Genomic DNA, 54,622 nt, shown 5'->3' with positions numbered 1-54,622 from the left:
ATTCCCGTTGCATGGCCACTGACAAGCCCGAAGCGCCAGCGAGTGCATCCATTCCGCGAGAAAGCGACGAGGATTCACTCGCCGGCGATTCGGGCTTGTATCAAGGAGATACGACTCGAACGTGAACCGCTTTTCGGACGTTGAGCGGACGGCTCGCGGCCGGAGTGGGCGATCGGCTCACTCGGGCGGGCTCGTTCGCGTTGGGGTTTCGTCGCCGCGGTGGGCGAGCTGGCCGGGCTCGGCGACGGGCGCGGTGACGGGTTGCCGGGCGAGGCGACGGAGCCGGTCGGGGGCGCGACGACGCCAGAGTTCCCGGTAGCGTTCCCCGAGGATCCGGAACCCGACCTGGCTCCACCAGCTCGGGAAGTTCCCCATGCGCCAGTGGGCCTGGATCCGGAAGTGGATGCCCCCGGTCTCGTGGTCCTTCGACAGGAGGAACCACTCGAACCCCTGCTCCATGTGCCCCTGGAGGGTGTCGTAGCGGAACCCGAAGTGGGACGTGCCGTGCTCGTGCTCCTCACGGACTTCGTGGACTCGCGCACCGCAGAGGAAGCGAAGGCCCAGGACCTTGAGCTCCAGCAGGATGTTCCGGCCGGAGAGCGGGGTCGTCGGGTCGAAGTGACCCATGACGATGCTCGGGTCGGAGAAGTCGTAGTTGATCAGGGCCTGGCGTGCCCGAGCGAAGGGGCCGTCGGCGAGCGGGGGCCCTTGGGGCTCGGTGGCGATCTCGGCGTCGGTCCCGTCGATGATCCAGCCGTTCTCGCGGGTCATCGCCTCGGGCGGGACGTCGAAGTTGACGCTGCGACGCCCAAGGTCGGCGACATAAGCCTTCAGGGCCGCCTCGGGCCACCCTCGGCCGAAGCGCCAGGGGGCACCCTCATCCCAGACCGCTTCGGGAGAAGGTCGGGCTGTCGCACCCGGCCCGGTCGGACGGATCGTCGACGACTCGGCGTGACCTGACATGAATTCCGCCCTCGATCCGGCCGCCGCACTCCTCCGCCACGCGACGGATGAAGCGGATCCAGCAACGCCCTTGCATTTGCTTACCCAGCATCAGGAACCCGAAGTACTGGACGACCCCGCTGGCCCTCGCCCTGCTCCGGATGTGGAACACGAGACGTCCCCGCTCGTCGCGGTCCGCCCCGAACGTGATCCGCCCGGCCTCCGGGTGGCCGCAGAGGGTCCGCAAGGTCATGCTGCAGTCGTCCACGTGGACGACCCGGACCTTGCAGCGTCCGACCAGGGCAATCTGGATATTGAGCTCGTCCCCAACCTCGAGCGGCCGCTCCTGACCGTCGGGCCGGTCGAAGGCGGCCGTCTCCGCCGGGGCGAAATCCGCGAAATGCTTCCGGAGATTCCGGATGACATCCTCGGGCGAGCATGACGCGTCGACGATCGTCCCCGTATAGTCCCGCTCGAAGAGGGGTCCGAACCCCGCCCCGGCACACAATGCGTTCGATGTCTCCAACACGGCTTCATCCACCCTTTTGAAGAACCGCAGGGCTGGTGCGGCATGGCTTGGCCTGCAAAAATCCGTCCGTGACGTCGTTTGAAGTGCAAATCGCAAGCCGGAATGAGCGGGGGCGTGAAGTACAAGGGCGGAGATTTTTTAGCCACGGATGAAACATGGATGGAACTAGGACTCGGTGGTGATCGACGAGGGTCTCTTAGAAGAGAAACCCGGTTTCGCCGAAGAAACCGGGTTTCGGTGGATTCAGAAGCCGAGCCCTTCGCTGTCGCGGATGATCTGCTCGAGCTTGCGGGAAACGATGTCGTCTCGATTCTTTTCCCGCTTGGCGATCAGTTCCTTGAGGTTCTTCACCTTGGCCTCGAGGGCCTGGACGTCGCGGGCCTGGCGCTCCAAGCGTAGGTCGAACTGCTGGTTGATGAGCTTGCGGAGATCCTCGATGATCGTGTTGCGCTTGTCCTGCTCCTTCGCGGCTTCGAGCTTCCGCAGCAAGGCCTGGACTTTCGGGTTGAGCGCGGCCTCGGGGTTGCGTCCCTCCATTCCGTTCGAGTCCAAACGAAATAGCCTGTTCACATTCCTCTGATAAAACCCCGCCCCGCCTTCATTCTCGGGGACGCCATCAATGTCTTCGCTCCTCATGGGCGGCGCGGGCGGCGCGGGCGTTTGGGGCGGCAAGGGGGCACGCGGCCTGACGACGTCTTGGAGCACACGCTCCGGAGGGCCATCCGAGGGCCTGTCCTGCCGGGCGTAGGTCTCCCCACCCTCTCGATCGCCCGCCTCGCGGGCAACCTCAACCGCAGGGGGTTGCGGTGGCGGGCCGTCCTGGGCCATCGCCGAGGCCACGATCGCGATCAGGGCGGAGCTACCGACGAAAACAAAGACCTGTCGACTTCTCATGGGTCATCTCTCGTGACGAGGGTCGGGGTTGATCTGGGATTCGTTAGGGCTCGCGGGGAAGCCGCGGCCCGATTGGAGTTCGCGTTCGAGGGCTTCCGCCTCACGCATGAGCGCGGCGCCCTGTTCGGAGAAGACGTCGCGAGGAAGGACACTTCGTCGTTCGAGGACGTCTTGCTGGAGGCTCCGAGCCCGCGCTTCCGCCTCAACGATGAGGCGTTGGAGCGATTCGGAAGAGAGCGTGTCGCTGGCCGAAGTCGCCGAGGCCGGGGGAGGAGGTGTGGCCCGAGGCGACGGCTCGGGTCGAGGGGCCACCGGACGCCACCAGACGACCAATGCCACAACCGCAAGAACGACGAGAGCCGCAAGCGAGGCCAAGCTCCCGGCAGTCTCCGTGCCATGGCGTTTCGCCGCCGGTGGGCGTCGCAGCCCTTCGGGCAAAGGGGACATCAGGGGTTGTTGCACATGGGCCAGGCAGCGTCCGAGCACGTCCGCCACCTCGCTCGCGGTCTGGAACCGGTGGGCGGGGTCCTTGGCCAGGAGCCGGGCGACGATCGCGTCGAGCCACGTGGGGACCTCGGGGTTCTCCCCGAGGAGCGGACGAGGCTCGTCGTCGCAGACGCGGCGGAGCACGGCCAGGGGCGACTCGGCCCGGAACGGCGGATAGCCGGCGCAGGCGGCGTAGAGCGTACTGCCGAGGCCGAAGAGGTCCCCCCGAGCGTCGACGGTCTCTCCTCGGGCCTGTTCCGGCGACATGTAGTGCGGAGTGCCGACGACGACCCCACTGTGGGTCATCGCGGCATCGGCGGCGGCGCGGGCCAGGCCGAAGTCGGTCAGGCGGACGCGCTCGACCCCGTCTTCGAGCAGGATGTTCGCCGGCTTGACGTCGCGGTGGACCAGCCCCTGGGCGTGGGCCGCGGCCAGGCCCGAGGCCGTCTGCATCCCGATCCGCAGGACCTCGGCCAGCGACAGCCGCCCTTGCCGGTCGATCCGCTCCTGGAGCGAGCGGCCCGGGACGTATTCCATGACCAGGAACGGCAGCCCCGACGACTCGACGACGGCGTAGACGGCGACCACATGCTCGTGGACGACCGCCGCCGCGGCCCTCGCCTCGCGGAGGAACCGGCCCCGCGCCGCCCCCGAAGTCGCCAGGGGCGCGGACAGAACCTTGATCGCCACGTTCCGGTTCAGGGCGGGGTCGAACGCCTTGAGAACCACCCCCATCCCCCCTCGGCCGAGCACGCCCTTGACCTCGTACGTCCCGAGCCTCCCGAGCGAGTCAGGCCAGTCGGACGGGGCGAGGAACTCGAGCGACTCCGGGATCGTCCACGACCGAACCGGGGCCGACGCCAGTGTCGAGTCCGGCGCCAGGCCGGCCGGGTCCGCGATGAGCGAACTCCGCAGGGCCGAGAGCCAGCCGTCGCCACCGACTCGCTGGTCGAGGCGGTCCCGGCAGGCGTCGCATTCTTCGAGATGCCGCTCGAGGACGGCCAGTTCGCCGGGCGGCAAGGCGTCTTCGGCGAGGAGCCGGAGCTGTTCGAGATCACAGGGGCCGGACCGGGGACGCATGGTCGATCTCCTTTCGGATCTCCGCCGACTCCTCGCCGAGCGATTCCACCCGGCGCCTCAGCCGGGACAGGACCCGACTCCGGGCCACGTACAAGGCTCCCACGGTCATGCCGAGCTCGGCCGCGACCTCCTTCGGCGCCCGCCCTTCGACGGCCGACTGCCAGAAGGCCTGCCAGGTCGCGGGCGTGAACTCGCCCCGGACCCGCTCGACCGCCCACACGAAGACGTTGCGGCGGTGCTCGGCCTCGAAGATCGCGGTCGCCTCGGGGTCCTCGGCCGGCAGCTCCGCGAGCCATTGATGCACGCTGGTGGAGCCGCTCCCCCGCGACCACGCCTTCCCCCTCGAGAGGAAGTTGATGAGCAGGTGCCGGGCGATCCCCGAGAGCCAGGAGCGGAAGCCTCCCCGGTCGGGATCCCAGCGGTCGATCGACCGGGCCAGGGCCTGGAAGACCTCCTGGCAGAGGTCCTGCGCATCGGCGTCCTGGACCCCGTTGCGCCGGACCAGCCGGTACACCAACGGTTCGTAGAGGGCCACGAACTCTCGCCAGGCGTCCGTATCCGCCGGGTCGCGCAGCTTGACGATCAGCGAATGTCGAGTGGCGGGCGACTCGTTCATCAATTCTCCTCCCACCCGGAGATTCACGGGCCGATCGAAATCCTTTCAGGCCCCTTCGAAAATTCCGCCGAACGGCCATCGTACTGCGAATCGCGTCCGCCCGGCGTTCCAAAGGACGGGGCCCAGGGCCTGAGGAGTGGAGTGGTGGATCACCGCGACGGGCACAAAGGGCGTCGACATACCAATCGATCCGCCGGATTTACCTTAGTGCACTCCGAGCCTTTGAGGTGGATCCTCCCCGTCTCGAGTGTCGAAATGGGCGTGGTCCGGCCTTCCTTGCGCTTGATCTTCTCGAAAGGGGGATGGTAATGTCCCGAGGCCAACCATCCCGAGGGCCGGGACGGCGTCGGGCCCCGTCCGGGGATGGAGACGGAGTTCGACCGATGACCTCAGCCGATTCCCAGTCACGACTGGAAACCGCCGTCGCGCACGCCATGGCGGCGTACCAGTACGCCGTCTCATGCCTGCCCACCGAACCCATGTTCATGCATGGCCGGTCCGTGCAAATCGGCGAGTTCGAGTTCCGGAGATACGCCCAGGCGCGGTCGATGCTCCTCGAGCTCGGATGGGCGTTCTTCGTGAGGATCGAGGCCGCCCTGGAGGCGCACGCCGGCCGGATCGGCTTCAAGAGGCCGTCCGACGTCCTCGGCGTCATCGCCGACGACCCGGAGTTGATGAACGGCTACGCCATCGCCCGGGAGATCCGGAACACCCTGCACCACGGCGACGGCGACGCGACGCTGCTCCACACCGCGCCCCGGTTCCTCACGACCGACGGCCAAAGCGAGCCCCACCTGCTGCCGGACCACCTCGGCCGGTTCGCCAAGCTCTTCATCGAGGTCGGTGAACGGCTGGCGAGGGCCCGCGAGGCCCTTTGAACCGAACCCTCGTACCACCTGCCGTCGCCTCTTGGCCGGACGGGGCGACGAGGTCATGATCGATCGTTGCCCCCTCTGCCGCCACGTCACCCGCCCCCGACCGCACGCCAATGCCCCTGGTGCGGCCACGACTGGCAAGCCGAGGGGGCCTGACCCCTCGGCGGTCGAGAGGTCGGGGCCGGCGAGCGCGGAGGGTCGCGATGAGCTCGAACGTCTGGTTCACCTCGGACACGCACTTCAACCACGAGCGGATCCTGCTCATCAACCGCCCCCAGTTCGCCTCCGTCGAGGAGATGAACGAGACGATGGTCGAGCGCTGGAACGCCCGGGTGAAGAAAGGGGATCGCGTCTACCACCTCGGCGACGTCGCCCTCGGCCGGCCCGACGACGCAGTGGGGATCCTCTCGCGCCTGAACGGCCAGATCTTCCTCATCCGAGGCAACCACGAGAAGGTCGCCGAGCACAAGCTCTGCGTCGGCCGGTTCGTCTGGATCAAGGACTATTTCGGCCTGAAGGTCGACGACCAGAAGATCTACCTCTGCCACTACGCCTTCCGGACCTGGAACCAGATGCACCACGGCTCCTGGCACCTCCACGGCCACAGCCACGGCACACTCGAAGACCTGGAGACGAGCAAGTCGTTCGACGTCGGCGTCGACTGCTGGGACTTCGCGCCGATCTCGTTCGAAGAGGTCGCCGCGAAGATGGCGACCAAGCGATTCGTCCCCGTCGATCAGCCCGCCGAGGGAGGCCTCGACGAGTGAACGGCCCCGGCGTATCCTTCCAATACGACCGAAGTCCCGAGTGTCGCGAAACCTGTTGTTTTCTTAAACAACGGGTTTCTGACGCACTTGACGTCGACCAGTCCTCCTGGGATGTCGCCGTGAACTCTGAACGGAAACCCGTCATTTAAGAAAACAGCAGGTTTCGGAACAGGTTCGGAGGCCTTCCATCATGGGGCATATCGTCCTGCTGGGCGACTCGATCTTCGACAACTCACGCTACGTGCCCGGTGGCCCATCCGTCCTCGAACACCTGCGCCGATCCTTGCCGGCCGGTTGGCGTGCAACGCTGCTGGCCTCCGACGGCGCAGCCGCGTCGGGAGTGACCCGGCAATTGCAGCGGCTGCCGGCCGACGCCTCTCACCTGGTCGTCAGCGCGGGGGGCAACAACGCCCTCGACTACAGCAGCATGATCCTCCACGAACCCGCCGGCTCGTTCGCCGAGGTGCTCGCGCGCCTGGCACAGATCCGCGCCGAGTTCCAGGCGGAGTATCGCGCCATGCTGCAGAACGTCCTGTCGCAGGGCCTCCCGACGATCGTCTGCACGATCTACGACACCGTCCCCGGCTTTCATCCTGCCGAGCTCGCAGGCCTCGCCCAGTTCAACGAGATCATCCTGAAAGAAGCCGTCCGCGCCCGCGTCAGCGTGGTCGACCTACGCCTCATCTGCACCGAGACTTCGGACTACGCCCCCTCGTCGCCCATCGAACCCTCGGGCCCCGGTGGCGGCAAGATCGCGCGGGCGGTCACCCGAGCAATCGAGGCGTTGAGTGATCACACGACGGCGGGCACCCGGATCATCCTCTAATCCGGATCGGCCTCGGAAGGCTCGGCTTGCGTCGATCTCCCTTGGAGACGATGCTGGACCAAGAGGTCGATACGTCTCTTCAGCAGTTGGCCTGAACCGGAGGTCGCAATGCAAATGACGGCCGTGTTCTTGGAGGTCCCCGAAGGCTATGTCGCCTTCGTCGAGGAATTGCCAGGCGCTAACACACAGGGCGCCACTCTTGAGGAGGCACGCGAAAATCTTCGCGAGGCCGCGGCGCTCGTCATCGAGGCCAATCGGGAATTGTCCGAACGTTTGCTGCAAGGACGCCCGACCACCCGTGAGCCGTTCGCCCTACCCGCATGAAACGCCACGACCTTGTTCGGCACCTGGAGGAACATGGGTGCCGCCTGTCGCGTGAGGGGGCTCGGCATAGCGTGTTCGTCAACCCCTTGGCGAACGCTACCTCCACGGTACCCCGCCACTCTGAAATCAACGAGTTTCTCGCACGCAAGATCTGCCGTGATCTTCAAATCCCAGGCCCCTGACAACCCCTATCGATCTCCTCACAAGGATGGCCAGCCGGAAGGGGATTGCACGAGGCTGGACGATTCCGACACTCACCCGTCCAAGCCGCCAATCTAGGTCGCCGGAAGATTCGACAACGACGGAGGCTGGAGCCTATGACGCGTTTGATGACGATTTCCTTCGGGATGCCCATCCTCGCGACGATCTCGGCGTCGGTGATGGTCATGGAGCCGGTCACCGTTTGTCTGCTTGGACTCCTGGCCGGGGCCTTCACGATCGTTGTCGCCTGCCCGTTGATCGGATTCGCTCGTTGGAAGCGTTGGTCGATCTGGCCGGTTCTCTTTGGCGCGGTCACCTGCTTGGCAATCATTTCGTCGGTCTTGCTCACGCAATGGCCTTTGCGGGCCGCTTACGCGTGCTCGCTCCCGTCCTTGGAACGGCTCGCTTCCGAAGCTCGCGAGGGACATCCATCGAACCGCCCACAAGTCGCCGGCCTCTTCCTCGTGGAGAGTTGAAATCAACAACCACGGCATCGTTTGTCTATGGACCAACCTCAATCCGGCAGGATACGCGGGATTCGTCCAAAGCACCCCGGACCGTTTGCCCTTCAATCTTTGGTCAACCTTCAAACTCGACGACCGCTGGCAGTATATCTGCGAGGATTGACAATCGCAGATAACTTGACCGCTCGAAGCAGGGATGGTGGCCCGCCACCAATCCAAGCTTGGGCCCTGCCCCCATCCTTCCTTCGCTTTCGCCGCAGATTCAGTTCAATCGAGGAACCGCACAGATGCGGCGTCTGGCGCAAGGACGCCGGCACGCCGGGCATAGTGTTCGAGGTTTTCCACGGCGCGGCGGCCCTCGTCGCCGAGGTCTCGGGAGTAGGCGTTGACGTAGAGGTCGATGTAGTCCCAGATCAGGGCCTCGTCGAGCTCCTGCGCGTACTGGAGGATCGTCCCGAGGACTTCCTGGCGATTCGCATAAGCGTAGTCGAGCGAGTCCCGGATGACGGCGTTCAGGTTGTGGTGGACCGACTCGGGGAGGTCGAGCCTCGCGAGGATCCCGCCGAGCGGGACCGGGCTCGCCGTGACGCGTTCCCAGGCTTCGCCGAGGTCGGCGACCAGCGACAGGCCTTCGGCCTGGTAGGTGAATCGACCTTCATGGATCAGGACGCCGAAGTCGGCCTCGCCGTCGCGCAGGGCGGCCATGATCGCCGAGAAGACGCGATGCTCGATCTTCCGAGACTCGGGGTAAAGGTTCTGGAACAGGAGGGTTGCGGTCGTCCACTTCCCCGGACAGAGCACCCGGGAGTCGGGGCGAGGTTCGGCGCCCTCCTGTGCGGTGAGGAGCACGGGGCCGGCCCCGAACCCGATCGCCGAGCCCGCCGTGAGCACGCCGTAACGGTCGGCCAAGAGGAGGGCGGCGTGGTAGCTCGCCTTCGAGCAGTCGAACGTCCCGGCCTCCAACCGCTCGTTGAGCTGCTGCACGTCCATGAGCTCGATCTCGAAGTCGAGCCCGCGGAGGTCGATCTTCCGCGCGAGGATCGCGTGGAACATGAACGTGTCGTTGGGGCAGGTCGAGATCCCGAGCTTGATCTTCATCGCTTCATCTCGTCGTCGTGTTCTTCGAGCGTGAGCATTCGCGCCAGCAGGTCTTTCGCCGCGGCCAACGCATCGGCGACGCGCCAATCCGCGAACCGGCGATCTCCGACGACGTTGGAAATGCCCCGGATGACCGTCAAAGGGACACCTCGGAGCCGGGCCGCCAGCCCGACCGCGAACGCCTCCATCTCCTCCGCGAGTGCGTCCGGATATCGCAAGGCTCTCCCAGCAGCCTCAGCAGGGCTCGCCGACGCGGCCGCGACCGAGATCAGGCCGCCGCGATTGACGGGCTCCCCCGCCAACTCGGGGACGAGGAACGGGACCCGGTCGCCGACCGGCGCGAGCCCTCGGGCCGAGTGCCCCTGCATCCAGCCCATCTCCTCCGCGCCGAGATGGCGCGGCCCCTCGCCGACCCCGATCCCCACCGAGCGCGCCTCCGTGGCGAACAGGGCCGACCCGACGGGGGCAAGACTCGGGTTGAGCGTCCCCGCGATGCCGATCAGGACGGCTTGCGTTGTATCCGACATCCCGCACGCGGCCCCCACGCCGGCCGCCGCCAGCCCGAATCCGCACACCACCACGCGCGTCCGACGGCCCAGCCACTCGACATCGGCCGTACCGCTCTCCAGAAGTTCCTCGCGGAGCCGTTCGCCGAAGAGAACACCAGCCTCGTAAGCCGTCGGGATCAGGATCCGCATGAGTACCAGGAGAGCCCCACTCGAACAGGACTGGCTCAACACGCCGCAAAACGGAGGTTCATCGAATCGGCCGGAGACCTCTCCCCGCCTTCCTTGCTTCGCCCGTCCAATGCCATCATGATAGGCGCCAGGCCAAGCCAAGGTCCAGGCGTCGTCCCTCACGCATCGCCCGGATCCCAAGCCCAAGATCCGATGATACGACGTCCGGTCCGTCGTTTTCGTTACCGGCATGGTTTTCACCATCGCTTCGGGCGATTCATATTCACCGGGAGCCTTCACGATGGCGCCCCCCGCACTCGGAGAAAACCCCTCGCCATCGGGGCGGGATACGCTCCGCATCGCCGTCGTCGTCCATCTGGCCGCCGTCTTGATCTCCGCCCTGTTCGCGCGGCTCGAGAGGATGCATTGGCTACCCGACGACCGATCAATCCTCGCGATCCCCTTTGGGCTCGTGCTCTTGGCGTCGCTACTGGCATGGCTGGCCTGCCCGATAGTCATCCTGGCGACGGTCCTCGGGCGACGCCCGGCCTGGCCGTCCGTTTACGCCGTCCTCGCCGAGGGGATACTCTGCTACGGACAATTCATTGCGATGCTGCCGTTGGTGCAATGACCGTTGGATCCGGCAAAGCGAAGGGCCTCCTGCAACGATCTCCGGGAAGAGCGAAGCTCATCGTCGACGGCCCGATCTCTCCCGAACAAAGCTCTCCGAGGCGGTCGAATGGGCAAACACTCGTGGATCAACATTATTCTTATTGGCGTGATCGCCGTGGGCGGGTACTTCGCCTGGCAAACCGGCCGCGAACGGAGGGCCCTCGGAGAGACCTACGAGAGGTTGAGCCGGAAGACCGGAGAATTCGCGATCGAGGATCCGACGAAGCTCTATGTCCGTGCCCTGAAGACCGCCGAGCCTTTCGAGTACGCCTGGCGGGTTCACGTCCCTGCCTCACGTTACATGATGCTCATCAAGGAGGGCTCGGGGAGCTCGAGCCGCTGGAGCGGTAGATACTCGGGCGAGTTCCTTGCCCGGGTGCGGATTCGCGAGTCGGATAACGGCAAATTACAAGTTTACACGAGTTTTGGAAACACGAGCACTTTGCAGAGCGTGGGCGAGCCGGCGGTCGTCCAGCTCCTCCACAATCGCCTCGACCAGCTCGTCGTGGAGCAACTCGGGAGCGCCGAAATCGCGGCGATTGATCCCGATCGGCCGGCGGTGCTCCTCCGCCTGGCGCTCTCGGACGAGTTGAAGTCGGAGGCGCGGAAGTCGCTCTCCAAGGAGGCCCAGTCCGCCTGCATCCCGATGCTTTACGAGTTCAACCTCATCCCCGCCCTCTCGACGTCGAAAGCACCCCCTACACCTCCTCCCGGAGTTTGAATCCGTGCCCGAGCTCCCCCAGAAGCTGACCGGATTGAAGGGCGATGATACCGTAGTCGAACGGCCCCGACGCGCAGGATGGAAGGTCAACCTGAGGACCTTGTTCCTGCTGGTCGCGGCGATCGCGGTCTGGATGACCGTCGTCATCAATCGACGGCACAACGAGACGCTCGAAGCGAGGATCGCCGTCATGCGTCCGATGGTGCGCGAACTGGAGATCGACGACCCGGCCAAGATCGCCCTGGTGAGCCTGGAACCGCGGTGGTACGACGACCACCAGTGGGAAGTCTACCTCCCGGACGGCTCCTATCGCGTGGCCCTGGCCACGCGAGGAGTGGGCGAGGAGGGATTAGCCCCGGTAAAGGCAAGCGCGAAGATCGGACCCGGCAGGCATCGCATCTCCCTCGAGTTGAAGGAGTCCAAGGTCAAGGCCGCCTGGGTCGTCGACGCCGATTGGGACGGTGTGGAACAATTGACGGCGGAAGAACCCAAGGAATGGAATTCGGATCGGGGTTCATCGGGCGGAGGAGACGACTCTCTCGAGGGCGCGCGACTCGCCGTCTTATTTCGGCGCCGGTTCGTGCATCACAAGGGAGACGGTGTTTGGAGCACGCCCGAAGGCCCATCGGAAGGGATCCTGCTTTGGATCGAGCGCATCGACCAGCCTGATGCGACTCCAGAAGTCCGAGCCCCGGAACTCACCAAGCCGGCGAGCCCAACGACCAAGTCAGGCAGCCCGCCGTGATACCCGACCGGGGTGAATTCTCGGCGTTTGGCCCTTCAAGTGAGATTTCCCATGAACGCGGAAAACGGCTCACCTCTGGTCCGCTTCGGGCGTACGCTCGGTGCGATCATCATCATCGCCGCGGCGCCCGTGAGCGGGTATTTCCTCGGCCAAGCCTTCCTGACCGCCAGGGCCAGTGTCAACTGGCCAACGGTGCCGGGCGTGCTGACCCAGGCCAAGGTCCGCGACCCGGGCATAGGTGGATTCCATGCGGATGTCGTCTACATCTACACCGTCGCCGGCCGCCAATTCGCCGGCACCCGAATCCGGGCCTCGGATGGCGAGCACAAGCAGCGCGAAGGTGCCGAGCAAGCCCTCCGCGGCTTGGCACCGGGGCAACAGGTCACGGTCCACTACGATCCGGCCGACCCCGGTCGATCCTTGCTCCAAACGGGCGCAGGATTTCAAGAATATGCACAACTCTTCGTCCCAGTCGGGATGCTCTCCTACGGCATCTACTTGCTCGTCTCGCTGAGACGTTCGCGGCGGCGTGGAGATTCGACGCAGGAACTCACGTACCATCAACAGCCATGAAAATTCTATGATTAGCAAATTCCATTCTTTTAAGTTCACGGATCTTAGAAAATCCTGACGAGTGCCAACCGTGCGACCGATCCCCGATTCTCCGCTCTGGCTGGGACATGTCGGCGATGTCCGCGACTTGGCCGCACTCTTATCCCGAGGGATCCTCGCGGTCGTGGACCTCGCCCTCGACGAGCCTCCCGCGAAGTTCCCTCGAGAGGTCGCCTATTTCCGCGTGCCCCTGATCGACGGCGAGGGGAATCCTCCCTGGCGGCTGCGCATGGCGATTTCGATCGTGGCCGACCTGTTGCGATCCAACGTCCCTACCCTGGTCTACTGCGGGGCCGGCATGAGCCGCACCCCGGCCGTCGCCGCGGCGGCCATCGCCTCGGTGCGCGGATGCTCGCCGAAGGAGGCGTTGTCGATCGCGGTCGGGTCTGGGGTCGCCGACGTCTCCCCTGCCCTCTGGGCCGAGGTCGAGGCGGCCTTCTCTCAGCCTCCTGAGGATGGAAAGAAGGGCGAGGCCTGATCGGACGATTTGCCAATCACGAGCGACCCCGGGGTGTCCGCCGCCTCTCGGTTGCGACCCGCCACGGCGGGTGCGACCCATCCGGTCCAGGTCCTCTCGACGGCTCGCCCGATCAATGTGATGATCGACGGAGATCGCCCCGATTAAGGGCCAGGCCCAACGATGCCGGAGAGCACGGATGAAACCCGGTCGTACTCCCGTCGACAACCAGTCGATCCAGCACTTCGAGGACAAGAACGCCTGGGAAACCTGGCTGGTCGACCAGCATGGGACATCGACGGGCCTCTGGTTGCGGCTCGCGAAGAAAGGGTCGATCCACCAGTCGGTTTCTTACGCCGAGGCGCTCGAGGTGGCGCTCTGCCACGGTTGGATCGACGGGCAGAAGAAGAGCGACAACGAGGATTTCTGGCTCCAGAAATTCACGCCCCGCTCGGCGAGGAGTCTCTGGTCGAAGGTCAACCGCGAGAAGGCCCTCGCGCTCATCGAGGCGGGCCGGATGTCACCCGCCGGGCTACGAGAAGTCGAACGCGCCCAGGGCGACGGCCGCTGGGACGCCGCCTACGACCCGCCCAGCGGAGCAACCGCCCCGGAAGACTTCCGGAACGCCCTGGACGCCAACCCGAGAGCGAAAGCCTTCTACGAGACGCTCAAGAGCCAGAACCGTTACGCCTTCCTCTTCCGGATCCAGACCGCCAAGAAGCCCGAGACCCGCACCAAGAGGATCCAGCAGTTCATCCGGATGCTCGAGAACCACGAGACATTCCACCCTTGAACTTGGATTTGTGACCCCGTGCTATGAATCCGGAATTGAGAGGCTGAAGACTATCCGCAGATGGAGAAGATGGACGCAGATCGAATCAGAATTCTCCAGGGTTTTCCTCTGCGTTAATCTGCGTCATCTGTGGATGAAATCCTCTTCTCTTATTCTGCATCCCATCCGTGGCTGGTTTTAGTCCGAGGTCGGGTTATCGATTCGAAATCCGTCTTCAGTCACCGCGATTCGACGACGACCTCGGTCTTGACCGAGTTGGCGATGAAGCAGGCGTGATGGGCCACGTCGTGCATCGTCCGGAGTTCGTCGGCGGTCGGCGTGCGTTCGCCGGAGAAGGTGATCTCGGGACGGAGGACGACGCGGGTCACGGCGAGGCGCCCGGCCTCGTCCTTGGCGAGGAGGCCGACGGCCTCGTCGCGGTAGGCGTCGACGACGTACTTCTTCTTCGACGCGATCGCCAGGAAGGTCAGCATGTGGCAACTCGAGAGACTGGCGACGAAGGCCTCTTCGGGGTCGACGCGATCCTCACGACCGAAGTAGGCCGGGGCGGAGGACGCCTCGACGCGGGCGCCGCAGTCGAACGACCAGGTGTGCTCGCGGTTGTATGAGTCGTAAGTGAAGCCTTCGGTCGTCCGCGTCCAATCGATCGTGGCCTTGTGCTCGGACATGGGATCTACTCCCGTTCGTGGTTCACCGTCCCGGGTCCCTTGGGGGTCCTCGCAGGAGGTCCACGGGCCTCGGGACGTCTTTCAAAGAAACATCAAGATCTCATCCACCGACTATTTCATGGGATGCTTCTGGAAGAACTCCCAGATCAGGTCGTTGGCCGAGACTTCGCGCGAGGTCTTCCCCAGGAGCGGGAGGCGTGCCTTGCCCCCGGGCCAGGTGTGGCCGCCCCCTTCGATGACGTAGAGGATGACCTCGGAGCCTTCCCGGCCCGGGCCATACGACTTCATCTGGACGGTGGTGCCGTCATCGGCGCGGTCGGGCAATCTCGCGACCGTCGGGGTTTCGGGGCAGCCGTTGGCCTGGACCCACGCCCGGACCGAGTCGTCGACCGACAGGAACGTGATGTTCTTCGGGATCCGATCGTCGGGCCCGCCGAAGAGCACGATGCCGTCCCGCGTGCCGTGGAAATGCAGGACCGGGACGGGCCGAGCGGGCTGGCAGGCCTCGATCGCCATCGTCCCCGAGACGGGCGCGATCGCGGCGATGCGGCCCGAGAGCTCCGCCGCGAGCCGGTAGCACATCATCCCCCCGTTCGACATCCCGGTGGCGTAAACCCGCTTCGCATCCACGTTGAGGATCGTGCCGAGGTCGTCGAGCAGCTTGGCGATGAAGCCGACGTCATCCGAGACCCGGCCCCGGAAGCCCCCCGCATCCCAGAAGAGAAAGAGTGGGGTCGTGCCCGTGCCGTTCGGATAGACGGTCACGAAGCCCGAACGGTCCGCCGTCTCGTTCAGGCCGCAGAATCGGGCCATCGTCGCCGCGTTCATCGCCGCGGAGTGGAGGACCAGGACGACCGGCGTCGCCTTCTTCGCGTCGTAAGAAGGGGGCACGTGGATCGCGTACGACCGGATCTCCCCAGCGGCCGACAGCGACCGGACGTGGTCTCCAGGAGCAAGGGGGACGTTGCCGAGCAGGAGCAAGGCCGAGAGCAGGACCGAACCGGTTGACATCGAGGGCCTCGAGCGCGCGAACGGTCACGATCCCGGGGTGCGGAGGACACCCTTCGCTCGTTGAGACCGACTCGTCCGAACGGGGGAGGACGCCCCGCGATCGGCCGAGAACCGGAGGAGCCGCGTGCCTCCTCCCGCCATACCATTATAGAAGCCGTGTCATCCTTCTGACATTTTTTCTCGGTCGTCCGCGGCCGAGCGCCGAGGGCAGGACGGGGCCGCGGGCTCAGCCCAACGGGAGGCTTGCCGGATCTTCGTGGAAGGGTTTCCCCGAGCGATAGAGGTCGAGCCGAGCCTGGAAGGGCTCGCGGCGGGCGTCGCCGTCGAGGAGGAGTTGAAGCGCCTCGGCCTGATGCCGCTCGGCCGAGGGGAAGTCGCCGGCCTCGGCCTCGGCGGCGGCGAGGGCCGCGAGGTCGTTGGGGTCGCCGTGGTTCGAGAGCTCGCAGGCGCGGGTTGCGGCGACCACCGCGGCCTTGCCGTCGCGGAGCTTGGCGTCGGGAGACGAGGCGAGCACGAGGGCTCGGCCCCGATAGCCTCGGGCCCCGTTCGGGTTGATGTGGATCGCCGCGTCGAAGTCGGCCAGGGCCCCGGCGTGGTCCTGGGCCAGCCCCCGGAGCTCGCCCCGATTGTTGTAGGCCTTGGCGTACTTGGGGTCGAGTAGGATCGCCTCGGTAAAGTCGGCGCGGGCCAAGTCCGGCTCCCCCTTCGCCTCCCGGGCATTGCCCCGGTTGTTGTAGGCGACGGCGTCTTCGGGGTCGAGGCGGATCGCCTCGTTGAAGTCGGCAATGGCCTGGTCGTATTCCCTCTTGTCGTGGCGGACGAGTCCGCGGTTATTGAACGCCCGCTGGAACTTGGGGACGAGCGCGATCGCCCGGTCGTCGTCGGCGATCGCGCCGTCGAGATCCCCTCGAGAATGCAAGGCGAGGCCTCGGCCGTAATAGGCGGGTGCGTTCGAGGGGTCGAGGCGGATCGCTTCGGTGTAATCGGCGATCGCCCGCTCGTCATCCCCCTTCCCGAGCCAGGCCGCGGCCCGGTTGTTGTAATGGGCGGGATTGGTGGGGTCGAGGCGGATCGCCTCGTCGATGTCGGCGATAGCCTTGTCGTATTCCCCCCGAGAGTACCAAGCAAAGGCCCGGCGGGTGTGGTAGACGAGGGAGATCCCCCGGTCCTTCGGGAAAGGGACGGGGGCCGGGACCGCCTCTTCGCCGCGTGCCCAAGGGGAACGGGTGCGGGTCACGGGGGGGCCTGAGAATGGGCCGGGGCCCAGGGCGACGAGGGCGGAGGTCGCCGCCAGGAGGAAAAGGCGGAGGCGGAGGGCGTGCCGGGACGGGGCGGAGGGCCTCGGGGCCTGCGACGATTCGACGCGACTCATGGTTCGGCGGATCCCTCGCGATAAGGCGTCTTGGAGCGATAGAGGGCCAGGCGTTCGCGATGGGCCCGCAGATCCGGGTCGGTGGTGGGGAAGAGTTCCAGGGCCTTCGACTGCCATCGGACCGCCTCGTCGAAATGTCCCGCCTCGGCCTCGGCGGCGGCGAGCGTGCCCAGGATCAGGGGGGCCGTCCCGCCGGAGAGGTCCTTCGCCAGGGTCGCGAGCGTGACCGCCTGCGCCCCGTCGCGGTGGGCCGCGACCGGGCAGGTCGCCATGAGCCAGGCGAGGCCGTTGGCCGCCCAGGGGTCGTCGGGAGCCAGGCGAATCGCCTCGCGGTAGTCGGCGATCGCGAGGCCGAATCGCCGGAGTCGGGCCAGGGCAAGCCCCCGATGGGTGAAGGCCGCGGGGTCCTTCGGGTCAAGCCGGATCGCCTCGCCGAAGTCGGTCGCCGCGGCTTTCGCGTCCCCCTGGGCGAGCCGCGCAAGGCCTCGATGAACGAACGGCGCCGGGTCCCGGCGGTCGAGGGCGATCGCCGCGTCGAAATCCTTGATGGCGCGGCCCCAATCCTTCAGCTCGAGACGCGCAAGGCCCCGATTGTCGAGCGAAAGGAAGTCTCTCGGGTCGAGCTGGATGGCCTCGGAGAGGTCGGCGATCGCGATCTCGAACTCGCGCTTGTCGTACCAGACCAGGGCCCTCCGGGCGTAGGCCGAGGCGGCCTTGGGATTGTCGCGGATGGCTTTGGTGAAGTAGCGGATCGCCTCGGAAAACGGGACGACGTCGGACGCCTGTACCCAGCCGGTCACGCCGCCGGACGAGATCCGGAGCCGTTCTCCCTTGGCTTGCTCCACGCGATAGCGTCGATAGGACGCGACCTGGCCCCGAGTCCCCGATCCCGGAGGCGCCACCCCCGGCTTCAGGATCACTTCGAGGCCGACCCGGGGGTCCCCTTCCTCGCCTCGCGCCGAGGGGCTTGGTCCGAGCGCCGTCGCCGTGGCCAACGCCACGAAATAGACGAGGGAGGGCGTCACAAACCCTCGGGCCACCGTTTTTGTCTTGGCATGCTTCATGGCGGGTGGGTGGACCTTCCGAAATGCCTAACTGGCGACTGGGCGGTTCGTCTCCGCGGGAGTCTTGAGGACGTCGGTCCCCGATGTTTCGGGAGGCGAAGTCCCGAACCTGCGACCGCTGGGCGATGCCCGCTTTGCGGATGAGAGGCCGAGGAAGAGGCCCTGAAAATCCTCGAAGCCCCGTCCTTCGGCCCGCGTCGAGCGACGCCGGCCCGACCATTCTCGCAGGATTTCATCGGGATTCCCAACAGGGAACGCGGGAGATTTCCGAAGGATTCGGAGGGGCGCGACCGCGAAGGCCTCACACCCTCTTCATTCCGAATTCTCTGAAGATCCACCTGTACGGCCTTGTACTAGTCACGGGTTTGGGATAAACTTGTCAATGGAGGATTTCTTCGTCACGATCAGATCCTCACATGTCGGGATGAGACGGGCCCATTCAGGCCACGCCGAATCGAGGGGGTGCCGTAGCCTTAGAAGGAGCACATCGGATGCAACCGGAAAACGGGTTGAGACTGGGTTCTGACTGGGATAGCGATCGGGTGACCCTCGGGCGCCATTTCGTCAGGGACCTGGAAAGTCTCTGGGGCGGAGTCCTCAAGCTGGCGGCGGTGGTCGAGGATGCCTTGAATCAGAGCATCCGCGCCCTCTGCGACGGCCGGACTGACCTGGCCGACGAGGTGAAGGGCGAAGAGCGTTACGTCGATCGCCGCGAGGTCCAGATCGAGCGTGACTGCTTGAAGGTCCTGGCGCTCCACCAACCGGTCGCATCCGACCTGAGGCGCGTCGCGAGCGTGCTGAAGGTGAACGGCGATCTCGAACGGATCAGCAACCTGGCGAGGAACATCGCCAAGCGGGTCAAGAAGCTGGCCAACGACCCCGGCGCCCTTCCCATCCCCCAGGAGCTCGAAGCCCTGGCGATGGAAGCCCTGGGACAGGTCCGGGACTGTCTCGACGCGCTGACGAAGTGCGACGCGGAGCTCGCCCGATCGGTCATCGCCGGCGACAGCCGGATCGATCGCCACTACCGGCTCGTCATGAACGAGCTCAAGGACGAGATCCGCCGCGACCCCGACCGGCTCAACACCTGGCTCCGCCTGATCAACACCGCGCGGAACCTCGAGCGCATCGCCGACCACGCGACCAACATCGCCGAGGCCGTCGTCTACCTCAAGGAAGGCGACATCATCCGCCACGTCAGCGCGAAACAGCTCTCGACCTGACGCCGACGCCCCGTCGATCTTCTTCGACTACGCATGTTTTTATAGGCCTTGCTTACCGATCCCCGAAATCGGTGGGCAAGGCCTTTCTCCCGATACAAGCCCGAAGCGCCAGCGAGTGAATCTTCCTCGATTTCTTGAGGAGAGATTCACTCGCTGGCGCTTCGTGTTTGTACTTAAGTCGTCCGAGGGGTGTGACCCAGGCGTCATCTTTTACCGGACTTACGGACCTAACGGGTTCAACCGGGCGAGGTGGACGAAGCGGCGGTCGAACGGGGTGAAGTCGGCGGCGTGGTAGAGGCGGTTGGCGGGGAGGTTGCGGACGTCAACGGCGAGTTCCAGGGTGGCGACGTGCTCCGAGGCCAGGGCGAGGGCTTCCGCAAGGACGGCGCGGCCGATGCCTCGGCCTCGGGCGGCGGGGGTCAGGCCGAGGTAGGCGACCTCCCAGGCGTCGCGTTCGGGGATCTCGGACAGGAGGGCGATCGCCCCGGCTTCGGGCTCGCCCCGGACCCGAGCGACCCGCCAGCGCTCGGCCACGAACCGGCCGGCCGCGCGGTGGCTCGCCAGGACGTCGTCGAGCGAGCGGATCCCCTCGAGCTCGGGCATGTCGAGGCTGTCGATGTAGGTCGCCTGGAGGACCTCGCGGAACCCCCGCTCGGTCGTCGGCCCGAACGGTTCCCAGTCGAGCGCCGGGGTATCCGGCGCCACGTCCAGGGGGACCGAAGTCGGGCGGTCGAGATAGACGAGCTCGGTGACCCGAGGCATGCCGCCCGCGGCCAGGTCCGACGCCCCCCGGGGGGGCGAGGACTCGTCGAGGAGGGCCTGCGCGATCTGGAATCCTCGAGCCCGGAGCTCGGCCAACGCCGCCCGGACGAGGGCGACGGCCGTTGCGGTCCTGTGCCACGAAGGGTCGACCTCGGGGGCCCAGACGGCGGCCGAGTGTCCCGCCAGGGGCTGGGTCAGCATCGAGCCGACGATCTTGCCCCGCCTCCGTGCCACCCAGAGGCCGGTGAGGTCGATATAACCTCGGTCCGCGTCAGCGAGCGCATCCGCGATCAGTCGCGACCGCAGGGTCGCCGGGACTCGGCGATACAAGACCCCGAGCGCGGCCTGGCGGTCGCCCGGCGGACAGGGCTGGACCTGGACTGTCAAGCCCGACATGGCCGATCCGGAATCCGAAGCAAGATGAGCCTTTCGGGAAAATGCTCCAACGCCGGGCGCCCCGACCGCCGTATGATAATCGGTGACCGGAGGACACGCGATGTGGAAGTCGTCGGAAAGCCAGCGCCATCCCGTAGGACCGGAGGATCTCGCACTTCCCCTGGCGAGGTTCGCGGATCCGGACGTGGCCGGCGCCGAGGATGGCAATCGTCCCGATGAACGGGGCGACGCCTGGCTCGTCGAGCGCGTCCGGGACGGTGACGATGGGGCATTCGCCTCGCTCGTCATGCGTTACGAGCGCAAATTGATCCGCGTCCTGACCCGCCTCGTCCACGACGAGGAGCTGGCGCGGGACCTGGCCCAGGAGACGTTCTGGAAGGTCTACAGCCGGCTCGACCGATTCGATACATCGAGGCGGTTCGGCCCCTGGCTCTTCCGGGTCGGGGTCAACCTCGGCCTCGATTGGCTCCGCCGGCGTGAGGCGCCGGCCGCCTCATCGATCGACCGAGCTCAGGAGGACGGGCAGCACGCTTTCGACTTGCCCGACCCCGACCCTCGGGTCCAGGCCGAGCTCGCGCAGGAGGTCCGGTTCATCCTCGAGAAAATCGCGGTCCCGTACCGCACGATCCTCGTGCTCAGGGACCTCGAAGGATTTTCGTCCGCGGAGGTGGCGGCCATCGTTGGCCGCCGCGAAGCCACGGTGCGGTGGCGATTGGCCAAGGCCCGCGACTTGTTCCGCGATCATTGGGAGAGACGGCAGGAGTTGACGCGACGGGAGACAAACTGATGGGCCATCCTCATTGTCAGTGGGTGCACGATCGCCTGCCGCTCCTGGCGGGCGAGGAGCTGCCGGTCGCCGACCGACGTTCGGTCGAGCGGCACCTGATCGGATGCTCGGCATGCCGGCAACGCCGAGTTTCGCTCGAACGGGCCCTCGACGTCCTACATTCCGCCGCCGCCCTGGCCCCGAGCCGGGCCGAGGCCCCCTCACTCTGGCCCGAGCTCGCCCGGCAGATCCGCCAGTCGCGTCGGCCTGCGGCGACGTCGCTCTCGATCTGGTCCCGACTTGGGCTCGGATTCGGGTTCTGGCCCTCCCTGGGCGTGGGCGTCAGCCTTTGCGTCGCGGTCCTGGTCGCCGCCGGAACGCGACAGCAGGCCGCCAATGCCCGGGCCCGCATCGCCGAGGCCGCTCGCCCGATCGCACCAACCGTCGCGATCGCCGCACAGCCTGAAGTTGCCGAGCCCGACGACAACGGATCCGACGCGGTCCGGTCGTCCACCGAAGCCGTGATCGCCGAGACCACTCCGGCCTCCCGCCTGGGTTACGACCTCGACCACGGGACGCCCATGGGCCCCGACCTTCGCGACGGGAAGCAGCCGACTTATTGACCGCCCGACACCGCGTCGGCACGCGAAGCGGCACGGCGGAAGGCCGGCATCTAGGCCGAGTCGAATTGCGTCCCTCCTCCCACCCTCGTCGAAGTCCCCGGTCTCGCCGCCCGTCCCGTCCTATCGAGTGGGGTGGCATGGCATTGGGATCCCGGGACTCTTCGCCGGAGTGCCCCCTCGGGCGTTTCGGAGGCCAGGGCTTGTGTCCCGAGCCCTTCGCCTGGCCGATAATACGGCAGATCCCCTCGCGGCCTTGATCGTGAAGTGGACCTTTTCCGCCCGCACGACCCCGACCGGGTCGAGGGCCCCGGCTTGACTGACCCCCAACCTCTACCACGGTGATCTGGTCCGGATCGATGCGCGACGCCCTTGTGCCCAGAATCCTCGCTGGCCTCCTCCTGACGCTGACGCTCCTGCCGGGGTGCGGCCCCGCCGTACCCGCGTCCGACGCGGACGACGACGCGTCGGTGCTGGAGGCGATCGAGCGCCAGAGCACCGAGGCGATCGGCAGGCTCAGGGATTCGGCCGTCGCGCTCGAATACGCCGTGGCCGACGCTCCTTCGGGGGCGCGTCGGGTCGCGACCGGGGTCGTGGTCAACGACCGTGGGGACGTGCTCTCGATCCGGATCGACCCGCCCTCGTCGGCCTCGCCGATCGTGGCGCGTGATGCTTCCGGGGGCCGCCACCTGGCCCAATGGGTGGCCGCCGACGCCGAGACGGGGCTGACCCTGCTCCGGATCGAGCCGAGCGGGGTGCGCCCGGTCCGACAGGCGGCCAAGGGGCCGAGGATCGGGAGCCAGGTCCTGGTGATCGGCAACCCGTTCGGGCTCGGCCATTCCGTCATCCGAGGCCAGGTCGCCGGCCTCGACCGCCGCGTCGACGTCGGCCCGAGGCCGCTCGGTGGCCTGATCCAGATCAACGCCTCACTCCACCCCGGCGACAGCGGCGCGCTCGTGGCCAACCTCCGGGGCGAATGGCTCGGCCTGGTCCGCAGCGGCCTGGCGATCCCCGGGACCGGCTCCAACACCGGGGCCGGTAAGACGTTCGACCACGACCTCGGCTTTGCCATCCCCGCCCGGGACGCGCTCTGGATCGCGGACCAGCTCCGCCTCCAGCGTCGAGTCGATCGTGCGTACCTGGGCGTCCGACTCAACCTGGGCACCTCCGGCAATCTCCCCGGCGCCGTCCTCGACGGCGTAGTCGCCGACTCCCCGGCCGCCCGGGCGGGCCTTAGGGCCGGCGACCGGGTCGTGGCCGTCGACGGCCACTCCGTCGACACTCCCGGCGACCTGACCGACCGGCTCGACCGCACCCCCGCGAACCGCGACACCACGGTCGACTTCCTCCGGGGCGAACACCGCGACCGCCTGATCGTCCGCACGGCCGCGAGGCCCTCGCTCCCCCCTGCCCCGATCCTCCCGGAGCCGGAGAAGGCGAAGTCGAAAGACAAAGACGCCGAGGCTTCCGCCCTTCCCAAGGCCATCGCCGAGCGCATCGAAGCCCTCGAACGCCGCATCCGAGAACTCGAAAATCAGGGCCGAGGCCCGACACAATCCGCCCGTCGGCCCTGAGGCCACCCGCCCGGTCCCGTTCCACGCCACCTCGAAGGGAAGTCACGGCGGGGATCGTCACGTTGCCGTTGCCGGGCCGCGTCACACCCCGGACGGCCCACAAGGTAGATTCAACGACATATTGCACCCTTGATTCATGGATCGAAATCCGTGTGGGAACGGAGGTCGAGGGTGCCACGGGTTTCGTCTTCGGACCCCGTGGGGGCCAGGCCCGGCCGGCGCTATCGGGCTCGGGCACAGGGCTCGTCGACAGCGGTTCTCACGGTGCGAGCCGGGCTCCTCTTCCGACCGAGGATCGAGGCATTGGTCCAAGCCTTGTCCGCACGGGGTCCGAAGACGGGACCCGTGGCACCCGACGACCGATCACAAAAACACATGCAAACTTCATAATGTCATCAATCTTTAAAACAAATCCACACATTTTTTATTCGGATATCCACGGACCTCAACTGGTTTAGCGTCCATGTCTACGGCGAGCCAACGACCTCCTCGAGTCCAAGCCACCTCGCCAGCGTCGCAAGTTCCGCCGTGAGCTCCTCATTCGACGTGTCCGGAGCATCCGGCTCGAGGTGTACCGCGTGGACGAGGAGCCTTGACCGTTCGCGGTCGGCTTTCAGATCGACTCGCCCGACGAGCCGATCGCCGAGGAGGAACGGCAGCACGTAATAGCCATACTGCCGCTTCTCGACGGGCGTGTAGATTTCGATCCGATAGCGGAAGCCGAAGAGCCGCTCGGTCCGCGCCCGCTCCCAGACGAGCGGATCGAACGGGGCGAGGAGTGCCCTGGCGTCGACGTTCCTGGGGCAACGGGCGTCCTTGTGGATGTAGGCGATGGGCCAGCCCGGGATGTTGACCGGACGGATCGTCCCCTCCTCCACGAGCGAGGCGACCGCGAGGGTTGCGTCGGCCGGGCGGAGCCGGAAGTAATCCCGCAGTTCGATGGCGGTGGCGACCCCCAAGGCGCGTGCGGAGATCTCCACCAAGCGACGCCGGGCGTCGGCCTCGTCCGGCGTCGGCAGCGCCAGGGTCGCGGGAGGGATGACACGTTCGGCGAGGTCGTACACCCGCTCGAAGCTCCGGCGACGCGTCGAAGTTGTAATGTGCCCGGCCCAGAAGAGCCATTCGAGCATCCGCTTCGACTCGCTCCACTCCCACCAGCCGGTACGGCTCCGTTCGAAGTCGGAAGCGGACAGGGGCCCCTCGTCCCTGATGCGATCGAGCACCTGCATGGCCTCGGGCCGCTTCTCGTCCGCGTACACCCGCAGCCCCTGATATCCGGCCTCACCCCGATCCGCCCGCGCCATCCGCCACCGAAGGAGCGGGTGGAGCGAGAGCGGCAGGAGCGAAGCCTCGTGGGCCCAGTACTCGAAGAGCCGCCTCTCGCGAGCCGTCCCCCACGCGGCGCGGTCGAGCAGCGATCGATCGTAATGGCCGAGCCTCGAAAAGGCCGGCAGGTAATGCGCGCGGGCGAGCACGTTGACGCTGTCGATCTGGTGCAGGCCCAGTCGTTCATGGGTTCGCCGCAAGTGGCCGTTGTCGACCCGCTTCGGCCGCTCGGCGCAAAAGCCTTGAGCGGCCAGGGCGATACGGCGTGCCTCGTCGAGGCTCAAGTGATCGGCCATCGCTCAATCTCCCCTCGAGCTGAAGCGATAACCGTAGATGTTCTCGCGGCCCACCGGGACCGTGCCGCCGGACGTTCCTCGGTGGAGCAGGGTTTGGTGATCCGTCGGCTCATCGCGACGCCGGCCCCGCCGGCATGACGCCGAGCGAGTGGCCGACCTCGATCAGCGGGGTTGGGTCGACCTGGATCAACCCGCGTCGCGGGCGGTCGAAGTCGAGGACGACGTAGAGGACCAGGGCGAAGATCACGTTGGAGGCGAGCCAGAGGCTCGCGTGGCGCAGCCCCGACTGTCCAGACGAGTGGCCGAGGAGCAGGCAGGCAACGAGCACGCTCGCCATCAGGAGGAACAGGACCGGTTCGGGCAGGTGGTTCCGGTTGGCCCAGGTCCGCGTCGAACTGAGGTCGATCACCTCGTTCGCGGCCGGCACGATCAGGCTGTTGCGGACCATGTCCGGCTCCCGTCGATTTGCTTCCTCCACCTCCTCCCACAACGCGGCGAGGTGACGGTCGACCTCGACTTGTGCGAGGTCGAACGCCGCACTGTCGTGCCCCTTGCGATATTGCTCGAGGCGAGACCCCAGATACGCCCGAAGCAGACCCCGGATCCGGTCGCGGGATACCTCGTCGAGCAACCCGGCCCGCTGGTGGCAGGTGCCGATCGCGTTGGACTGGTCGAGCACGATGCGCTGCCTCAGGTCATACCGACTCATCGTCGCCGAGAAGGAGAACCCCAAGACCAGCGCCACCAGCCCGAAGATGCTGCCCTTGAACGCATTCCCGGCGTTTCGAGAAACCTCGGTCTCATCTTTGCTGTGGCGGCGGCCGACGCGGAATCCCAGTTCGTTGGACAGCACCATGAGCCCGAGGAACACGAACACGATGAGCCCAGTCGGGCAATCTCGGAGGATATCAAGCATCACAATACCATGATTCACGATCGGCACTGGTTTCCACGAACAGGAACTCCATTGGCACTCGGGAGTTCCTCGACATTTTGCCACCTCGCTCGAGATTTGTCAGGTCGCCCGGCGCAGACCTCTTGAAGTCGCCTCAATCCGAGCGCCGGCCGGGCTGTCCGCCATGGCCTCCTGGTTTCGCCTCAACCGAGGGTCATGGCCAGGATCGTCACATTGCCATTGTCGGGCAGCGTCACGCTCCGGACGATCTTGCCCTCCGTCACGATGGAGCGATACCCGCATCGACGACCACCGCGACAGGGCGAGGATCGCCTCGCGGCAGCTCGCCTATCGCGGCGACTCGATGATGATGGCCAACGACGGCTTCGAGGGCATCGAGTCCGCCAAGGCCTTCGAGCCGCACGTCATCAAGCTCGACATCGGCCGGCCCGGCATGAACGGCTACGAGGTGGCAGCGGCGATCCGCGACCACGAATGCTGCCGGGAGAGCGTCTTCATCGCCGTCTCCGGCTACGGCGAGACCGCCGTTCGCGAACGCTCGAAGGATGTCGGGATCGGCGACCGCCCGAACTAGCCGCTGGAGTTCGATCAGCTCGAGTCGATTCTCCAGGGCTGGCCACACAGCCGCCATCGAGCGATTGACGTAGCCTTGAGATCAGTCACACCTATTACTACTAAAAAATATTTTATTGACGAAATTTAATTAAACAACATATGTATACGTCTAGTTGGCTTGCGCTTGATGGGAAAGGCTTGCGACCCGGATGCGGTTATCGAGGATTAGCAAGACAACCGGGCCGTCCCCCCGAGACAGTGCGGCGACAAGCTCGGGGCGAACCAGCAGCCAGTCGATCGGGCTGTAGGCGAGGAACGCATCCTTAACCCCTTCCAATCCGATGCACCCGCAGGTCGCCGAGTCTCCCGCGGGGCGGCTGACGTAGCCGGTCAGTGCCGCGGCGAGGGCTCCCAGATGGCCGCAGAACGCCTCCCAAGAGACCAAGAAGAGGACAGGATGCGACACCTCCGCCTCGCGCTGCTCGTCCCAGAGCCGCTCGAGAGTGCCCGAATGGAGATCCAGGAGGATCTCGTCCTCCCTCCACCCATAAATCATCGCCAACCTCCGCAACGATCAGGATTGATCGAACACTGGGGCGATGGTTAAGCCGGCAAATCCAGCGCCTTCCGGCCATACAATTCAAAGGACCGGCAAAAATACTACCAGAAGACAGAAACCAGGCCAAAATCAGCAACTCATTCGACGACGCCAACTGCGGCCTGTGACTCGAGGCGTTTCACTCGGCATACATGCACATTCCAGGGCAATATCTCCCAAGACCGACTGTTTGCAAATCGCGGGTGCAACGCAAAAGGAATCAGCCCGAATGGCACAGCAAATGCTTAAAGAAGATTGTACCCCCACTCCGCGAAGCAAGCTTCACTCCCAAACTCAGCAATCCTCACGATCAGGGAAGGATCGCGATGCGACTTCACATCTTCAGCAGCCTCTTGACGACACAAGGACTCGACCTCATGAGCGACGAAGAATCGGTCCTGCGAAAGCATTCACGGGCCGATGCCGTTTATGAGGAGCCAATCCGATTGCATGGCGATTCCGCCGCATACTGCGACGGGGAATGGGTCATCCTCGATCACATCGATCCGGGGGCGGTCGAACTCGGGCGAGGTTCGACCGAAGCCGAAGCGTGGACGAATGCCGCGAGGAGCTTGGTTCCTACACCCTCCGCCGCGGTCGAAGCCGCTTGAGGGGCGGGTGCCAACTGGTCCGTCAGTGGCTCGGACGATTTCGCCTCGTCGTCCCCGAAGTCTAAACCTGAGGTCGGCCGTATCGCCCCGTCGACTCAGGACCCGTCCCGAAATTCGCTTTTTCAAGAAAGGATTTCGGGACAAACTCTCGAGGTTTGGCATTCCGGGGCTACGCCCAAAACATACCCGGCGCAGCCGAAGAGCCGTAACTTAAGAGATCAGGCCCGTATCGCCGAACGTGGGTCGGGTCTCCTCCTTCACGATCTGGTCTCACCGACCATTCAGCGTGAGCAACGACTCCACAAGCTGCGGTTCGGACCAGGTCGGTCCAAGGTCGACCCATTGCTGGATCAAGGCGATGTCTGCTTTGAGCTTCCGAACGATCGCCAGTATCGCGGAGGGAGTTTCCCATCCGGGGGCATCTTTGCATCCACCTTCGCCCTCCTCACTTCTCCTACAAGCCCGAAGCGCAAGCGAATGAATCATCATCGTTCAAAAATCGATTCACTCGCTTGCGCTTCGGGCCTGTAAGTCGTCATGCCGCGAGCGCCATTCGGGTGGATGCAATCCGAGCGTGATCCGCTCTAGGGAAGCAGCGAAGACGCACGGAGGCCCTGGCAAGGCGGCCGCAACGGCCCGACTAATTGAGGGAATGACCAGGGCGAATGACGTGAGAACGTCGAAGCGGAGGGAATGCTATCGCACTTGCCAGGCTCGAAAGCGCGAGCGAGAGAGAGGATGAGCCCGGCCGGCCGTCAAGCAGGGAGGAGGTCGTCGGCCGGCCGGGCCCAAAGCTCAACTGCTGAGGAGCGAGAGGTAGTTGGTGACGTCGCTCGTCAGGATCGTGATCGACTGGAGGAATCGCGACCCGCTGTTGAAGGCGCCGGTCGTCTGAATGTCGGTCGCCAGGACGGCGGCGTCGACGACGAGCGTGAGGAGCGTGTTGTCGATCGCGTTGATCTGGGCGGTCAGTTGGCTAGCCCCGCCGGTGCCGAGGACCGAGAGTTGGCTGCTCAACGTGCCCAGGTCGCTCACGATGGGAAGTTGGGCGGCGAGCAGGCTGGCCGTCGCGGTGTTGAGGTCGGTGTTGAAAGCGCCGAAGGACGACTGGGTGTCGACCAGGGTCTGGCCGAGGTCGATCGTCGCGGTGCTGAAGGAGCCTCCCACCGACGCCATCAGCGAGTTCAGGTCGGCGATCGCCTGGTTGAAGTTCGCCGAGCCGCCGGGGCCCGAGGAGAGGTCGGCGAGCACGCTGCCGAGCCCGGTCGGCAACTGCCCGAGCACCCCGGCGAGGTCGTTCGCGACCGTGCCGAGGTCGGTCGACACCGTCGTGACCACGTTGGCGAGGTCACCGCCCGAGCTCGGCAGTGTGGTCGCCGCGGTGGCGAGCAGCGAGCGGAGGTTGGCGGCGATGGCCGACTGGGTCGACTGCACGTTGTTGAGCAGCGAGCTGATGTTGTTCGTGGCCTGGTTCAGCGTGCGGAGCACGTTGTTCGCCAGACGGCCGAGGTCGGTCGCACCGGTCGCGGAGGCGACGCTGACCTGGGCGACGAGCGAGGCCAACTGGCCGTTGATCTTGCCCGACGTGTTCCCGATGCTGCCGAGCAGCTTGTTGGCGCTCGCGTTGATGAAGTTGATGGACGACGTCTCGCGGTTCTGCAGCCGGGTGAGGCTCGACAGGGACGCATTGACCCCCGAGTTCGACCCGCTGAGCACTCGGTTGATGTCGTTGGTCACCTTCCGCGCCCCGAGCGCCGCCGAGCCCTGGCCGGCCTGCTGGGCGTGGATCGCGTGCGGGGCCAGGCCAGGCGCGAGGGAGGAGAGGACCGTCCGAGACTCTAGGCCCTCCAATTCCGGCCGATTGCGGAGCGACGTCCGTCGCGCACGGAGGCGAGTCCCCCGGTCATCGCGGCGATCCGAAGACAGTTGCAGACGCTCGTAGATGCTCACTCTTGGTGCTCCTTCAATCGTTCGGTACAAAGGGACCCCGCGCGCACCGCGTCCGACGCCCGGTGAGACCGGACGACGAGGCGACACGTCCCTCCGCTCCATGACAGCCATGGATTGAAGAATGGACCGACGACAGTACTCGTCAGCGAAACGTCAGGCCGGTTGCGGCCCACCTCTTCGACCCCGACCGCAGGAGGCGGCATGGATTGTGGCAATTCGCATGCCACAGCATACCTCGCATACCGCCCCGTCGGAACAATTCCCCCGACCGTCCGACTTCCCCTCCTTGCATTGGCTTCTCATTCGAGGGAAACCGAGGGAACAGCCTCACCGCACGTGATGCCGATATTCTGGACCGAGACGATGTCGACATGAAGCCAAGTTCACACCTGTCGGCAATCTCCTGCGCCCCCAACCAACCAAGCGGGCAATGGTCCCGACACGGAAGGATCCTCGGAATTCTTTCGTACTTTGCCTCGCGCACCCGGCACAAAACCGCGCATAAGCACAGCGACAGGTGATTTCTATTGCCTTCGTTATGAAGCGGTGCAGGAGAATTCAGCCCAGCATCCATGCACAAAGAGCAGATTATGTGCAAAGCAGACGGTCCGGCTCATTTCGCGATTTTCGGTGGAAGAACGGAGGTCGAGGGTGCCACGGGTTCCGTCTTCGGACCACGTGCGGACCAGGCCCAGCCGCCTCCACGGAGGTTGGGCACAGGGCTCGTTGACAACGGCTCTCAGCGGCCCTGTCGGGATCCTCTCCTGGCTCAGGATCTAGGCATCAGGCCAGGCCTTATCCGCACGGGGCCCGAAGACGGGACCCGTGGCACCCAACGAATAAACACCGTTGCACCCGCGACCACGGTCACAGCACCGAGGGCGCCCTGCTCACGATGGATCCAGTCGCTCGCATCCCCCCGAGACGGGGAGGGCGACGCCTACGATTCGGCCCGGAAGGATTCCAGGAGGGATCGGGAGACCCCGATCTCGATGACCGCGACGTCGCCCGTGTAGTCGCGGGCGCCGGGGGCGGCGAACCCAAGCTTGGGCGCGACGAAGGTGGCCGTCGCGCGTGCCTTGACCGCGAGGCCAAGCGGCTTGCCGGTGTCGGCGTCGAGGCCCGAGGGGAGGTCGAGCGCGAGGATCGGCTTGCCCGACTCGTTCAGCCGAGTGATCGCATCCAACAACGGTCCCTCGACCGGACGTGTCAGGCCCGTGCCGAGGAGTCCGTCGACGACCCAGTCCGACTCCGAGAGCCAGCCTTCGAACCCGGCCGGCATCTCGCCGTCCCAATACGCCTGCTCGACCCTCGACCGCTCCAGGATGTTCCACTGCACGACCGCGTCGCCCCGGAGCCGATCGGCCCGAGCGAACCAGACGACCCGGACGCCGATGTCCCACGAGTCGAGATGTCGGGCAACCACGCCGCCGTCCCCTCCGTTGTTGCCCGGCCCGCAGACGATCAGGACCTTCGAGCTCGGCCCCAGCCCTCGGTCACGGAGCCAGGCGGCCGCGCCTCGGCCAGCGTTCTCCATCAAGGTCAGCGTCGCCAGGCCCAGCTCGTCGGCGGCTCGGGCGTCGAGGCTCCGGACTTCGTCACGCGAGAGCGGGCGAATCTTCATGGCGACGTCCCCCCCACTCGGGATCCCCCTGGGCAAAGCAGCACGGGGCGAAACAGGCCCGATCGTTCGGGATTCTACCCGTCATTGACAGCCCCGGGCGCGGAATTTCACAATGGCCGAAGGATCGAGGCCCTCGGGGCCGATCACGACCGCACTCCGGACCCTTCGGGAAATCTTCCGATCATGCCGATTTACGAATATCATTGCGAGCCGTGCGACCACACCTTCGAAACCCTGATCCGAGGCCAAGGCGACACCGCCCACTGCCCGAAGTGCGGCGGGATCGACCTGGCCAAGCAGTTCAGCGTCCCCGCCTCGGCCCAGACGAACGGTGGCAATTCCTCCTCACTCCCCATCTGCAACCCGAGCGGCCCGTCGTTCGGCTGCGGCTCCGGGGGCTGCGGCTCCGGGATGTGCTCGCTCGACTGACCCTGCCCTGCCCTGTCCCAACGGCCCTCGGGCATTCGTGCTCCCGAAGGGTCGGGTCCCGGGCCCCGTCACCCGCTCCATGACCGCCCCGATAGGCCTTCCCGTGCCGCCCGATCTCGTCCGCCAGAGGGAGTCCAGGCCGATGTCCGCCCGACCCCGAGGCCTGCTCATCGCGTCGAACGAGACCTTCTACCGTCACGATCCCGAGTGGACCGAGATGCGGCCATTGCACGGGGGGGACTTTCTCGCCGATACCGAGATCCCCGACCCGGGCTGGTTCGACCGCGACATCCCACCGGATGGACAGTCACACGTCCGGGCGGTGATCCAGGAGGCGATCCTCACGAAGAGCGTCTTCGAGCTCGAGCATCGGGTCTTCCGCGCGGACGGCACGGTGGGCTGGCCCCTCTCGCGATCGACGCCGCGGTTCGATGCGGATGGCCGGATCGTCGAGTGGTTCGGCGCCGACAGCGACGTGACGGCGCGTCGAGAGGCTGAGCAAGCCCTGCGTGTGAGCGAGGATCGACTGCGGTTGGCGCTGGCCGCCGCCCGGATGGGGACCTGGACCTGGGACGTGCCGGGCGACGCCCACCACCGGGATGCCAACCTGAATGCGCTGCTCGGACTGCCGGCCGAGGAGACCGTCCGCCCGTTCGACGAGTTCCTGTCGCATATCGAACCGGACGACCGCACGCAGGTCCGGGACACGGTCGGCGTCTCCGTGTTGCAAGGCCGTCCCCTGAACGTCGAGTTCCGAGTCGTCTGGCCGGACGGGGCAGCCCGCTGGCTCCGCGATCAGGGCGACGTCTTCAAGGACGCGTCGGACGACGCGGGCAAGATGGCCGGGGCCTGCCCCGACATCACCGACCTGAAGGAAGCCGAGGCGGCCCTGGCGGGCCGGCGAGGAACGCCTCCGGCTGATCGTGGCCAGCGCCACCGACTATGTCATCATCACCCTGGACCCCACCCTCAAGATCACCGCGTGGAGCCCGGACGCCGAGTCGACCTTCGGCTACCCCCAGTCGGAGGTCCTCGGCCACCACTTCGCCATGCTTTTTCCCCCGGAAGATGTCGCGGCCGAGGCGCCGGAGGCGGAGGCCCGCACGGCGTTGCAGCGAGGACGTGCCTCCGACGAACGTTGGCAGGCCCGCAAGGATGGCACGCGGTTCACGGATCGGCGGGACAATCCTCATCGACTCGGGTGAAGGCGAAGGGACCTTGATCCGCGCCCGGATCCCGATCAATCGATCCTCCGAAGGGGGGGCCGAGCCCGAATCCCAATCAACCGATCAACCGAAGGAGGAGCCGAAGGTGGTCAAGCTTCGGATCGTCTTGGCGGACGACCATAACGTCATCCGCGAAGGGTTGAGAGCCCTCATCGACTCGCAGCCCGACATGGAAGTCGTCGGCGAGGCCCCCGAGGGCGAAACGGCCTGCCGACGCTCGGCCGAGTTGGTGCCGGATGTGGTGGTCATGGATATCTCCATGCCACTACTTGGCGGGGCGCAGGCCACCGAAAGGATCCGCCGGGAAAGTCCAGGGGTGAAAGTGCTGGCCCTGACGGTCCACGAGGACCGCGGCTATCTCCAGCAGATGATCCAGGCCGGTGCCTCGGGTTACCTGCTCAAGCGGGCGGCGGCCGACGACCTGATCCAGGCCATTCGAACGGTCGCCAGGGGCGGCACCTACCTCGACCCCAACCTGACCGGTGAGTTGCTCGGCGACCTCGTCCAACGATCGCCCCGGCCGAACTCGCCGACGCAGGCGCTGAGCGACCGCGAGGAGGAAGTGCTACGACTCATCGCACGAGGCTTCACCAACCGGGAAGTGGCATCGCAGCTCGAAGTCAGCTCCAAAACGATCGAGACCCACAAGGCCCGCGCCATGGAAAAGCTCGACCTCGAGAGCCGAGCCGCGATCGTCGCCTACGCCATCCGGGCCGGATGGCTCTCGGGGCATTGAAGATCGAGGGCGGAAGCAAGAGCGTCCTGGATCCTGCCAGGAAAAACCCTCCTCCATTTCTCGCATATTCCCGATGTCACCCGAGCTCAAACGCCCGGATAATCGCGATCTATCAGCTGAAGGCGCAACAGATGGTCCCGCCCTCTTGCAACGCCGATACACGGCGTCTGATCGCGGGGCTGCTCATCTCTCCGGCGCAGCAACCTCTCGGAACAGAGACGCTGGCCGAAGATTGAGCCGCCCCGCGACGTTTAGCACGTGAAAGGTTCGGGCGTTTCCCTTTTGAGCTCAGACTCCCTCCGGTCGTTCCGACGACTTGCGGATGATGACCCCCCAGCAGGCAACCGATACCTATAACCGCCTCCTCTCGGCCCTCAACCGATACCAACTCGAGGCAGGTTTGGCGCAGGCCAGGGCGATCTTCTTCGCCGAGGTCGCGACCATCGTCGGATGGCTCATCCAAGTCGACGTCTCCCGAGACGAGGTCGCGAAGAGCAGGTTGTGCAAACCCTCATCGATCTCTTAAACCATGAGGCCGGACTACGCCTCGACGACGAGATGCTGATCGCGATCGAACAGGCCTGGACGGAAGCCGAGGGCGCGCCCGAGTCGCCCCGATCCCGATCCAAAGGAATCCCCGCATCGCCCAGGACGGAGGTTCTTGGGGGATGCCCCCTCCTCCGGCCCAGATCCCAGGCCATCGTCCGCGAACGAGTGGCAGTCAACGCCTCGGCGTCAAAAGTGTCTTCCGCTCAGGCCTCGGCCCCACCATTGTCGTGATCGGCTGGCTTACGATCGCGCCCCTCCGACGCACCCTCGCATTTTACCCAAATTCCGCCAACATCCCCGTCCTAGCTCTTTGACAAGGTGAAGGTCGAGAGGCATATCCATCCTGGCTGGTGGACCGTGCCCTGGCGCCCCGCGCCCGACACCCCGGCCGCACGCAGGCTTGTTTGCGACGGGAGTTGACCATGGCGGGACAACTGGGAAGCGTGGAAGCGACGTTGCGGGAGGCGGTGGCCGAGCGTCTGGGCGAAGGGCGGTTCGGGCTCTGGTTCGGCGAAGGGGTTCGGCTCGGAGTCGATGGGGACACTCTCGAGGTCGGCGTCCCCAACGCCTTCTTCCGCGAGTGGATCCAGGGACACTTCGCCACCAACCTGATCGAGGCGGCCGAACAGGTCACCGGGCGGACCTTGCGACTCTCGTTCCAGGTCGACGGCGAGGCCGAGCCGAACGTCGGCCAGGTGGTCGAGCCCGGCCCGGCCGACGATCGGAAGAAGCCCAGCGTCATCGTGCCGACGCCCCAGGCCCCGCCGACCCCCGAGCGTTCGCGAACGCCGAGGCCCCCGAAGCGGCTCGACGACTTCGTGACCGGCACCTGCAACCGACTCGCCCACGCCGCGGCGCTCGAGATGGTGCAGACCTCGGGGAGGGCGTTCAACCCGCTCGTCATCCACGGCGGGGTCGGGCTCGGCAAGACGCACCTCCTCGAGGGGATCGGCCACGCCTTACGGGCCCGTCACCCCGGCCTGAAGCTGATCACCACGACGGCCGAGGCCTTCACCAACGGCTTCCTCGACGCCATGCGATCGGGGACGCTCAGTTCCTTCCGCTCGAGGTTCCGTGGCGCCGACGCCTTGATCGTCGACGACATCCACTTCCTCGCCGCCAAGCGCGCGACGCAGGACGAGTTCCTCCACACCTTCAACGCCCTGATCGCCGAGGGTGTCCCCATCATCCTGGCATGCGACCAGCACCCGAAGCGAATCGCCAAGCTGACCGACGAGCTCGGGACCCGGTTCCTGGGCGGGATGGTGGTCAAGCTCGAGGCCCCCGACCCCACCACCCGGCGGTCGATCCTCAAGGCGAAGGCCGCGGCGCGCGGGGTGGACATCCCCGACTCGGTCCTCGGCTACATCGCCGAGCACCTCCGTGCCAGCGTCCGCGAGCTCGAAGGGGCGCTCCACAGCCTGATCGCGCACGCCGTGCTGACGGGCAAGCGGCTCGACCTGGCCCTCGCCAAGTCGGCCCTCCGCGACACCATCCGCCACACCGCCAAGGCGGTCGCCCTCCGCGACGTCGAACGCGCCGTCTGCCAGCTCTTCGAGATCGAGCCCGACGTCCTGAAGTCGGACGGCCGCGCCCGCGCGTTGACCTACCCCCGGATGCTCGCGATGTACCTCGCCCGCAAGCACACCGGCGTCGCCTACAGCGAGATCGGCCGCCACTTCGGCGGCCGGAACCACTCGACCGTCATCTCCGCCGAGAAGAAAGTCGTCGGCTGGCTCCGAGACGAAGAGCGCAACGCCCTCCTCGCCGGCTTCGAAACCGTCGCCGACGTCCTCGCCGCCCTCGAACGGACCCTCGGCGCCTGAGGCCGAGCCGACGTCGGGAACTCGTAAAGAGTCTCGGGCGAGGCTCAAATCGAGGTCATGCGATCCCGGCGGCATGCCAGTCGTGACCGCACTCCCAGCATTGCCTGGCCTTTGGGGTCCTGCAGACCTGTTTGCAACTCGGACATCGATTGATGATTATTTCGGCGGAATGCTCCCGGAGCATCCGCTCAACGAGCTCCTCGTACAGAGCCCGCAGCCCTCGGCCGACCCGCTCTCGCAGGGCGGGAGGTGCCGAGAGACGGGCGACCCCCAACCGATCAGGATCGTCCGGGCCGCCAACTGTAAACCATCCCTCGTGGTTCAGCAGCTCTAACTCATCCGCAGAGAGCAAGTGCCGATAGTGTTGGAGAAGGTAGCGGGTCAAGGCGTCCCGTGGGACAAAATGAGGGGGAACCGCCCGAGTCATGTCCAACGGCTGGATTCGACGCCAGGCCGCGTGGATGATCGATCCCGCGACATCATCAGCATTCGTCTCGCCGCAGGATGCCATGAGCCGGTTGTTTCCCCGCCAGAGCCCGAACTCGTGCCGGATCGACATACCAGGCCCGAAGTGAAATCTTGCAGCCAGGTTATCCTCATGGGTGTCCCTGAGGATGAGTCGATCCCGTCCGGAGAGACAGCCAAGGACCCGCTCGACTGCCTCGTCGATGGTCGGCGGCCACGAGTCGTGGTTCGGGGTGTAGACTCGACATTCACAGATCTCCGCCGACTCAATGAATTCAACGACCCGACATTGGCTAAGGAACGGACGAGAAAAGGAAGGCTGAAGCTTATCCGCAGATGACGCAGATTAGGTCAAATAAAATTAAGAAAGCTCATGGGACGAAATCGGTGCTGAAGATCTGTCTGAGGGTGCCACGGGTTCCGTCTTCGGACCCCGTGGCACCCTCGGCTTCTGTCATAGCACCAATTTCGCCCCATAACCTATTTTAAATTTCCAATATTTTCACCTTTATCAATCTACGTCATCTGCGGATAAGCTTACCTCCACTTGTCGTGTCACATCCGTGGCTGATTTTAGCCCGATGTCGGGTCGTTGAAAGAATTAGACAAGTTCCCTCCGGCCTAACGGCTCGGACCTTTCGGAACGGGCGTCAGGGCGGCGAAGCCGGTCCGCCAGGACGAGGGCGAAGCGAACCCCGAGATCACGCGGGCCCGAACGGCATCGCCCAAGCAATCCGCTTCCCCAGATACGCCCGTCGCCCAAGGCGGCATTCTCTACCCCAACTCCCAATCGGGACGAGTTCCCGTCGTCCCGTTATTGAATTCACGGAAGCCTCTTGACTGGCGATCCGGCGAATCGTAGCCTTCCCGAGAGACCGGTTAGATAACTAACGGGGGAGCGAACTCGATGGCCAGGCCGGCCAATGAAACCCTGACGGGCCGCGAGGCCCAGGTGATGGATGCCGTCTGGAGGCTTGGCGAAGCCACGGCGGATCAGGTGCGCGAAGCCTTGCCGGACCCGCTCCACGACTCGACCATCCGCACTCTCTTGCGCGTGCTCGAGTCCAAGGGTTACCTCCGGCATGAGCTATCGGGCAAGGCGTACATCTACCGGGCGATCATCGGGCGAGAGAAGGCCCAGCGGCATGTCCTGCGAAACGTGCTGTCGCGCTTCTTCGACGGATCGGTCCAGGACCTGGTCCTTCGGCTGATGGAAGACGAGCGGATGACCCCCGAACAGTTCGAGGCACTCTTCAAGACAGCCCCCGAGCGACGGGAAGGTGGGGGCGGTGCGTCAGAGGACGGGGATAAATAAGAAGGAGGAAGACCGTGATTGAGTCCTTTGGGATGCCCCTCGCGGGCCCGCGGACGGTATTGATCGCACTCGATGTCGCCCTCAAGGCGACCACGTTAATCAGCCTTGCATACGGATTCCATTGGATCTTGGGGCGTCGCCGGGCGCTCGTACGCTCCGCATTGTGGAATGCCTGCCTCGTCGGGCTGCTCCTGATCCCCGCCACCGACCTGGCCCTGCCCAGGCTACTCATCACGGTCCCGACCGAACGGATCATCGCGCACGAGGCGGCACCGATCCCAGAACCCCGGCCCACGGTCGGCTCGTTCCCTGAAACAGCCCCATCATCGACGCCGACGCCGACGCTGATTCAAACGCCGATGCCGATGCTACCGCCGATGCCGATGCCGATGCCACCGCCGATGCCGTTCGTGCCGGAAGTGTTCGACTCCCAGGCACGGCCGACACCCGTACCCCTCCCGGCTCCGGCGGCCCAGGCGCAGCCCAGACCGGGGGGGCTCGATATCGCCTTCGGCGTCTACCTGGTGGGCACGTCGTTGCTGGCGATCCGTTTGGTGTTCGCGTGCGTGGGCATCGCCCGCTTGAGGCGTGAAAGCTCGCCCATCACGGACGTGAGATGGTCCGACACGCTACGTCGTCGGCGGGTCGAGATGGGGATCAAGAGGGGAGTGGACCTCCTGGTCTCGGACAGGCCTTCTGTCCCCATCGTCGTCGGCTGGTTGCGTCCCGCCGTCATCGTACCCGCGAGGCTGTGCGACTCCGCAGGCCCCGGCCTGATCGACGCGGTGTTGCTCCATGAGCTCGGGCACGTGCGTCGCGGGGATTTCGGCTGGAACCTCGTGAGGAAACTCGCCCAACTGGTCTACTGGCCCCATCCGATGGTCTGGCTGATCGGCCGCATCATGGAGGACGTCCGGGAACAAGCGTGCGACGACCTCTGCGTCCACGGCCTGGGGGGCTCGGAGGCCTATCGCGCGTCGCTGCTGGAAGTCGCCTCGGGGCTGATCCGCAGGCCCGGGCCGTCGATCGGCCTGGCGATGGCAAGGGGTTCCAACCTGGGTCGACGGCTGGCCTGGATCGACCGCACCCGAGGGGCTTCGCTTTGCCTCTTGCGATGGCCGTCCCGGCTCGGTGTAGCGGTCGTCGTCGCGGCGACAGGCGGAGTGCTCGGGACGCTGGAACCGTCCCGATCGAGGGCCGTCGACGAGCCGCAGGCCCCGGTGAAGAAGGCCGAGGGGGCTGCCCCAGAGAAGAAGCCACTGGACGCCATCGAGATCATCGTCAGGGCGAAAGAGACGGGCCGGCCGATCGCGAACGCGAGCGTCCGACCCTTGATCGACCAGGTCGAGACGACCCGAAAGGTCGACGCCGAAGGTCGCATCAGGATCGACCTTTCCCAACGCAGATTCGATGACTCGTTCAACGTCGACGTCTGGGCCGAGGGTTACGTCCAGCAGCGGCACTACTTCTTCGAGAACGACTCGCGTTATCCCAGGCTTCCCGGCCAGTTCGTGGTGGAGTTGAATCCCGGCGAACAGACCCTTGGCGGCAAGGTGACCGACGAACAAGGCCGGCCGGTGGGCGGTGTGACGGTCAAGGTCTGGGGTTACCTCGGGTCGAAGAAGCAGAAGGACGAGTTGGCTTACATGGTCGAGGCCACCACCGACGACCAGGGCCGTTGGCGGTGCCGATGCTTCCGTGACATGACCTTCGCCAACCTCTATCTGTCGCACCCGGACTACCTGGCCGACGACGGCGAGCACGCCCGCCGTCACGGTTCGCCGACGCCCCGCTCGCAGCCTGATCCGGGCAACAAATCCCTCGAAGCACTCCGCGACTTCTCCGATGTCCAGGTCCTGAAAAAGGGTGTCGAAGTCTCGGGCGAGGTCGTCGACGAGCACGGAAAGCCCGTGCCGGGCGCCGAGGTCGGCTGGTTCCGGCAGTCGGCCCTCGAGACCTTCCACTCGGACCTCGCCACGATGGCCACCGACGATCGGGGGCGGTTCCGGTTCCCCCAGGTGCCGACCGGCAAGCTCGTCCTCCAGGTGATCGCCCGGGGGCACGCTCCCGCGTTGAGCGTGGTCGAAGCGCGGGCCGGGGGAGGGTCGTCGAAGATCGAGTTGGGACCGGGAAAGACACTCACGGGTCGCATCGTCGGCTCGCAAGGCAAGCCGATCGCCGGGGCGTCCGTCATCGTCGACTCCTGGCACAGCTATCGGACACTCGGCGTATTTCTCAAGACCGACTCCGAGGGCCGGTTCCGCTGGGACGATGCCCCGGCCGACCATGTGCTGCTCGACGCGGACCGGGCCGGTTATAGTCGCGTCAGTCAGCAGCGAGTCGCCCCCGATGACGGCGAGGTCTTGATCACGCTCAGGCGTTCGCTCTCGATCTCCGGGAAGGTCGTCGACGCCGAGACGAATCGGAACGTCGAGGAAGCCCAGGTCGAGGTCGGCATCGCCAACGCCGCGACGGGGAAGGTCGATTGGCAGGACGATCACCGCGCCTTCGCGTCGCAGGGCCATCTCCAGGCGGACCTCGACGCCGAACGCTCGAGCGAGTTCCGCCTGCGGATCAAGGCCAACGGATACCGACCGTTCGAGTCGCGGGCGGTCCGGAGAGACGAAGGCCAGGTCAGGCTGGACGTCAAGCTCGCGAAGGAGGCTGCCCCACAAGGCAACCTCCTCTCGGGAGTCGTCCTGCGCCCCGACGGCAGCCGACTGGCAGGTGCCGAGGTGGCCGTCACCTATCCCTTGGCGGGCCAAAAGCGCCTGCCGACCGTCCGCATCGTGGACGGGAAGCTCGATCCCGACGGCAAGGTCACGGCCGTGAAGACCGACGAGCAAGGCCGATTCTCCGTGGCCCGTGAGCCCGACCCGGCAGGTCAGTCTTTCGCCCTCGTCGTCGTCCACCCCGACTTCTATGCGGAGGTCCCTCGGCCGGCATTTCAGGCCAGTCCGACCATCAAGGCCGCCCCTTGGGGCCGAATCGAGGGAATGATCCGGTCCGGGGCCAAATCCTCCGCCGGGGCCGAGGTCCGCACATTCGCCGATCGGCTGGGGAATCCCGACGTCCCCTATATCTCCGACCAAAGCGAGACGAAAGCCGACGCACAGGGGCACTACATGTTCGAGCGTGTGGTCCCCGGAGACGTACGAGTTGCCCCCGGATCGGTCGCGGGAACGAACTTCAAGGCATGGTCGAATGGCACCCTGGTCGAGGTCCGATCAGGCGAGACGGCGAAGGCCGACATCGGCGGCAAGGGCCGACCGGTGGTTGCCAAAATCGCCCCGCCGGCCGGGTTCGACCCGAAGGCCGACTACGCGGCCCATTCCGAGTTTGAAATCGAGAGCGATCGGCCAAGCCTCCCCTTCCCTGCGGAGTTGAGGGCCAAGCGAGATGGATCGATGGCCGATTGGGGGAAACGCTGGTGGGCCTCGTCCGAAGGCCACGCTTATCGCCGGGCCTGGTATCGACTCGGCCAGGCGAAACTCCAGGCCGACGGAACCCTCCGCGCCGAGGATTTGCCCCCGGGCAACTATCGCCTGCGGCTCATCTACAGCGCCGATCCGATCTACGGGCTCGCCAACGCGACCGCTCGAGTGACCTTCGCCACGAGGCAGTTCACGATTCCGGAGATCCCCGGCGGCCATAGCGATGAGCCCTATGACCTCGGCACGCTGCATCCGAAGCCGAAGCAGACGCTCAAGGTCGGACAGGCCGCCCCATCGTTCGACGTCGAGACGCTCGACGGTGGTCGCGTGAAGCTCGAAGACTTCCGGGGCAAGTATCTGCTGCTCGATTTCTGGGCGACCTGGTGCGGCCCGTGCGTCGCCGAGGTCCCGGAGTTGAAATCCGCGTTCGAGCGATTCGGCAAGGACGACCGCTTCGCGATGCTGAGCCTCAGCCTGGACGCCGACAAGGAAGCGCCCCGCAAGTTCGTGGCGGACCGAGGGATCGCATGGAAGCAGGGGTTCCTCGGCGCGGTTACCGACGGCGGCCTAACCGATGCGTATCACGTCGAGGCGATCCCGGCGACATTCCTGATCGCTCCCGATGGGACGGTGAAGGCCATGGGATTGAGGGGCGACACCATCGGGGCCGTCATCTCGGAGGCCCTCAAGTAGTACTCACGAACCGCGACGATGCGGCTTTTACGAGCCGCATCGTCGCGACTCTCTTGGATCTGCGACGACTGTCCGATAGGATGGCCGGTGCAAACGACATTTGTCGAAGTGCGAGGGCATGGCGTCTCAATCGCCGGCCGGTCCGACTGCGATAGGCTCAACAACAGCGCTCTCCACTCAGGGCATGAGGGGGCCGACGAATGATCTTGCGTCGATTCTCGAGGCCGCGCGTGAGCATCCGAGGCGCCATGTGGCTCGTGGCGGTAGCGGGCGTGACTATGGGGATCGGCGTCTGGGCCTGGCGGTCCTATTTCAGCCCGACGCACCGTTGGATTCGGACGATCCGCGACCCGGACGGGGGGATCGGGCGTTGGGAATATGCCACCCGAGCACTCCGGGGTCGTGACCCGTCGGTCAGCCCGGCGCTTGCGACCTCGGCCCTGATCGATGCCCTGAGAGACTCGAATTGGAACGTCCGCAGCGACGCCGCCAGCGTCCTCGGCCAGGGAGGGAAGAAGGCGGAGTCCGCAATCCCGGCGCTAATCGCGACGTTGCACGACCGCAGAGCCATGGTCCGGGTCGGCGCCATGCGATCTCTGGCTGAGATCACCAACGACGGAGGTCGCGGGCGTGAGGAAGTCATCACGGCCCTGATCGAAGCACTCAACGATCAGGGCGCATTCGTCCGGGAGACCGCGGCCAGGGAGTTGGCTCTGGTCGTCAAGCCGGGGGATCCCGAGGCCGACGACGCCATCTCCGCTCTCGAGTCGCGTCTGGTGGATCAGAGCCCGGCCGTACGGGTCTCGGCGAGTTGGTGTCTTACCCGGCTCGGCCACGGGCATGTGTGCATCCCGGCCCTGGTCGCGGCGCTCGATGATTCCGAGACGATGGTCCGATCCCTGGCCGTTGCCACGCTTGGCGCAGTCAAACCTGCAACGGCGGAGGCCATCTCCGCGGTTGAGATCCGAGTCCGCGACGAAGACAATTCGTATATACGCGAGGAGGCCGAGAAGGCTTTGATGCGTCTCAAAGGCGAAACCAAGTCCTCCGGGCGCTGAACGTAAGCGAGTGACGTGATATCATCGATCCGATGGGTGGTCATGCGGCGACCATCCCATTGATTCTTCTCTCTACCGTCACTTCGCCCCGAAGCCTCGAGAGCGAAGCGCGAGAATCTTCCTCAACGGGTTTGGGTCACGTTTCCTCCGGCACCGCGTCAGCCGTACAAGACGCCGCGGAATGGGTGTGAGGATCGAGTTGGAGGACGGTGAACCGATCGCGGACGCCCTCCGTCGATTTCGGAAGCGAATCTGCGCCGAGGGCGCCTATCCCCTCTATCACTGCAAATGGCACAAGTCCCGGCGTGATCTCCATCTGAAGCCGAGCATCTTGAACCGCCGCCGACGGTGGAATGACCGCGTCAGCAAACGGGGCATTGGTGCTATTGGCCCGGAATGGGAAAATGACTGGGCCGATGACCTCGAGATGAGGCCGAGGAGGGCGTGGGGGCCCTTGGGACGATATCCCGTGACTTAGGCAACGGAATTGATGGGTGTCTCCGTCAAAGACTGGCATCGCCTGCCTCCGTCGGCATCGCAATCGGCTCGTGACGTTCGCGTCGGAGGACTTCGGTTGCGGATTTCGTTCGATCTCGACGACACGCTGGTTTGTTATCGGCCGGGAGCTCTCTACGAACCCCATCCGCCGTGGTATCGGCGGCTCCTGACCTCTCGCGAGCCGCTTCGTATGGGTTCCCGCTCGCTGATGCATTCGCTGGAGCAGCAAGGCTGGGAGATCTGGATCTACACAACCTCTTACCGAACGCCGGCCTCGGTCCGCCGTTGGCTTGGATCGTACGGAATCCGGATCCGTCGGGTGATCAACCGTCGCCATCATGACCGGCAGATTCGACAAAGAGCCTATCTCCGTCCTCCCAGTAAGGATCCCGCCGCCTTCGACATCGACCTCCATGTGGACGACTCGGAGGGGGTCCGATTGGAGGGAGAACGGGAGAACTTTCGAGTCGTAGTCGTGGCTCCCGAGAATGCAGAGTGGGCGAAGGAGGTGTTGTCCGCGGCCGACGCGATTCGACCAAGGTCGAACCTCACGGCATGAAGAGTGAACTCGTCTTTCCGCTCGCCAGGAAAAATCCGGAAGTCGGCGGTCGCCCGATGTCTCTCTTACTTCGAGGAGAGGACGGGCGACGTTTTGTTGACCGAGGCGGCTCGATGGCCAATTTCCGACCAGTCGAGGCGATGAGGCCGATCCAGCGACTCTTCCATGAGGGGACACTCATCGGGCTGACCGATGCGCAGCTCCTGGAACGCTGCCGAGGCCGGAGCGACGAGGGGGCGTTCGCTGCCCCGGTGGCGCGGCACGGGCCGATGGTCCTGAGCGTCTGCCGGGGAGTTCTCCGGGATCAGGGCGACGCCGAGGATGCGTTCCAGGCCACGTTCCTGGTGCTCTTCCGCAAGGCCGACGGACTGAAGTCGGCCGGGTCGCTGGGGAGTTGGCTGTATCGCGTGGCGTATCGGATTGCCCTTCGGGCCAACGCCGTCGCCCCACGCCGTCGCGAACGTCCGATCGAGGAGGTCGCCATGGTCGCCGAGGCCGGTTCGCCCAACGAGGGGGAGCTGCTGCCGATCATCCACGCCAAGATCGACCGGCTCCCGGACAAATACCGGGCCCCGATCGCGCTTTGCTACCTCCAGGGCCTCTCCTACGAACATGCCGCGCACCAGCTCGGCTGGTCGCTCGGCACGGTGAGCAGTCGCATCGCCCGGGGCCGGGAGCTCCTGCGTTCCCGACTCGGCCGGCGCGGGGTCACGGCGACGACGGCCGCCTTGTCGGTCCTCCTGGCCCGCAAGGCCCCGGCGGCGCCGGCCGGTTGGGTCGAGGCGGCCACCCGGGCCGCCATGCGGCTCGGGGAAGGAGCGGGAGGGGCGAAAGGGGCCGGGACGGTCTCGGCGGCGGTCGCCCTCAGCGACCACGTCCTACGGAGGATGCTGATGTTTCGGTTAATTCAGATGAGCTCGGTCCTGGCCGTCGCGGCGATGGCGGAGCTGTCGGCCTGGGTGTCGCTCGGCGACGAACCTCAGTCCAAACCGCCCACGCCCGCCGTTTCGGTAAAGAAGATCTCCGCCAAGGAGCCCGACAAGAACACGCCGAGCAACGACCTGATCCGGGGCCGGGTGCTGACGCCCGGCGGGAAGCCGGCCCGAGACGCCGCGATCTACATAGGCCAAGCGGGGTCCGGCTGGACGATCGAGCCCGCCGCCCGTACCGACGCCGATGGGCGATTCCGGATCGACCTGGAGGAGTTGGCTCGCAAGCACGCTCAGGACTCCATGCGGCTCGACCGGAGCAAGGTCGAGCTGACCGCTGTCGGTCCGGAGGGTTCCGGACCGGTCTGGGCCGCGAGGATGCCCGCCGAGGGCGACGTCGAGATGCGGCTCGTACCGGACGACGTCCCGATCCGTGCCCGTATCCTCGACACCCAAGGACGGCCCATCGCCTACATCCCGCCTCCGTCGAACAAGAACCCCGCCCCTGGCAGAACCGCGCAGCGCTTCGGGCCGGAGGGCTTCACGATGAGCGTCCCCCACGGCCCGGGCCTCCTCCTCGCCCAGGCCGAGGGGAAGGGCCTCCCCTACCAGCGAGCCCGGCTGCCGGAGGCCGTCCGCCGAATGGGGATCGGCGAAGTCGGTGACGACGGCGCCTCGAGCCACATCCTCGTCTCGGGCGATCACGCCTGTCAGATGATCGACGTGCCCGCCGACGCCGAGGCCTTCACCGCCGACCTGGAGCTCACCCGAGGCGTCTCGCGCCGGGGGCGATTGGTCGACCCGGACGGGCGACCCGTCGCCGGGGTCGTGGTCTGATGAGACCGTGGATTTCGGCGAGATCCACCTGAGCCGGCCGCCGAACAAGTGACGCACCACGCAAGGTCCGAACGGGGCTGGCGTCCGAGGGACTCGGCCTGTTGTGAAGCCTCCAAGGGCGGGATATGATCATCCCGCGAGGGTCAACGATCATCCCCGTGATCCACTCGGCGAGGGGGACGGCCGCAGGTCACTCCGACCGACTCCCCCGCGCGATCGTTTACGACAGGGCCCCGGCCTCGAACGCCAAGGAACAAGTCTCGGGACCAACCACGATGTCGGACGATCTGATCGGGCGGTTCCGCCGCTGGTTCGAGTACGAGCAGGACGCGCACGCCAAGGTGCTCGCCTCGTTCGAGACGGTCCCGCTCGACCGGAGGGGGTCGGAGCCGTTCCGCAAGGCGTTGGCGCTGTTCGGTCACATCGTCGCCGCGCGTCGGGTCTGGCTCGCACGCATGGGCCGGATCTCGCCGCCTTCGGGAGCGCTCATGGCCGAGGTCACGGACGTGACCCAGGTCGCCGAGACCTGGCGAGCCGTGGAGGGCCCGTGGCGGGAGCTGCTCGCCGAGCTCGACGACGAGGCGCTCGGGCAAGAGCTCGAGTACCAGAGCCTGGACGCCGGCCGGTTCCGGAGCCGACTTGAAGACATCCTGACCCAGTTGTTCGGCCACTCCTGGTACCATCGCGGCCAGATCGCCATGTTGGTCCGGTCCTCGGGGGGCGAGCCGGCCGTGACGGACCTGATCTACTGGTGCCGCGAGCCGGTCGAAGCGTCGGGGTGACCGAGTCCCGAGCCTTCCCGGAGGATTCCAATGCGCCTCCCTCGCCTGCGCACCCGCACCCTGATGCTCGCCGTCGCGGGCCTGGCGGTGACCTTCGGGGCGAGCCATCACCTCGTCGTCGGGGATGGTCAGGTCAGGGTCGGTTTCATGAACGACACGCGTCGGACGCTGACGGGCGTCACGCTCTCCGACCAGGCCTCGACAATCCACGCCGGCGACTTCCGGCCCGGCGACGGCATCCTCAGCGACCTCCACGCCGGTTGGCCCCGGCACGACGGCACGCTCGACGCCGAATTCACACTCTCCTTCGCCATCGACGGCAAACAACACGTCCTGCACCCCAGGCACCATTTCGACCTCGCTTTGGGCGAGCCGATTGTGCGATGGAGCATCGTGAGCGACCCGGTGTTGCCGACCTTGCTGCTCACCAATGCCCACGGCCGCCGGATCCCCCGCTGGCAGAGCCGGCTCCGACAGCTATGGTTTCGCGGCCCATCGCCCAATCTCGAATAATTTTACATATAGAACTTTAAAACAACATCAATTCATTAAAATTATAAGACTAAAAATATTTCTATTATGCATTTCATAACGACTGACGTTCGAGTAGCATCTCCTTGAGACAGTCCCAAAGCGCGAGCGAGTGAATCTTCTTCGATTTCTCGCGAAGGGATTCACTCGTTCTCGCCTCGGGCTTGGAAAACGTCATCCCTCGAGAATCATCAGGTTGATGAAAGCCGAGCGTGATTGGCGATCGCACATAAGTCCGTCGAGAAAGCAAGCTCCTTCTGCGCCTCGAGCGACGCGGCTCGCTCGCGGTAGACGCCAAGGAGGGCGTCGTAGATGTCCGAGCCCATCACCACACGCTTCGGCGCGGGGGACTGATCGACGGATTCGATCATCACCCGCGCCATCTTCGCCGGGTCTCCCAGGGCCGAGGAAACCTCCACTCTCGCGTCTCGGAGCGATTCGACGTTCTGCCGCATTATCGAGGCCGGGGTCCCTTCGTACGCGGCAACGGCCGGGGGTAGGACGGCCGCCCCACCGAAGTCGGTGCGGATTGCGCCCGGCTCGAAGATCGTGGCCTCGATCCCGAACGGGGCGACGTCCTGCGCGGTGGCCTCGATGAATCCCTCGATCCCCCACTTCGAGGCGATATAAAGCGGCAGGCCCGGGAACGCAAGCTGGCCCGCGCCGCTGGAGACCTGGAGGATGCGTCCGCCCCCTTGCTCGCGAAGATGAGGGAGGGCCGCCTTGATCACCAGGATCGAACCGAGCAGGTTCGTGTCGAGCAAGTGGCGGATCATCGCCTCGGGACACTCCTCGACCGTCCCCACCAGGCTGTAGGCCGCGTTGTTGACCAGGACGTCGATGCGGGACCAATCCGCGAACGCCCGGTCGACCACGCGTCGGATCCCCTCCGCGTCCGTGAGGTCGAGCGCGGCCGTCCAGAGCCGCTCGCCGTAACTCGCCTTGAGGCCGTCGAGCTCCGACAACCTCCGCGCGGTGCCGGCGACGCGATCGCCCCTCTCGAGCAGCGCCACCGCGAGCTCACGCCCGAGTCCTCGATTGATCCCCGTGATGAACCACGTCCGCTGGACCATAACCCACCTCCTGAAAGACCCGGCCAATCAACCAACTGGTTGGTTGATTTACATTCTAGGGCCTGAGGTTGCCCTGGGGTAGCCCAAAAACCTAGATTGGTGGGATGAGACGAGACTCGGAGGCCACGCGTCGAAGAATCCTGGAGGCCGGCGTCGTCGAGTTCGCCGAGCACGGTATCGCCGGCGCGCGGGTCGACCGCATCGCGTCGGCGGCGGAAAGCAACAAGCAGTTAATTTATCAATACTTCGGCAGCAAGGACGCGCTCTTCCGCGCCGTCCTGGCGCAGGAGCTCGCCCGGGCGACGGAGGGGGTCGAATTCCCGTCCGACGACCTGGAGCAGTACGCCGGGGCCTACTTCGACTTCGCGATGGCCAACCCCCGGCTGATGCGCCTCGTCGCGTGGTGTGGCCTTGAGATGAAAGGGCCGATCGAGGGCGTCCCGCCCCCCGAATCCAAGATCACCCGCGTCACCGACGCCCAGCGGCGCGGGAAGGTCTCCGACCGGTTCTCGCCGGAGTTCCTCCTCTCGACGATCTCGGCGGTCTGCACCGCCTGGGCCCCGAGCAACTGGTACGCCAGCCAGCTCGATCCCGAGGCTGCCGCCAACGCTCCGCACTACCGGGAATCGATCGTGCGACTCATCGCCATGATGATCCGCCCGGAGGCTCCTCGCTGAAGTCCACCGAGCACTCTCCGGTTGACGTGGTGGGCAACTCACCACAAAGGCACGAAGACACAAAGGGGTCTGCGAGGAAGTCCGAGAAGGATCCGTCCTCTCAGGATTCTGTCCTTTGTGTCTTCGTGCCTTTGTGGTGAAGGCGTCCTCCGGCGTGGGCTCGGTAAACGGCGGCACCCCTTTGCTCGATCGCGACGGATCGGCGATGATCCGAAAGAATTCCTCCCCGACCGGAGATCGAGCGTGGCACACATATCCCTTCCCGAAGGGGTCCCCGGCATCCGGGGGCTGCTGGCGGCTTACCCGGAGACCCAGGTACACCTGAGCGGGCTGGCGGAGGCCTTGCTGCGGGAGCCATCGTCGTTGACGCCGGGCGAGCGGGAGACGATCGCGGCCTACGTCTCTCGAGGCAACGAGTGCAGCTATTGCTGCGAGACGCATGCGGCGGCGGCTCGGGTCTACCTCGGCGAGGATCGGGAGTTGGTCGACCGCGTGCTCGCGGACGTCGACTCCGCGCCGACCTCTCCCAAGATGAAGGCCCTGCTCGCCATCGCAGACAAGGTCCGACGCGACGGACGACTCGTCCAGCACGACGACGTCCAACGCGCCAGGGACGAGGGCGCCGACGACAAGGCCATCCACGACACCGTCCTCATCGCCGCCACCTTCTGCATGTTCAACCGATACGTCGACGGACTCGGGACCGCGCGATCCGACGCGGCCGACTACGAGGCCTCGGGGAAGCGGTTGGCCGAGGTGGGCTACGTGAATTCCAACTACAGCAAGTTCAGGGGCGACTGGAAACGCCCTTGAATTCGGGGCGAGGGTCGCTCGGAGGCGGTCCGGCCTTCCCGGGACGCCTTCCATTGGTTGCGGACAAGAGGATCACCAGATGATGCGATGGGCGAGTTCGGCGGTGTTGGGGATCGCCATGGTGGCGGGCGCGGGGTATGCCCTCGCGGAAGAGAAGGCGGACGGCAAGCGGTGGTGGTCGCACGTCGAATTCTTGGCGGATGACGCCCTCCAGGGGCGCGACCCCGGCACCCCCGGGCATCGCAAGGCGGCCGAGTACGTCGCCAAGGCGTTCGAAAAATACGGGGTTAAGCCCGCCGGCACCGACGGGTACTTCCAGCCCGTCGAGCTCAGGTCGAGGACGATCGACGAGGGCCATTCTCGCTTGACCCTGGTGCGCAACGGCGCCGAGGACTCGCTCAAGCTCGGCGAGGACGCGGTGATCTCGCTCCGCGTCGACCCCGCCCCCTCCTTCGAGGCCCCGATGGTCTTCGCCGGCTACGGCCTGTCGATCCCGGAGGCCGGCATCGACGACTTCAAAGACCTGGATGCCCGGGGAAAGCTGGTCGTCTACCTCAGGGGGGCGCCGGCGAAGATCCCCGGCCCGCTCGCGGCCCATGCCCAATCGGAGGGTGAGCGTTCCGAGGCCCTGCGTCGGGCGGGGGCCATCGGCTTCGTCGCGATCGCGAACCCCAAGCAGATGGACATCCCCTGGGACCGTTCCGCGCTGGCCCGGTTCCTCCCGTCGATGGCGCTGGCCGACCCGGCGCTCGACGCCAACCGAGGCCTGAAGGTCGGGCTGAGCTTCAACCCCTCCCATGCCGATACGCTCCTGGCCGGCTCGGGCCACACCTTCAAGGAGATCCTCGACGCCGCCGAGGCCGGCCGCCCCCTGCCCCACTTCGACATCCCGTCGAAGCTCAAGGGGGCCGTCGCCGTGACCCGGACCGAGGTCACCTCGGAAAACGTCGTGGGCATCCTCCCCGGCAGCGACCCGGCGCTGAAGGACGAGTACGTCGCCTTCACCGCGCACCTCGACCACATCGGCGTCGGCAAGCCGATCAAGGGGGACGGCATCTACAACGGCGCGATGGACAACGCCTCGGGCATCGCCTCGCTGCTCGACGTCGCCGCGATCCTCAAGGAATCGGGCGTCAAGCTCCGCAGGCCGGTGCTGTTTGTGGCCGTCACGGCCGAGGAGAAGGGGCTGCTCGGGTCGAAATACTTCGCGAACCGACCGACGATCGCCCGAGGCTCGATCGTCGCCGACATCAACATCGACATGATCTTGCCCCTTCACCCCTTGAAGAAGCTGACGATGTTCGGCGGCGAGGAGTCGGACCTCGGCGACGACGCGTCGGCCGCGGCCAATTCGGTGGGCGTGGCCCCGAGGCCCGACCCGATGCCCGAGCGGAACATCTTCATCCGCAGCGATCAGTACAGCTTTATCCTCCGCGGCATCCCCTCGCTCATGGTCATGGTCGGCTTCGACAAGGGCACGCCCGAGGAGAAGGCCGTCCTGCGATGGTTGAGCGAACGATACCACTCCCCCTCCGACGACACGAAACAGCCCGTCGACAAGCAGGCCGCCGGCGAGTTCGACCGGCTCGTGGCCAAGCTCCTGGAGCGGGTGGCCAACCGGGCCGAGCGGCCGCGTTGGAAAGCCTCGTCCTTCTTCAAACGATTCGCGTCCTGAACCCTCGAAGCCATCAATCTCAATCCCTCCGGCTCCCCTCGGGCCGCTCGGCACCCCAACGCCGGGCGGCCCGGCTCATTTCGAACGCAAGCGTTCCGACGTCCGGCCTCGTCGCCGCGTTCCAGAGCGTTTCACAGGTGTATGGCCCTCGAATGCGGGGCAGGAGTGCCCCGCCTACCGGGGGGAACATCCGCATCCGATTGAAGTCGTAAGTACGACTCAATTCCCAAAACCGCCCTCCTCATCCGAGATCGATTCGCGGAGATGGTGAGGAGGACCCGGGGACTCGGAATTCGTCGGCGAGTTACTCGAGCGTCTCGAGGATCTCCGAGAGGCGGTCGAAACTCGCGACCATCCCACCCTTCATGCCCGTGCCGAGCGCCGCGTCTCGGGCGGCCTGGGACGGGTAGAGGATCGTGACGGTGATCGTCGTCTTGCCCCCTTCCTCGGTCAGGACGAGGGTGTTGAGGGTCTCGGCCCAGGGGCCTCCCCAGGACTCGGTGGAGACGAGGCGATCGGGGGACGAGATCTCGCGATAGACGCCGGTCATCGCCATCTCCGAGCCGTCCGGCCGGCGCCAGACGAACCGCCAGGCCCCGCCGGGGCGGAGGTCGATCTCGCAGACGGGCATGGTCCAGCCCGCCGACACCGGGCCGAGCATCCACCGCGGCAGATGCTCGGGGTTGGTCCAGGCTTCGAAGACGAGCCTCCGGGGCGCGTCGACGACGCGCGTCACGACGACCTCCCGGTCCGTCGGGGTCGTGAATGTCGCGGTCCCGAGCTCAGGGGTCATGGCCATGCGTCTCCTCCTTTGCTTTGAGGTCCCGGAGATACTCGTCCAGCCGGTCGAAGCTCCCGCCCCAGAAGCGACGGAAGTCGCCGGCCCATTCGGCGACCGCCTTGATCGGCTCAGGCGCGAGCCGACACGGACGCCACTGCGCCTCGCGCCCTCGCGTGATCAGCCCCGCGTGCTCGAGCACCCGCAGGTGCTTCGAGACCGCCGGGCCGCTCATCGCGAATGGCGCCGACAACTCCTTGACCGTGGCCGGACCCTCCGCCAGCCGGGCGAGGATCGCCCGACGCGTCGGGTCGGCGAGGGCCGCGAACGTGGTGCTGAGCGAATCCACGGCCATGCGTATCTATCCAACTGGTTAAATAACCGATTGGATATTTACATAGCCAGGGTGGGACCTGTCAAGGTGGGAGCCAAGTCAGAGGGGGGATTCGTACTCTCGGGATCTTCCCCTTTGTGCCTTCGTGCCTTTGTGGTGAAGAGCTCCCGACGATTTCCGGAAAAATTGGGACACGCCGGAGGGCCGCCGGGCATTACTCTCGAAATCGAGGGGCTCGGAAGGGACGGGGGGGATTCGGGGTCATGGCGAGGGACGCTCGAGGCTTGGCCTCGCGAGAGATCCAGACGCTGTTCGACGTCGGGGCGGCCGGGGGGTTGTCGGACGCCCAGTTGCTGGCGCGGTTCGTGACCCGACGGGATGGGATCGGGGAGCTCGCGTTCGGGGTCCTGGTCGAACGCCACGGGCCGATGGTCCGTCGCGTCTGTCGGGCGATTCTCCACGACCCGGACCATGCCGACGACGCCTTCCAGGCGACCTTCCTGGTCCTCGTGCGGAAGGCGGACTCGCTCTGGGCGGGGGATTCGCTCGGCCCCTGGCTCCATCAGGTCGCCCGGCGCACGGCCTGGCGAGCTCGTTGGGCGGAGGCGAGGCGACGGCGACATGAGCGGTCGGCCGCGGGTACGGAAGCCGATCGCGCCGGCCTGCCCGACCGCGACGACCTCGACGAGATCGTCCAGGAGGAGATCAATCGCCTCCCCGAGCGATTCCGACAGGCCGTCGTCCTCTGCCTGCTGGGAGGGATGACCCCCGAGGAGGCGGCAATGCAACTGAACTGCCCCCCCGGGACGATTCACAGCCGGCTCGCTCGAGGGCGAGAGCGGCTGCGGTGCCGGCTCGCCCGTCGACAGCTCGCACCCGGGGCCGCGGGAGTCGTCATGCCGACCGCGGCGACCCCGGCCAGGTTGGTCGACTCGACCGTCCGGGTCGCGTTGCAGTTTCTCGAAGGCGCGAAGGGCGTCGTTAACCTGTCGTCGTCAGTCGCGACTCTAGCCGAAGGAGTGTTGAGATCCATGATGTTGTCTAAACTGAAGACGGCCGGGGGCATCGCCTTGCTGCTGGGAGCCGGCATGCTCGGAGTCGGCGGGTTCGCCCAGACGGGGGTACGGTCGGAGCCCCCGGCAAACCCCTCAGTCCCGCGAATGAAATACGAGCTGCGGGTCTGGAAGGACGGGAAGCCGGCCGGAGACCCCGTCGTCGTCGAGGCCCCCTGGGGCGATCCGGTCTTCGCCGAGACCTCGGAGGGCCCGATCGAAATCCGGCCTATCCTCAAACTCATGAAACCGCCCCACGACCCCCGGAAGGAGTCCCTCCTCCGCCAGGCCGCGGACCACCGCCACGAAGGGAAGTCTTTCTACCCAAGCGTGCTCGTAGGGATCCAGGATTACCTGGCATCCAAGGATCCGGACCCGGGGAAAATCTGGGTTGTCCATGGCCTGGGCTACCGAGCGACCGGGGAGTTAGCCCAATATTTAAAACACATGATCATTTACCACAACAAAGAGGCCGACCGACTCGAAGCCGCCGCCGACGGCCGCGGCCCCATCGGCTCCGAGGGCCCGCCGCCGACGGCCCCGCCCCTCGTCCCGATCGAGGAGATGGAACGGGCCTTCGGCCCGAAACCGGAAGCGAAGTAAGTGGCTGTCCCGAAACCCGTTCTTTCCTTAAAGAACGGGTTTCTGTGGGAGCAAACGTCGACATCCCGCAGGGAGTTGTCGACATCGAGTGCGTCAGAAACCCGTTCTTTAAGGAAAGAACGGGTTTCGGGACACGTTTCCAAGCATCTCACCTCAATCCCCTCCCAAAAGGAAGAAAGGGGTAGCCATGTCGGAACTTGCAACGCATCGGACCGCAGGTCGTCGAAATACCCAGGGCGTCGCAAGCTCTTCTCTGGCCACCCCAACATCATTCCCTCGCGTACCTTCCGAAGGACGCGGGGGATTTTTTTCGAGTCGGCTGTCAAATTCGATGGCCGACCGGGGAATCCCCTTCATAATCGCGGTCGCCAAGACGGGTCAGCGCTTCGCGACTACTCACTCGACGAATCCGGTTCAACGGGCCTGCCAAGGGAGGAGGGGAACAGCCTCCCTCGCGGAGCCCAAACTCGGCCCCGAGGCTTCGGCGTTCGTGCGGCCCGGTCCAGGCGGAGTCGGGAGGAGTGGGCCCGAGGGACGACCCGTCGGCGAGGCCGTCCGACGCCGAGGTCGGTCGTGTCCTGTCATCCGGACCGCGGGAGCCGAGGCTGGAATCCTCGACTGGCCATCGACCGATCCATC

General features: G+C 65.9%; 55 protein-coding genes and 1 pseudogene. 35 read left to right on the top strand and 21 right to left on the bottom strand.

The features are described from left to right. Positions 1-177: 177 nt before the first annotated feature. The 5 genes from ACYOEI_RS33615 to ACYOEI_RS33595 form a co-directional block, all read right to left on the bottom strand. Positions 178-963, bottom strand: a complete 786-nt coding sequence (locus ACYOEI_RS33615; protein WP_462854432.1) for a DUF1990 family protein — start codon at positions 961-963, stop codon at positions 178-180. Further along, positions 878-1,471: a DUF1990 family protein gene (locus tag ACYOEI_RS33610; RefSeq protein WP_462854430.1), complete on the bottom strand. Its 594-nt coding sequence runs from the start codon at positions 1,469-1,471 to the stop codon at positions 878-880. The genes ACYOEI_RS33615 and ACYOEI_RS33610 overlap by 86 nt, the downstream gene beginning before the upstream one ends. Positions 1,472-1,714: 243 nt before the next feature. Further along, positions 1,715-2,365, bottom strand: a complete 651-nt coding sequence (locus ACYOEI_RS33605) for a hypothetical protein (RefSeq protein ID WP_462854429.1) — start codon at positions 2,363-2,365, stop codon at positions 1,715-1,717. A gap of 3 nt (positions 2,366-2,368) precedes the next feature. Then, positions 2,369-3,931, bottom strand: coding sequence for a protein kinase domain-containing protein (locus ACYOEI_RS33600; protein ID WP_462854427.1), 1,563 nt, complete (start codon positions 3,929-3,931; stop codon positions 2,369-2,371). Continuing rightward, a complete protein-coding gene (locus ACYOEI_RS33595) occupies positions 3,906-4,547 on the bottom strand; it encodes an RNA polymerase sigma factor (protein WP_462854425.1) in 642 nt (213 codons plus the stop codon). The genes ACYOEI_RS33600 and ACYOEI_RS33595 overlap by 26 nt, the downstream gene beginning before the upstream one ends. 383 nt (positions 4,548-4,930) lie before the next feature. On the opposite strand from ACYOEI_RS33595, the gene ACYOEI_RS33590 reads away from it, so the two are divergent. The 6 genes from ACYOEI_RS33590 to ACYOEI_RS33565 all read left to right on the top strand — a co-directional run bounded on the left by ACYOEI_RS33590 (position 4,931) and on the right by ACYOEI_RS33565 (position 8,016). Further along, a complete protein-coding gene (locus tag ACYOEI_RS33590) occupies positions 4,931-5,425 on the top strand; it encodes a hypothetical protein (RefSeq protein WP_462854423.1) in 495 nt (164 codons plus the stop codon). A gap of 200 nt (positions 5,426-5,625) precedes the next feature. Beyond that, on the top strand, positions 5,626-6,189 hold the full coding sequence (locus tag ACYOEI_RS33585) for a metallophosphoesterase (RefSeq protein ID WP_462854422.1): 564 nt from the start codon (positions 5,626-5,628) through the stop codon (positions 6,187-6,189). A gap of 190 nt (positions 6,190-6,379) precedes the next feature. Next, positions 6,380-7,015: an SGNH/GDSL hydrolase family protein gene (locus tag ACYOEI_RS33580; protein ID WP_462854420.1), complete on the top strand. Its 636-nt coding sequence runs from the start codon at positions 6,380-6,382 to the stop codon at positions 7,013-7,015. Between the two features lie 108 nt (positions 7,016-7,123). Continuing rightward, positions 7,124-7,339, top strand: a complete 216-nt coding sequence (locus ACYOEI_RS33575) for a type II toxin-antitoxin system HicB family antitoxin (RefSeq protein WP_462854418.1) — start codon at positions 7,124-7,126, stop codon at positions 7,337-7,339. Next, entirely contained in the window at positions 7,336-7,521 is a 186-nt protein-coding gene (locus ACYOEI_RS33570) for a type II toxin-antitoxin system HicA family toxin (protein ID WP_462854417.1), read from the top strand. Before ACYOEI_RS33575 ends, ACYOEI_RS33570 begins: the two co-directional genes overlap by 4 nt. A gap of 135 nt (positions 7,522-7,656) precedes the next feature. Further along, positions 7,657-8,016 (top strand): hypothetical protein, encoded by a 360-nt coding sequence (locus ACYOEI_RS33565; protein WP_462854416.1) that lies wholly within the window; start codon positions 7,657-7,659, stop codon positions 8,014-8,016. 255 nt (positions 8,017-8,271) lie between these two features. Here the strand turns inward: ACYOEI_RS33565 and ACYOEI_RS33560 are convergent, their stop codons facing one another. Beyond that, complete coding sequence (locus ACYOEI_RS33560) at positions 8,272-9,102, bottom strand: menaquinone biosynthesis family protein (protein ID WP_462854415.1); 831 nt, start codon at positions 9,100-9,102, stop codon at positions 8,272-8,274. After that, positions 9,099-9,800, bottom strand: coding sequence for a phosphorylase family protein (locus tag ACYOEI_RS33555; protein WP_462854414.1), 702 nt, complete (start codon positions 9,798-9,800; stop codon positions 9,099-9,101). The genes ACYOEI_RS33560 and ACYOEI_RS33555 overlap by 4 nt, the downstream gene beginning before the upstream one ends. Before the next feature lie 280 nt (positions 9,801-10,080). Between ACYOEI_RS33555 and ACYOEI_RS33550 the strand changes: the two genes are divergently transcribed. The 6 genes from ACYOEI_RS33550 to ACYOEI_RS33525 all read left to right on the top strand — a co-directional run bounded on the left by ACYOEI_RS33550 (position 10,081) and on the right by ACYOEI_RS33525 (position 13,779). Continuing rightward, entirely contained in the window at positions 10,081-10,410 is a 330-nt protein-coding gene (locus ACYOEI_RS33550; RefSeq protein ID WP_462854413.1) for a hypothetical protein, read from the top strand. 108 nt (positions 10,411-10,518) lie between these two features. Then, positions 10,519-11,172 (top strand): hypothetical protein, encoded by a 654-nt coding sequence (locus ACYOEI_RS33545; protein WP_462854412.1) that lies wholly within the window; start codon positions 10,519-10,521, stop codon positions 11,170-11,172. Between the two features lie 4 nt (positions 11,173-11,176). Beyond that, positions 11,177-11,917 (top strand): hypothetical protein, encoded by a 741-nt coding sequence (locus ACYOEI_RS33540; RefSeq protein ID WP_462854411.1) that lies wholly within the window; start codon positions 11,177-11,179, stop codon positions 11,915-11,917. 51 nt (positions 11,918-11,968) lie between these two features. Further along, positions 11,969-12,490: a DUF3592 domain-containing protein gene (locus tag ACYOEI_RS33535; protein WP_462854409.1), complete on the top strand. Its 522-nt coding sequence runs from the start codon at positions 11,969-11,971 to the stop codon at positions 12,488-12,490. A gap of 70 nt (positions 12,491-12,560) precedes the next feature. Further along, positions 12,561-13,007, top strand: a complete 447-nt coding sequence (locus tag ACYOEI_RS33530; protein WP_462854408.1) for a dual specificity protein phosphatase family protein — start codon at positions 12,561-12,563, stop codon at positions 13,005-13,007. A gap of 178 nt (positions 13,008-13,185) precedes the next feature. Next, a complete protein-coding gene (locus ACYOEI_RS33525; protein WP_462854407.1) occupies positions 13,186-13,779 on the top strand; it encodes a YdeI/OmpD-associated family protein in 594 nt (197 codons plus the stop codon). A 218-nt stretch (positions 13,780-13,997) separates the two neighbouring features. Here the strand turns inward: ACYOEI_RS33525 and ACYOEI_RS33520 are convergent, their stop codons facing one another. The 4 genes from ACYOEI_RS33520 to ACYOEI_RS33505 form a co-directional block, all read right to left on the bottom strand. Beyond that, positions 13,998-14,447 (bottom strand): OsmC family protein, encoded by a 450-nt coding sequence (locus ACYOEI_RS33520; protein ID WP_462854405.1) that lies wholly within the window; start codon positions 14,445-14,447, stop codon positions 13,998-14,000. A 111-nt stretch (positions 14,448-14,558) separates the two neighbouring features. After that, positions 14,559-15,458 carry an extracellular catalytic domain type 1 short-chain-length polyhydroxyalkanoate depolymerase gene (locus ACYOEI_RS33515; RefSeq protein WP_462854402.1) on the bottom strand — a complete coding sequence of 300 codons (900 nt, stop codon included), beginning with the start codon at positions 15,456-15,458 and terminating at the stop codon, positions 14,559-14,561. 226 nt (positions 15,459-15,684) lie between these two features. Next, on the bottom strand, positions 15,685-16,830 hold the full coding sequence (locus tag ACYOEI_RS33510; RefSeq protein ID WP_462854400.1) for a tetratricopeptide repeat protein: 1,146 nt from the start codon (positions 16,828-16,830) through the stop codon (positions 15,685-15,687). After that, entirely contained in the window at positions 16,827-17,894 is a 1,068-nt protein-coding gene (locus ACYOEI_RS33505) for a tetratricopeptide repeat protein (RefSeq protein ID WP_462854397.1), read from the bottom strand. The genes ACYOEI_RS33510 and ACYOEI_RS33505 overlap by 4 nt, the downstream gene beginning before the upstream one ends. A gap of 491 nt (positions 17,895-18,385) precedes the next feature. Here ACYOEI_RS33505 and phoU point away from each other — a divergent pair, with 491 nt between their 5' ends. Further along, positions 18,386-19,117, top strand: a complete 732-nt coding sequence (gene phoU, locus ACYOEI_RS33500; RefSeq protein WP_462854395.1) for a phosphate signaling complex protein PhoU — start codon at positions 18,386-18,388, stop codon at positions 19,115-19,117. 219 nt (positions 19,118-19,336) lie between these two features. On the opposite strand, the gene ACYOEI_RS33495 is transcribed toward phoU, so the two are convergent. Continuing rightward, complete coding sequence (locus ACYOEI_RS33495; RefSeq protein ID WP_462854393.1) at positions 19,337-20,275, bottom strand: GNAT family N-acetyltransferase; 939 nt, start codon at positions 20,273-20,275, stop codon at positions 19,337-19,339. 100 nt (positions 20,276-20,375) lie between these two features. On the opposite strand from ACYOEI_RS33495, the gene ACYOEI_RS33490 reads away from it, so the two are divergent. The 3 genes from ACYOEI_RS33490 to ACYOEI_RS33480 all read left to right on the top strand — a co-directional run bounded on the left by ACYOEI_RS33490 (position 20,376) and on the right by ACYOEI_RS33480 (position 23,235). Beyond that, positions 20,376-21,062: an RNA polymerase sigma factor gene (locus tag ACYOEI_RS33490; protein WP_462854392.1), complete on the top strand. Its 687-nt coding sequence runs from the start codon at positions 20,376-20,378 to the stop codon at positions 21,060-21,062. After that, positions 21,062-21,664 (top strand): zf-HC2 domain-containing protein, encoded by a 603-nt coding sequence (locus ACYOEI_RS33485; protein ID WP_462854390.1) that lies wholly within the window; start codon positions 21,062-21,064, stop codon positions 21,662-21,664. Before ACYOEI_RS33490 ends, ACYOEI_RS33485 begins: the two co-directional genes overlap by 1 nt. A gap of 356 nt (positions 21,665-22,020) precedes the next feature. Then, a complete protein-coding gene (locus tag ACYOEI_RS33480; RefSeq protein ID WP_462854387.1) occupies positions 22,021-23,235 on the top strand; it encodes a S1C family serine protease in 1,215 nt (404 codons plus the stop codon). Positions 23,236-23,702: 467 nt separating this feature from the next. Here ACYOEI_RS33480 and ACYOEI_RS33475 read toward each other — a convergent pair whose 3' ends face one another. After that, the gene (locus ACYOEI_RS33475) at positions 23,703-24,857 is read right to left on the bottom strand and encodes a winged helix-turn-helix domain-containing protein (RefSeq protein ID WP_462854384.1); all 1,155 of its coding nucleotides are present in this window, start codon (positions 24,855-24,857) and stop codon (positions 23,703-23,705) included. A gap of 109 nt (positions 24,858-24,966) precedes the next feature. Further along, positions 24,967-25,791, bottom strand: a complete 825-nt coding sequence (locus ACYOEI_RS33470; RefSeq protein ID WP_462854382.1) for a bestrophin-like domain — start codon at positions 25,789-25,791, stop codon at positions 24,967-24,969. 145 nt (positions 25,792-25,936) lie between these two features. On the opposite strand from ACYOEI_RS33470, the gene ACYOEI_RS33465 reads away from it, so the two are divergent. Beyond that, on the top strand, positions 25,937-26,347 hold the full coding sequence (locus ACYOEI_RS33465; RefSeq protein ID WP_462854380.1) for a response regulator: 411 nt from the start codon (positions 25,937-25,939) through the stop codon (positions 26,345-26,347). A gap of 150 nt (positions 26,348-26,497) precedes the next feature. Here ACYOEI_RS33465 and ACYOEI_RS33460 read toward each other — a convergent pair whose 3' ends face one another. Further along, positions 26,498-26,884, bottom strand: a complete 387-nt coding sequence (locus tag ACYOEI_RS33460; RefSeq protein ID WP_462854378.1) for a hypothetical protein — start codon at positions 26,882-26,884, stop codon at positions 26,498-26,500. 368 nt (positions 26,885-27,252) lie between these two features. Here ACYOEI_RS33460 and ACYOEI_RS33455 point away from each other — a divergent pair, with 368 nt between their 5' ends. Continuing rightward, the gene (locus tag ACYOEI_RS33455) at positions 27,253-27,537 is read left to right on the top strand and encodes a hypothetical protein (RefSeq protein ID WP_462854377.1); all 285 of its coding nucleotides are present in this window, start codon (positions 27,253-27,255) and stop codon (positions 27,535-27,537) included. A gap of 795 nt (positions 27,538-28,332) precedes the next feature. On the opposite strand, the gene ACYOEI_RS33450 is transcribed toward ACYOEI_RS33455, so the two are convergent. Together ACYOEI_RS33450 and ACYOEI_RS33445 are read right to left on the bottom strand one after the other, a co-directional pair. Continuing rightward, positions 28,333-29,487, bottom strand: coding sequence for a hypothetical protein (locus tag ACYOEI_RS33450; protein WP_462854376.1), 1,155 nt, complete (start codon positions 29,485-29,487; stop codon positions 28,333-28,335). 940 nt (positions 29,488-30,427) lie between these two features. Continuing rightward, positions 30,428-31,111, bottom strand: a complete 684-nt coding sequence (locus ACYOEI_RS33445; protein ID WP_462854374.1) for an NAD(P)H-hydrate epimerase — start codon at positions 31,109-31,111, stop codon at positions 30,428-30,430. Between the two features lie 183 nt (positions 31,112-31,294). Between ACYOEI_RS33445 and ACYOEI_RS33440 the strand changes: the two genes are divergently transcribed. The 6 genes and pseudogenes from ACYOEI_RS33440 (at position 31,295) to dnaA (ending at position 35,877) form a co-directional block, all read left to right on the top strand. Continuing rightward, positions 31,295-31,540, top strand: coding sequence for an FmdB family zinc ribbon protein (locus ACYOEI_RS33440; RefSeq protein ID WP_462854372.1), 246 nt, complete (start codon positions 31,295-31,297; stop codon positions 31,538-31,540). A 79-nt stretch (positions 31,541-31,619) separates the two neighbouring features. Continuing rightward, positions 31,620-32,378: pseudogene (locus ACYOEI_RS33435) on the top strand (PAS domain-containing protein); the annotation flags it as partial. An 85-nt stretch (positions 32,379-32,463) separates the two neighbouring features. Continuing rightward, entirely contained in the window at positions 32,464-32,745 is a 282-nt protein-coding gene (locus ACYOEI_RS33430) for a PAS domain S-box protein (RefSeq protein ID WP_462854453.1), read from the top strand. Then, the gene (locus ACYOEI_RS33425; protein WP_462854369.1) at positions 32,696-33,502 is read left to right on the top strand and encodes a response regulator; all 807 of its coding nucleotides are present in this window, start codon (positions 32,696-32,698) and stop codon (positions 33,500-33,502) included. The genes ACYOEI_RS33430 and ACYOEI_RS33425 overlap by 50 nt, the downstream gene beginning before the upstream one ends. Positions 33,503-33,824: 322 nt before the next feature. Continuing rightward, complete coding sequence (locus ACYOEI_RS33420) at positions 33,825-34,028, top strand: hypothetical protein (protein ID WP_462854367.1); 204 nt, start codon at positions 33,825-33,827, stop codon at positions 34,026-34,028. A gap of 445 nt (positions 34,029-34,473) precedes the next feature. Then, positions 34,474-35,877 carry a chromosomal replication initiator protein DnaA gene (dnaA, locus tag ACYOEI_RS33415; protein ID WP_462854365.1) on the top strand — a complete coding sequence of 468 codons (1,404 nt, stop codon included), beginning with the start codon at positions 34,474-34,476 and terminating at the stop codon, positions 35,875-35,877. A gap of 55 nt (positions 35,878-35,932) precedes the next feature. On the opposite strand, the gene ACYOEI_RS33410 is transcribed toward dnaA, so the two are convergent. Further along, a complete protein-coding gene (locus ACYOEI_RS33410; RefSeq protein WP_462854450.1) occupies positions 35,933-36,547 on the bottom strand; it encodes a DUF6794 domain-containing protein in 615 nt (204 codons plus the stop codon). A gap of 702 nt (positions 36,548-37,249) precedes the next feature. On the opposite strand from ACYOEI_RS33410, the gene ACYOEI_RS33405 reads away from it, so the two are divergent. The 7 genes from ACYOEI_RS33405 (at position 37,250) to ACYOEI_RS33375 (ending at position 46,960) form a co-directional block, all read left to right on the top strand. Further along, entirely contained in the window at positions 37,250-37,657 is a 408-nt protein-coding gene (locus ACYOEI_RS33405; RefSeq protein WP_462854363.1) for a BlaI/MecI/CopY family transcriptional regulator, read from the top strand. A gap of 14 nt (positions 37,658-37,671) precedes the next feature. Beyond that, positions 37,672-41,784, top strand: coding sequence for a carboxypeptidase regulatory-like domain-containing protein (locus ACYOEI_RS33400; RefSeq protein WP_462854360.1), 4,113 nt, complete (start codon positions 37,672-37,674; stop codon positions 41,782-41,784). Positions 41,785-41,984: 200 nt separating this feature from the next. Next, the gene (locus ACYOEI_RS33395; RefSeq protein WP_462854359.1) at positions 41,985-42,842 is read left to right on the top strand and encodes a HEAT repeat domain-containing protein; all 858 of its coding nucleotides are present in this window, start codon (positions 41,985-41,987) and stop codon (positions 42,840-42,842) included. 574 nt (positions 42,843-43,416) lie between these two features. Next, the gene (locus ACYOEI_RS33390; protein WP_462854358.1) at positions 43,417-43,899 is read left to right on the top strand and encodes a hypothetical protein; all 483 of its coding nucleotides are present in this window, start codon (positions 43,417-43,419) and stop codon (positions 43,897-43,899) included. Between the two features lie 113 nt (positions 43,900-44,012). Beyond that, positions 44,013-45,665: a sigma-70 family RNA polymerase sigma factor gene (locus ACYOEI_RS33385; protein ID WP_462854357.1), complete on the top strand. Its 1,653-nt coding sequence runs from the start codon at positions 44,013-44,015 to the stop codon at positions 45,663-45,665. A gap of 125 nt (positions 45,666-45,790) precedes the next feature. After that, a complete protein-coding gene (locus tag ACYOEI_RS33380) occupies positions 45,791-46,447 on the top strand; it encodes a DinB family protein (protein ID WP_462854355.1) in 657 nt (218 codons plus the stop codon). Positions 46,448-46,477: 30 nt separating this feature from the next. Next, positions 46,478-46,960 carry a hypothetical protein gene (locus ACYOEI_RS33375; protein ID WP_462854353.1) on the top strand — a complete coding sequence of 161 codons (483 nt, stop codon included), beginning with the start codon at positions 46,478-46,480 and terminating at the stop codon, positions 46,958-46,960. Positions 46,961-47,169: 209 nt separating this feature from the next. Here the strand turns inward: ACYOEI_RS33375 and ACYOEI_RS33370 are convergent, their stop codons facing one another. Continuing rightward, positions 47,170-48,051: an SDR family oxidoreductase gene (locus ACYOEI_RS33370; RefSeq protein ID WP_462854351.1), complete on the bottom strand. Its 882-nt coding sequence runs from the start codon at positions 48,049-48,051 to the stop codon at positions 47,170-47,172. A 104-nt stretch (positions 48,052-48,155) separates the two neighbouring features. Between ACYOEI_RS33370 and ACYOEI_RS33365 the strand changes: the two genes are divergently transcribed. The 3 genes from ACYOEI_RS33365 to ACYOEI_RS33355 all read left to right on the top strand — a co-directional run bounded on the left by ACYOEI_RS33365 (position 48,156) and on the right by ACYOEI_RS33355 (position 51,216). Beyond that, positions 48,156-48,728 carry a TetR/AcrR family transcriptional regulator gene (locus tag ACYOEI_RS33365; RefSeq protein WP_462854349.1) on the top strand — a complete coding sequence of 191 codons (573 nt, stop codon included), beginning with the start codon at positions 48,156-48,158 and terminating at the stop codon, positions 48,726-48,728. Positions 48,729-48,971: 243 nt separating this feature from the next. Further along, positions 48,972-49,541, top strand: a complete 570-nt coding sequence (locus ACYOEI_RS33360) for a carboxymuconolactone decarboxylase family protein (protein ID WP_462854347.1) — start codon at positions 48,972-48,974, stop codon at positions 49,539-49,541. Between the two features lie 79 nt (positions 49,542-49,620). Beyond that, positions 49,621-51,216, top strand: a complete 1,596-nt coding sequence (locus tag ACYOEI_RS33355) for a M28 family metallopeptidase (protein WP_462854346.1) — start codon at positions 49,621-49,623, stop codon at positions 51,214-51,216. Positions 51,217-51,520: 304 nt separating this feature from the next. On the opposite strand, the gene ACYOEI_RS33350 is transcribed toward ACYOEI_RS33355, so the two are convergent. Both ACYOEI_RS33350 and ACYOEI_RS33345 read right to left on the bottom strand, forming a co-directional pair. Beyond that, entirely contained in the window at positions 51,521-52,015 is a 495-nt protein-coding gene (locus tag ACYOEI_RS33350) for an SRPBCC family protein (RefSeq protein ID WP_462854344.1), read from the bottom strand. Further along, positions 51,999-52,349 carry an ArsR/SmtB family transcription factor gene (locus tag ACYOEI_RS33345; RefSeq protein ID WP_462854342.1) on the bottom strand — a complete coding sequence of 117 codons (351 nt, stop codon included), beginning with the start codon at positions 52,347-52,349 and terminating at the stop codon, positions 51,999-52,001. The genes ACYOEI_RS33350 and ACYOEI_RS33345 overlap by 17 nt, the downstream gene beginning before the upstream one ends. A 242-nt stretch (positions 52,350-52,591) precedes the next feature. On the opposite strand from ACYOEI_RS33345, the gene ACYOEI_RS33340 reads away from it, so the two are divergent. Next, positions 52,592-53,983, top strand: a complete 1,392-nt coding sequence (locus tag ACYOEI_RS33340; RefSeq protein ID WP_462854341.1) for an RNA polymerase sigma factor — start codon at positions 52,592-52,594, stop codon at positions 53,981-53,983. The last annotated feature ends 639 nt before the right edge of the window (positions 53,984-54,622 follow it).

The sequence above is a fragment of the Singulisphaera rosea genome (assembly GCF_054877945.1).
The sequence above is the reverse complement of the archived record's forward strand: the minus strand, read 5'-3'. Positions and strand labels throughout refer to the sequence as shown.

What these genes read in the sequence shown, in the direction of transcription:
- ACYOEI_RS33615 (WP_462854432.1), bottom strand. Translation starts at nt 963, where the DNA reads ATGTCAGGTCACGCCGAGTCGTCGACGATCCGTCCGACCGGGCCGGGT.
- ACYOEI_RS33605 (WP_462854429.1), bottom strand. Translation starts at nt 2,365, where the DNA reads ATGAGAAGTCGACAGGTCTTTGTTTTCGTCGGTAGCTCCGCCCTGATC.
- ACYOEI_RS33600 (WP_462854427.1), bottom strand. Translation starts at nt 3,931, where the DNA reads ATGCGTCCCCGGTCCGGCCCCTGTGATCTCGAACAGCTCCGGCTCCTC.
- ACYOEI_RS33595 (WP_462854425.1), bottom strand. Translation starts at nt 4,547, where the DNA reads ATGAACGAGTCGCCCGCCACTCGACATTCGCTGATCGTCAAGCTGCGC.
- ACYOEI_RS33590 (WP_462854423.1), top strand. Translation starts at nt 4,931, where the DNA reads ATGACCTCAGCCGATTCCCAGTCACGACTGGAAACCGCCGTCGCGCAC.
- ACYOEI_RS33585 (WP_462854422.1), top strand. Translation starts at nt 5,626, where the DNA reads ATGAGCTCGAACGTCTGGTTCACCTCGGACACGCACTTCAACCACGAG.
- ACYOEI_RS33580 (WP_462854420.1), top strand. Translation starts at nt 6,380, where the DNA reads ATGGGGCATATCGTCCTGCTGGGCGACTCGATCTTCGACAACTCACGC.
- ACYOEI_RS33575 (WP_462854418.1), top strand. Translation starts at nt 7,124, where the DNA reads ATGCAAATGACGGCCGTGTTCTTGGAGGTCCCCGAAGGCTATGTCGCC.
- ACYOEI_RS33570 (WP_462854417.1), top strand. Translation starts at nt 7,336, where the DNA reads ATGAAACGCCACGACCTTGTTCGGCACCTGGAGGAACATGGGTGCCGC.
- ACYOEI_RS33565 (WP_462854416.1), top strand. Translation starts at nt 7,657, where the DNA reads ATGACGCGTTTGATGACGATTTCCTTCGGGATGCCCATCCTCGCGACG.
- ACYOEI_RS33560 (WP_462854415.1), bottom strand. Translation starts at nt 9,102, where the DNA reads ATGAAGATCAAGCTCGGGATCTCGACCTGCCCCAACGACACGTTCATG.
- ACYOEI_RS33555 (WP_462854414.1), bottom strand. Translation starts at nt 9,800, where the DNA reads ATGCGGATCCTGATCCCGACGGCTTACGAGGCTGGTGTTCTCTTCGGC.
- ACYOEI_RS33550 (WP_462854413.1), top strand. Translation starts at nt 10,081, where the DNA reads ATGGCGCCCCCCGCACTCGGAGAAAACCCCTCGCCATCGGGGCGGGAT.
- ACYOEI_RS33545 (WP_462854412.1), top strand. Translation starts at nt 10,519, where the DNA reads ATGGGCAAACACTCGTGGATCAACATTATTCTTATTGGCGTGATCGCC.
- ACYOEI_RS33535 (WP_462854409.1), top strand. Translation starts at nt 11,969, where the DNA reads ATGAACGCGGAAAACGGCTCACCTCTGGTCCGCTTCGGGCGTACGCTC.
- ACYOEI_RS33525 (WP_462854407.1), top strand. Translation starts at nt 13,186, where the DNA reads ATGAAACCCGGTCGTACTCCCGTCGACAACCAGTCGATCCAGCACTTC.
- ACYOEI_RS33520 (WP_462854405.1), bottom strand. Translation starts at nt 14,447, where the DNA reads ATGTCCGAGCACAAGGCCACGATCGATTGGACGCGGACGACCGAAGGC.
- ACYOEI_RS33515 (WP_462854402.1), bottom strand. Translation starts at nt 15,458, where the DNA reads ATGTCAACCGGTTCGGTCCTGCTCTCGGCCTTGCTCCTGCTCGGCAAC.
- ACYOEI_RS33510 (WP_462854400.1), bottom strand. Translation starts at nt 16,830, where the DNA reads ATGAGTCGCGTCGAATCGTCGCAGGCCCCGAGGCCCTCCGCCCCGTCC.
- ACYOEI_RS33505 (WP_462854397.1), bottom strand. Translation starts at nt 17,894, where the DNA reads ATGAAGCATGCCAAGACAAAAACGGTGGCCCGAGGGTTTGTGACGCCC.
- phoU (WP_462854395.1), top strand. Translation starts at nt 18,386, where the DNA reads ATGCAACCGGAAAACGGGTTGAGACTGGGTTCTGACTGGGATAGCGAT.
- ACYOEI_RS33495 (WP_462854393.1), bottom strand. Translation starts at nt 20,275, where the DNA reads ATGTCGGGCTTGACAGTCCAGGTCCAGCCCTGTCCGCCGGGCGACCGC.
- ACYOEI_RS33490 (WP_462854392.1), top strand. Translation starts at nt 20,376, where the DNA reads ATGTGGAAGTCGTCGGAAAGCCAGCGCCATCCCGTAGGACCGGAGGAT.
- ACYOEI_RS33485 (WP_462854390.1), top strand. Translation starts at nt 21,062, where the DNA reads ATGGGCCATCCTCATTGTCAGTGGGTGCACGATCGCCTGCCGCTCCTG.
- ACYOEI_RS33480 (WP_462854387.1), top strand. Translation starts at nt 22,021, where the DNA reads ATGCGCGACGCCCTTGTGCCCAGAATCCTCGCTGGCCTCCTCCTGACG.
- ACYOEI_RS33475 (WP_462854384.1), bottom strand. Translation starts at nt 24,857, where the DNA reads ATGGCCGATCACTTGAGCCTCGACGAGGCACGCCGTATCGCCCTGGCC.
- ACYOEI_RS33465 (WP_462854380.1), top strand. Translation starts at nt 25,937, where the DNA reads ATGGCCTCCTGGTTTCGCCTCAACCGAGGGTCATGGCCAGGATCGTCA.
- ACYOEI_RS33460 (WP_462854378.1), bottom strand. Translation starts at nt 26,884, where the DNA reads ATGATTTATGGGTGGAGGGAGGACGAGATCCTCCTGGATCTCCATTCG.
- ACYOEI_RS33455 (WP_462854377.1), top strand. Translation starts at nt 27,253, where the DNA reads ATGCGACTTCACATCTTCAGCAGCCTCTTGACGACACAAGGACTCGAC.
- ACYOEI_RS33445 (WP_462854374.1), bottom strand. Translation starts at nt 31,111, where the DNA reads ATGAAGATTCGCCCGCTCTCGCGTGACGAAGTCCGGAGCCTCGACGCC.
- ACYOEI_RS33440 (WP_462854372.1), top strand. Translation starts at nt 31,295, where the DNA reads ATGCCGATTTACGAATATCATTGCGAGCCGTGCGACCACACCTTCGAA.
- ACYOEI_RS33425 (WP_462854369.1), top strand. Translation starts at nt 32,696, where the DNA reads ATGGCACGCGGTTCACGGATCGGCGGGACAATCCTCATCGACTCGGGT.
- ACYOEI_RS33420 (WP_462854367.1), top strand. Translation starts at nt 33,825, where the DNA reads ATGATGACCCCCCAGCAGGCAACCGATACCTATAACCGCCTCCTCTCG.
- dnaA (WP_462854365.1), top strand. Translation starts at nt 34,474, where the DNA reads ATGGCGGGACAACTGGGAAGCGTGGAAGCGACGTTGCGGGAGGCGGTG.
- ACYOEI_RS33405 (WP_462854363.1), top strand. Translation starts at nt 37,250, where the DNA reads ATGGCCAGGCCGGCCAATGAAACCCTGACGGGCCGCGAGGCCCAGGTG.
- ACYOEI_RS33395 (WP_462854359.1), top strand. Translation starts at nt 41,985, where the DNA reads ATGATCTTGCGTCGATTCTCGAGGCCGCGCGTGAGCATCCGAGGCGCC.
- ACYOEI_RS33385 (WP_462854357.1), top strand. Translation starts at nt 44,013, where the DNA reads ATGGCCAATTTCCGACCAGTCGAGGCGATGAGGCCGATCCAGCGACTC.
- ACYOEI_RS33380 (WP_462854355.1), top strand. Translation starts at nt 45,791, where the DNA reads ATGATCATCCCGCGAGGGTCAACGATCATCCCCGTGATCCACTCGGCG.
- ACYOEI_RS33375 (WP_462854353.1), top strand. Translation starts at nt 46,478, where the DNA reads ATGCGCCTCCCTCGCCTGCGCACCCGCACCCTGATGCTCGCCGTCGCG.
- ACYOEI_RS33370 (WP_462854351.1), bottom strand. Translation starts at nt 48,051, where the DNA reads ATGGTCCAGCGGACGTGGTTCATCACGGGGATCAATCGAGGACTCGGG.
- ACYOEI_RS33365 (WP_462854349.1), top strand. Translation starts at nt 48,156, where the DNA reads ATGAGACGAGACTCGGAGGCCACGCGTCGAAGAATCCTGGAGGCCGGC.
- ACYOEI_RS33355 (WP_462854346.1), top strand. Translation starts at nt 49,621, where the DNA reads ATGATGCGATGGGCGAGTTCGGCGGTGTTGGGGATCGCCATGGTGGCG.
- ACYOEI_RS33350 (WP_462854344.1), bottom strand. Translation starts at nt 52,015, where the DNA reads ATGGCCATGACCCCTGAGCTCGGGACCGCGACATTCACGACCCCGACG.
- ACYOEI_RS33345 (WP_462854342.1), bottom strand. Translation starts at nt 52,349, where the DNA reads ATGGCCGTGGATTCGCTCAGCACCACGTTCGCGGCCCTCGCCGACCCG.
- ACYOEI_RS33340 (WP_462854341.1), top strand. Translation starts at nt 52,592, where the DNA reads ATGGCGAGGGACGCTCGAGGCTTGGCCTCGCGAGAGATCCAGACGCTG.